This window comes from Lactobacillus sp. (genome assembly GCF_014803895.1).
In genome coordinates this window covers 1-57,671 of sequence record NZ_JAAVAU010000004.1, presented here as the reverse complement: position 1 = coordinate 57,671, position 57,671 = coordinate 1, and the positions used below count along the sequence as shown (strand labels likewise).

Genomic DNA, 57,671 nt, shown 5'->3' with positions numbered 1-57,671 from the left:
TTCTAGCGAAACATATTGACTAACAACGTCAACAATATTGACAGAATTTCGTACTTCATTAATAAAATTTTCCGGAATACGTCCTGCCATTAAATCGCCCTTTTTCTATTACTTAATAACTAACTTACTTAAATCACCCATACGAGTTGCTAATTGATTAATTTGAGCAAGCTGAGCTAAACGATTGTTCTTAACGTCTTCATCTTTATCCATGATCATATTATTTTCAAAGTAATTATCAATTACTGGTTGTAAATCAACAAATGTCTTGTATAAATCAGCAATTGTTAATTCTTCTTGCTCTTGCAATTGTTTTACAGCTGCATAAAGTTCCTTTTCACTAACTGAATCAAGAATACTTTCAGTTACTTCAGGGACTTTCTCAAACTTAGCCTTCTTCAAAATATTAGCAATACGCGTTAAACTTTCAACAACTGATTTAAACTCACTATCATCATGATGAGCTTGCAAAGTCTTAGCAGCTGCCAAGACTTCAATTGGATCTTGTTGACTTGAACCAAGAACACCATCAATAACGTCATACTTGTAGTCATTAACTTGAAGATATTGCTTAATACGGTCACGGATAAAGTCAGAAATTTGATTTTCTGCTTCTGTATCCTTAGGAAGTTTAGCGGGAGTTTTACCAGAAAGTAATTCAATCAATTGTGGCAAAGCATCCTTGATAGATAGTGACCATCCTTCATTTAAAAGAATTCGTACAATACCGTAAGCATTTCTTCTCAAAGCATATGGGTCATTTGAAGAAGTAGGACTCATACCTGCACCAAAGAATGAAATAATAGTATCCAATTTATCAGCAATTGATAAAAGAGAACCTACTTGAGTTTGTGGTAATTCACCTTCAGCACTTACCGGCATATAACTTTCTTTAATAGCGGTAGCTACATCTTTATTTTCGCCAGCTAAACGAGCATAATGGGTACCCATGACTCCTTGAAGTTCAGCAAATTCACCTACCATTGAAGTTACTAAATCAAATTTATAGATATCAGCAGCACGATTAAAGTCTCTCATTATTTCATCTGAAAGATTGAATTGCTTACCTAAATAAGTACCAATTTCTTTAACGCGTGCCATATGTTCAGAAACTGAACCAATCTTATCATGGAATGATACATTTTGAAGTTTATCAACAAAATGTGATAATGGGTACTTCTTATCTTCATCATAGAAGAATTGAGCATCATCCAAACGGGCCACTAACACTTTTTCGTTACCAGAAATAACATTATCAAGGTATTCGCTATTACCGTTTCTTACAGAAATAAAGTGGTTAATTAACTTACCATTTTCATCATAAACTTCAAAGTATCTTTGGTTATCTTTCATTGAAGTAATTAAAACTTCATCTGGAATATTAAGATACTTTTCATCAAAGCTACCGGCAAAAACAGTAGGATATTCAACTAAGTTAGTAACTTCTTCAAGCAATCCCTTGTCAATCTTAACTTTCCAGTTATTTTGTGCAACTAACTCTTCAATTTGATTTCTAATTATATCTTTACGTTCTGCCGCATTAGCAATAACATATTGGCTCTTTAAAGCTTCTTCATAATCATCAGCATTAGCCAAGACTACACTATCACCTAAGAAACGATGACCTTGAGTTTTACGACCAGCAATTACATCTAGAATTTTAACTGGTACAACTTCACTATCCAATAATGAAACCATCCAATGGATAGGACGAACAAATTCAAAATCATAACTGCCCCAACGCATCTTAGTTGGAAAAGTCATTGCTTTAATAATATCACTCATACCCATTAAAATATCAGAAGCTTTTTTACCTTCTTTTTGGACATGAACATAAGCATATTCTGTTCCCTTTAAATCTTCAAAATAGATGTCGTCTACAGTCATGCCTTGACCACGAGCAAATCCCTGAGCAGCTTTAGTCCAATTACCATCTGCATCTTGGGCAATCTTTTTAGCTGGACCCTTTTTTACTTCATCGATATCATCTTGCTTTTCTGCCAAATCTTCAACCAAGATAGTTAAGCGACGTGGTGTAGAAAAAGTTTTTATATTTTTAAATGAAAGTCCGTTTTCTTTTAAAAATTTTCTAGTTCTGTCAGCTAATTGTCTTACACTTTTAGAAACAACATGAGCTGGCATTTCCTCTGTACCGATTTCAAATAAGTAATCTTTAGTCATTTTCTTGGCCTGCTTTCTGTTTTTCTTCTTGATGCTTCAATAATGGGAATCCACGTTTTTCACGTTCCTCAACAAATCCTTGAGCAGCAAGATGTGCTAAGTTTCTAATTCTTGAAAGATATCCCGCACGTTCAGTAACTGAAACTGCACCACGAGCATCAAGCAAGTTGAAAGTATGACTACATTTCAAAATATAATCATAAGCCGGGTGAATCAAGTTCTTACTCAATAAATCTTTAGCAGTAGCTTCATAAATATCGAAGAATTTAAGTAATTCTTCTTGGTTACTTTCTTCAAAAGCGTATTTAGAGTGTTCATATTCGGGTTGTTGGAAAATATCACGATATAGTACACCATCGCCCCATTCAAGATCAAATACAGAGTTAACATCTTGAATGTAAGAAGCAAGTCTTTCAACCCCATAAGTAATTTCACTCATAGTTGGCTTAACATCAAGCTCACCTACTACTTGGAAATAAGTAAATTGAGAAACTTCCATTCCATCAAGCCATACTTCCCAACCAACACCAGCACAACCCATTGAAGGGTTAGCCCAGTTGTCTTCCACAAAACGAATATCGTGTTCTAAAGGTTCAATACCTAAAACACGCAAACTATCTAAATAGTATTGTTGAATATCTTCAGGAGCAGGTTTAATAACTACCTGAAATTGGTGGTGTTGATACAAACGATTAGGATTATCACCATATCTACCATCTGCGGGTCTTCTGGAAGGTTCAACATAACATGCAGCCCATGGTTCAGGACCAACCGCACGTAAAAATGTATACGGACTCATAGTTCCGGCACCCTTTTGTTCATCATATGAAGGCATAATCATACAACCTTTAGAGGCCCAGAACTGTTCTAATTTGAAAATCATATTCTGAATATTCAGCTTTTCTGACATATTTTTCTCTCCTCACACCATAGGCCATAAAAAAAGCCTATGCAAAAATTGCATAGGGACGATTTATTCGCGGTTCCACCCTAATTCAGGAAGTATCCTCCCTGCTCTTAATTAGCATTGACTAAAAGGTGCCTTTTCCTAGATGTGCTTACACCATACCACATTCGCTGAACTAGTACTTTTCTAATCCTTTATACTTGTCAAAATATAAGAATATTCTATCATCTTTTATTAAAAAAAACTAGTTACATGTTCTTAAAATAGTCCTAATTCATCCAAAAACTTTTTAGTTTTCAAATTTAATTCTAAATAATTAGCATAAATTTTATCAATTGCTGTTTTTGAATTCTTTTTTAACTGCGGACTAATATTAATTCCTGAAATTTTAGTAATATCCACTAACATTAAAGTTCTTAATAAGCGAACAGTTTTAGGTTGTAAATACATCCGAGTGATATTACTTTCAAAGTGATCACTGCAAATAATACCGCCTAATTCAATTGAATAATCAAATATACCTTTTTCCTTACCACAAATTACACATTTTTTCATTTGTGGCTCTACACCAAATGCTTTTAACATCTTTAATTGAACTAACTGAGTAATAATTTCTGCGTCTACTCCTTGATTTATTTTCTTCAAGGCAAAGGTAATCAAAGAATAATATTCCCCAATTGGCTGATATTCTATAAATGCGTGATCAATCAAATCAAGAAGATAACTAGCATGGGCATTTTTCACTAAGTCTAAATATATATCTTCAAACTGTTTTACTTGCTTAAAAGTTCTCAAAGTACTAATTCCCTTAAAACTAGTATTAATTGTGTAATTCCCATACGAAAAATTTAAAGTTGCCGCTCCTAATTTAGACTTAGGTTTCAAAGCTCCCTTAATATCCAAAGTAATAATTCCATAATCACGCGTAAGAATTTTAACTAAAGTATCAGCTTCTTTATAATTTTTTCTTTTAAAAATTATGCCGTCAGTTTCAATTAATTGACGTGACATTAACGTAATTCCTTAGAATTATATCCAATTCTTTGTAAGAAAATTGGATCTGAACGCCAATTTTTTTGTACTTTTACCCATAATCGAAGATTTACTTTTTCTCCTAAAAGGTTTTCAATTTCTTGACGAGCAGCAATACCTATTTGCTTAAGCATTTTACCACCCTTACCAATGATTATTCCCTTTTGTCCATCTCGTTCTACATAAATGGTAGCTTCAATTTGAAGCTTACCCCCTTCATGATCTTTCATACGATCAACTACAACTGCAGTAGCATGAGGTACTTCTTCATGAGTTAAACGTAATACTTGTTCACGGATTAATTCTGCAACAATAAAATATTCTGGACGATCAGTAACTTGATCAGCGTCATAAAATTGTGGTCCTTCTGGAAGATATTTGGAAATAGTCTTTATCAATTCAGGGACATTATTACCTTGACTTGCAGAAATAGGCACAATATCAGCAAAGTTACCTAGATCTTTGTATGAATCAATAATAGGTAATAATTTATCTGGATGAACTTTATCTATTTTATTAATAACCAAAATAATTGGTTTTGTAACCTTTTTTAAAAGTTCCGCAATATATTGATCACCTTTACCAGCTGGCTCTGGCTCAACCATAAATAAGACTGCATCAACTTCATCTAAAGTTGAGTAGCTGGACTTATCCATAAAATCATCAAGCTTATTTTTAGGCTTATGGATACCTGGTGTATCAATAAATACAATTTGTTCATTATCATCAGTGTAAATACCAGAAATCTTGTTTCTAGTAGTTTGAGGTTGAGGTGACATTATTGCTACTTTTTGACCAACTAAATAATTCAATAAAGTAGATTTACCAACATTTGGACGACCAATTAAAGCTACAAAACCTGATTTAAAATTCTTTTTTTCTTCCATTATAAATTCCTTCTTACGCTATAAAATGCTGCATCCCTACGATAAAGACACATTATTAAGATCTTAGTGGATTTGCTTACCATGAGTTTGCTGATTTGGATGAAGTGGCAACCCGTATTCGAGTAGAACTCGTCCTTGAATAGCAAACATTTCTTCTGCCTCAGCATCTTCAATATGATCATACCCATTTAAATGTAAATACCCATGTACTAGAGTATAGCCAAATTCACGATCAAATCCCGTTTCATAATCAATACTTTGTCGTTTTACTACATCGATACAGATAAATAGATCACCAATATCTTCAATAAACTCAGGATCATCAGCAGCAAATTGAGCCATAAGATCACTTTCTTCACCATCTTCGATTGCAAAAGAAATCACATCAGTTGGTCGATCTTTACCACGATATTTTTTATTGATTTCATGAATCCTTTCACTAGAAACAAAGTTAATACTTACTTCTTGAGGATTATCTTTATTGATAGCTTTTTTAGCAGATAAAAGTAAATTAGTAATCCATGGAATCCAAGAACGAGTATCGTCTTTTAAAAAGTCTATTTCATCATTAAAAGAAATATCTAAATTATTCACTAATTTTCCTCTTCATCATACGCTTTAACAATTTTTGCAACAACAGGGTGTCTGACAACATCATTGAAAGTAAAATCAATAAATTTCACTTGTTCAATATTTTTTAAAATATGCTTAGCTTGAAGCAACCCACTCTTAGCTTTTCCTGGTAAATCAATTTGACTCTGATCACCATTGACTACCATTTTAGAGTTAAAACCTAAACGCGTTAAAAACATCTTCATTTGAGCCTGCGTTGTATTTTGCGCCTCATCCAAAATAACAAAAGCATCATCTAAAGTACGACCACGCATGTAAGCTAAAGGTGCTACTTCAATCAAACCACGATCCATTAAACGATTAGTGGTTTCTACACCTAAAATCGCAAATAGTGAGTCATAAATTGGACGTAAATATGGATCTACCTTTTCTTTTAAATCACCGGGTAAAAAGCCTAGTGATTCACCAGCTTCTACGGCTGGTCGAGTTAAGATAATCCTAGAAACTTCTCCCTTTTTAAAAGCAGAAATTGCCATAACAACTGCCAAAAAAGTCTTTCCTGTACCAGCTGGGCCCATGCCAAATACTACATCGTACTTCTTAATAGCTTCAACATAGCGCTTTTGTCCCATATTTTTAACTCTTACTGGGCGACCCTTAGCATCTTTAATTAAAACCTTATTATATAATTCACCAAAGAATTCTAAGGTACCTTTATCTGCCATTTTGACAGCACTCACTACATCTGTAGCTGTAATAGTAACACCTTTAGTAACCACCTTATCTAACGCGGTCAATACGTGCATTACCTTTTTTACTAAAACTTCAGGACCCTTAACTTCAATTTCACTACCAGTATCGGTAGTAATAACATCATATGATTCTTCAATTAACTTTAAATTTGAATCATTAATTCCCACTAAGTTAACAATATTATCAGGTTGTGTCGGTGTAAATGTTCCGGTTAACAAAGATTGTTCCACTAATTAGCCTCCCTGTATTTTTTAGTTAAGCTTTTTACCCACAATATTAGAAGCTTCCTTACCGTCAGCTTTTCCTTTAATTTTTGGTATCAAAGCTTGCATTACTTTACCAAAATCTTTCTTAGAAGTTGCACCTGTTTCTTGAATAGTTTTATCTACAGTTGCTTCTAATTCTTCTAAAGACATTTGCTTTGGCATATACTTTTCAAGAATTTTCATTTCATTTTTAGTTTGATTAATTAAGTCCTCACGTTTTGCTTTAGTGAACTCTTCCAAAGATTCCTTACGTTGCTTCATAGCAGTGGAGAGCACATCTAATTCATCTTTATCGGTAAGATCACGATTCACCTTAATCTTGTAATTCATCAAAGCAGCTTTAATCGAACGAATTGTTGTCAAAGCTTCCTTATCGTGTTCCTTCATAGCAGTTTTCATATCTTGCATTAATGTATCATTTAATGACATTAGTTTAAAATCCTTTCTTTTTTATTTACTCTTTACCCCTCTATTGTAAACTTTTTGTAGAAAAAAAGCTCTGATAGAAACGAATCTAACAGAGCTTTTTTCTTATTAATAATGTCTACGCTTACGAGCTGCTTCAGACTTTAACTTTCTGCGAACACTTGGTTTCTCGTAGAATTCACGTTTGCGGTATTCTTGCAAGGTACCACTTCTAGAAACGGAACGTTTGAAACGACGAAGAGCATCATCAATAGACTCGTTTTCGTGAACGATTGTCTTAGCCATGTGTGATCCCTCCTTCCATTTCTTGACACATATGTGTCACAACAATATATCTAAATTATAGCTAACCAACAAAAATCGGTCAATAGTTTAATGCTTTTATTGTAAAAAAAGTTTATAAAAATGATAAAATTTAATAGTAATGAGGTGATTTTATGAACGAAAACACAAAAAAACAAGAAACTGTAAATTTAATTATCATTTCTGATTCTGTCGGTGATACTGCATTTAATATGGTACAAGCTGGAGCAGTTCAATATCCAGATGTGAACTTTATTTATCGACGTTATCCATTTATTACTAATAAAGAAAAACTTGAAAAAGTATTTTCTGAAATAGAAAAAATGGAAAATGTAATGATTGCTTTTACTTTAGTTCAAGAAGAAGAACAATTAGCAATTATCAAGTTTGCTCGCGAACACAATATGAAATACGTTGATTTACTTTCTGGCGTAATTGAAAATATCCACACCCTGACCAAGATTGATCCTAACCATAATATTGGTGCTGTTCACGAAATGGGAAAAAATTACTTTGATAGAATTTCTGCGATGGAATTTGCCGTTATGTATGATGACGGTAAAGATCCTAAAGGTTTCCTTGAAGCTGACGTAGTTTTATTAGGAGTTTCTAGAACTTCTAAAACCCCACTTTCCTTATTTTTAGCCAATAAAAATTTAAAAGTTGCAAACCTACCATTAGTTCCACAGACTCATATTCCAAAAGAAATTTATGAAGTGGATCCCAAAAAAATTATTGGTTTGACTAATGATCCGTCTGTTTTAAATGAAATTAGACGTCAAAGAATGATTTCCTATGGTTTAGACCCAGATACAACATATTCTAATATGGATTCAATTAATAAAGAATTAGCATCCGCTCAAGCTCTTTACGATAAGCTAGGTTGCTATGTGATAAATGTAGCTCATCGTTCAATTGAAGAAACTGCAGCTCTTATTCTTGAACATTTAGGGATTGATGACTATGCAAAATAGTTATTTCTAACAAAAAAGCTGGCTTAAGCCAGCTTTTTTTATACAGGTTTTTGTTCAATAAATCGACCATATACTTTAGAAACTTCACTACTACTCATAAAAGCATAGGGATCATATTGTAAAACTATATTATAAATATCATACATATCATATCTATCAATCACAGTTAACAAAACTGTTTTTTCAGTATGACTAAATCCACCTTCTGCATCATGCAAAATTGTAATCCCACGATGCATCTTTTTTTGAATGCCTTCAACAATATGCTTAGGATGTTCGGTTACTATAATAACCTGCATTTTTTGGTGTTGAGTATAAACAGCATCAATTACTCTACCATTAATAAAGATATTTAAGGCAGTATATAATGCCCGACTCCAACCAAAAACGAATCCTGCACAAATCACAATAATCAAATTAAAAAAGATATTAATTTGTCCAAAACTTTTTCCTGTTTTTTTCCGGAGAATAATTCCTAAAATATCTAATCCTCCAGTAGAAATTCCAGATTTTAAAGCTAAGCCAGTACCAACACCATTTACTACTCCACCAAAAATCGCACAAATTATTGGATCATAAGTTATCTTAATTGGTGCAATAACTTTCATCATAATTGATCCTAATAAAACAGCAATAACTGTAAATATTGTAAATTTATGACCTATTTTAAACCATCCCAAGATAAACAATGGAATATTTAAAACAAAATACATTACTGATGTCGTCAATGTAAATGGAAAAAATCTTTCTGAAATAGACTGCAAAACTTGTGCAAAACCAGTAATACCTGAAGCATAAATTTTTCCTGGTGTCCAAAAGAAATTCAATGCTACAGCTACAGCTAATGCATAAAAAAATGCTGCAGAGACTTTTGAAAGATAATTATGACGGCGCGCAAGTTTTTCTAATTGATCCATGCACTTATCCTTTTTTATAAACAATCACTTTCTGTACCTTAATATTCTAACAATTAAGCACTAAAATGCAATCAAAATCAATACTTTTATTTATTAGTAATATTTATTTTTTTATATTGATACCAGATTTGGCTTGTCTTAAAATTGTAGTAACAATATTTTAAAAAGAAAGCGTGAGTTTTGCACATGCCACAATTAGCTAAAGATTTATCATCTACAATCAATCATCGACTTGATTCACTTACTCCCTCTCGTATTCGTGCATTTGATCAACAGATTTCTTCTATTCCAAACATTATTAAACTAACTATTGGTGAACCAGACTTAGATACCCCGGAACATATTAAACAGGCTGCTATTAAAGATATTGAGGCTAATGATTCCCACTATGCACCCCAAGCTGGAAAGCCAGAATTGAGAGCAGCAATTTCTAATTATCTCAATAGTAGTCTTGGAGTAAAATATGACCCTAATACTGAAATTTGTATTACTGTAGGTGCAACTGGCGCTTTAAACGATGTTTTCATGTCCATTTTAAACCCAGGTGATAAAATTTTAGTACCTACTCCAGTTTGGGCCTTATATTTTCAATTAATTAAGGTAATTGGTGCTATTCCAATTCAAATTGATACTTCTAAAGATGGATTTATTCTTACCCCCGAGCATTTACAAGAAGTTTTAGAAGGTGAAGGTAAAGGTGCTAAAGCAATTATCCTTACTGACCCTTCGAATCCTACCGGTCGGGTATATCCCCAACAAACATTAAAAGAATTATCTAAAATTATTACTGCTTACCATATGTACTCCATTAGTGATGAAATTTATGGAGAATTAGTATATGGAAGTAATAAACATCATTCACTTTCTCAATATATCCCTGAACGCAATATTTTAATCTCTGGATTTTCTAAAGCTTATGCAATGACTGGCTGGCGTCTAGGTTATATTGCCGCTCCTGCTGAAATTATGAAAAGCATTACTAAAATAAATTCTTATCTTGTGACCTCAGTTACAGATAACGTTCAAATGGCAGCTGTTGAAGCTTTAACTAATGGTCAAAACGACCCTATTGAAGCACGTAAAATTTACGAGTCTCGTCTTCAATTTATGAAAGCTGGATTGGAAAAATTAGGCTTTGAATTATCCACTCCTCAAGGTGCCTTCTATATCTTTGCCAAAATTCCAGAAAAGTTTGGTAAAGATGATGTAAAATTTGCCACTGAATTAGCTCAAAAGGCCCACGTTGGTGCAACTCCTGGTAGCTATTTCGGAAAAGGTGGTGAAGGATACGTAAGAATGTCTTATGCATCCTCAACATCAAATTTAAAAGAAGCTCTTACACGAATCACTAAATTTGTAAATTCACTTTAATTACATACAAAAAATGCTACCAACTTAATTGGTAGCATTTTTCTTTACTTAATTAACTTTTAGTCTTCATCCCAAGTCGAATTCTTAGCAGCATCTTCAGCAGCTTCCTTTTCAAGACGATCTTCAGTTTCTTTTACACTATCAAGATATTGATCTTCAATTTCAATACCAAGATCAGTTAATTGTTGTTCAGCAACTGGAGCCGGAGCATGCATCATTGGTTCAGAAGCACTTGCATTCTTAGGGAAAGCAATTACATCACGGATATTATCTTTATCTGCAAGCATCATTACTAAGCGATCAAGCCCAATAGCAAGACCTGCATGTGGTGGGAATCCCATATCTAAAGCATCGAGTAAGTAACCAAACTGTTCATAAGCACGTTTCTTTGTAAAGCCAAGAGCTTTAAGCATTTTTTCTTGAATTGAGCGTTTATGGATACGGATTGATCCACCACCCATTTCATCCCCATTCATAACAATATCGTATGAACGTGCATGAGCTTTATGAGGATCACTATCGAGCAACTTAATACCTTCATCATCTGGCATAGTAAATGGATGGTGAGCAGCGATCCAACGACCTAAGCCTTCATCATATTCAAATAATGGCCAATCAACAACCCAGGCAAAATCATAAACACCTTCTGGAATAATGCCAGTTTCCTTAGCGAATTCACGACGTAGGTGATCAAGTGAATCAGTCACAACCTTCCATTTGTCAGCTACAATAACTACTAATTCGCCGCCTTCAAGGTTGAATTCTTTCTTCAAAGCTTCTTTATTTTCATCAGTTAAGAATTTAGCAACTGGGCCTGAAAATTCGCCATCTTCATACTTAACCCAAGCTAAACCTTTTGCATGATAACGCTTGATGTAGTCTTGTTTTTGTTCAATATGTTTACGTGAGTACTGCTTAGCACCATTCTTAACAGCAATCCCCTTAACAACACCGCCATCAGCAATTGCACCAGAGAATACCTTAAAGTCGCTATCTTTGAAGATTGGGCTCAAATCATGTAAGTACATTTCATAACGAGTATCAGGCTTATCAGAACCATACTTGTTCATTGCTTCATCCCAAGTAATACGTTTGATAGGGGTCTTTAAATCAATGCCCTTAACATCTTTCATAATCTTCTTTAAAAGACCTTCGGTATAATCTTGCACGCCCTTTTCATCCAAGAAAGAAGTTTCCATATCAATTTGAGTGAATTCTGGCTGGCGGTCACCACGTAAGTCTTCGTCACGGAAGCAACGTGAGATTTGGTAGTATTTATCAAAACCAGCACCCATCAATAATTGTTTAAACAATTGTGGGGATTGTGGCAATGCATAAAAGCTACCTGGGTAAATTCTTGAAGGTACTAAATAATCCCGTGCTCCTTCTGGAGATGATTTACCTAAAATTGGAGTTTCAATATCGATAAAGCCATTTTCATCAAAGTATTCATGAATTGCCTTCATAATCTTAGAACGTAAGATAAGATTTTGTTGAAGTGCTGGACGACGTAAATCTAAGTAGCGGTACTTTAAACGAGTTTGTTCAGCAGCTTTAATGTCATCTTTAATTTCAAATGGTGGAACTTGTGATTTGTTTAAAATGTCAATTTCCTTGGCATCTACTTCAATTTCACCAGTCTTCATCTTAGGGTTTACGCTTGAACGTTTAACAACTTGACCCTTTACTTCGATAACATATTCGTTACCAAGAGAATCGGCAATGTCCATTAATTCCTTACCAGAATCTTTGTTAACAACAACTTGAACAACACCTTCACGATCACGTAAATCAATAAATACTAAATTACCCAAGTTACGTACACGTTGTACCCAACCATATAATGTTACTTCTTGATCAAGATATTTAGCAGTAATATTACCACAGTAATCAGTTCTTTTATCCATATGTTCCATTTTTATTCCTCGATTTTTTTCATTACAGAATTCATATCATTTAAGTCTTCTAAACTTAAATCTATTGTTTCACCGTCAGATAAACGTTTAATATTTAAAATACCGTTTTCTAATTCTTTACTGCCTAAAGTAATTACATACTTAGCATTAACTCGGTTAGCTTTCTTAAATTGAGCCTTTAATTTCTTTTGATCAACATCATATTGTGCCTTAAACCCTTGATTACGAAGGGAACGAACAATTTCTACTGCCTTTATATCAGTTCCAGCACCAATATTAGCAACAAAGAAATCAATTCCTGGATTAATGAAGAAATCTGGATTTTGTTTTTGTAATACAAGCATCAATCTTTCTTCACCAATACCAAAACCAACAGCTGGAGTTTCAGGACCATCAAATTCTTCAACTAAATGATCATATCTCCCACCACCAAGAATAGTAGTTGGAGATTCCCATAAACTTTTATCATCAACCATAAATTCAAAAATGATGCCAGTGTAGTAATCTAATCCACGTACTAAGTCGTCATCTAAGACATAATCAATACCTAGCTGAGTAAGAGTATTAATAATGGTATCAAAGTTCGCTTTAGACTCTTCATCTAAATAATTAACAATCTTAGGTGCATCCGGTAAAAATTCTTGATCTTCCGGTGCTTTAGAATCCAAAATTCTTAAAGGATTTTTTTCTAATCTTCGTTGAGAATCTTCTGAAAGTTGATCTTTAAGCGGAGTAAAATAATTTACTAAAGCATCGTGATAGTCCTGTCTTACTTGAGCATTACCTAAGGAATTAATATGTAATTCATAGTTTTTAACACCCAATTCAGCTAATAAATCATGACCCATCATGATAGTTTCTACATCAGCTAAAGGACTACTTGAGCCGAAGCTTTCAATCCCAATTTGGTGAAATTCACGCTGACGACCTGCTTGAGGACGTTCATATCGAAAAGTGGGATCAATATAGAAAACATTAACTGGCTTCACTACATCAGGACCATAAAGTTTATTTTCAACATAGGCCCGTACTACACCAGCTGTTCCTTCTGGACGCAATGCAATATGACGATTTCCTTTATCATAAAAATCATACATTTCTTTTTCAACAATATCAGAAGTTTCACCACTTGAACGTGAAAAAACTTCATAATTTTCAAACATTGGTGTTCTCATTTCACGATAATTAGCACGTGAAAAGAAATCTCTAGCAGTTTGTTCCACCTTTTCCCATTGATATGAAACTTCTGGGAGAATGTCAACTGTTCCTTTTGGTCTTTGAACTCTCATTAAATCATCCTTTAATCATATTAATCAAAATAAAAAGCGTCCTTGAAAAAATCAAGGGCGCTTGAAAATAGCACGGTACCACCTTTTACCTGCTGCGATTAACGCTCGCGACACGAACTATTATCTGTTAAAGGTGTCATAGATAGCAGTTCATCTGCTCTTTCACCAAACAAGCAGTCTCTGAAATGAACCGTGCAATCTTCAATCTTTGTCATCGATAATTCTTTTTTTAGCTTATATTTTTAAGTAACTAAAGTCAACCTTTGAATAAAATTTTTAGTAATTTTTTTAAAGATCTAAAACAATTGTGAATGGACCATTATTTTCAAGACTTACTTGCATATCTGCTCCAAACTCACCAGTTTCAACGTTAAATCCCTTAGATTCTAATTCATGATTGAATTCTTGCCATAAATCTTTAGACTTAGGTGGACGCATTGCTTCAACAAAACTTGGACGATTACCTTTTTTTGTATTAGCCAGTAATGTAAATTGGCTGACACTTAAAATCTCTCCACCAACATCTTTTAATGAAAGATTAGTTTTTCCACTTTCATCTTCAAAAATACGCATTTTTGCAATCTTATCAGCTGCTTTTTTAACAATATCAGGTGTATCACCATCTTTTAATCCAACTAACAGTAAAAAACCTTTATTAATTTTTCCAACAACTGTATTATTAATTGCTACTTGAGCATAATTAACTCTTTGAATTACTACAAGCATTAATTTATCGACCTCTTTGCTTCATATACATTTGGAATATCTCTCATGCGACTTAAAATTTCATCTAAGTGAGCTGCATCCCGCACAGAAACTGTAGCATAAATATGCCCCATGTTATTACTATCTACTTTTCCAGAAATATTTACGATATTCTTAGTCTTTGAGTTAAGGGCATTGATTACATCACTTAAAAGACGTGAGCGGTTAAAACCGTAAATTTCAATATCAGCATTGTAACTTTCAGTTTTATTATTTTTAGCAATATTTTCCCAGGCAACGTCAATTAACCTTCCCTGTTCCTCTGCTTCTTTAGTGATATTTGGACAATCAGCTCGGTGAACAGTTACACCTCGTCCCATAGTTACATATCCAATAATGGGATCGCCTGGCACTGGATTACAACATTTGGCTAAATGAAGCATTAAATCAGATACACCTTGAACCATCACACCATTATTATGCTTAACCCTCATTACATCAGCAGGAGCATCTGATGTATTATTTTCAGATACACTTTGTTGACCAGTACTCATAATTTTTTCTTCAAGCTGACGCTGTTTTTTATTTTCAGCCGCTCTTCGAATATCTTCAGTTAAACGATTAACAACTGTAGGCGTAGATACTTCACCAAATCCTACTGCTGCAAATAGCTCTTCTTCAGTATGATAATTGAAATGAGAAATTACTTTATTAATATGTTCCTTATCTAAAAAGTTTTTTGGAACAAAATCCCGATCAAGCAACTCTTGTTCGATAAGATTTTTACCCTTTTCAATATTTTCCTCTCGGTCTTCCGTCTTAAAGAAACGTTTAATTTTATTACGTGCTCGAGATGTTTTAACTATCTGAACCCAGTCCCGTGATGGACGCGCACTAGTCTGGGTTAGCATTTCGACTACGTCACCATTCTTTAGTTTGTAGTCCAAAGATACAATCTTACCATTAATTCTTGCACCAACAGAATGAGCACCCACTTCTGAATGAACCATATAAGCAAAATCCAAAGGAACTGAACCTTTAGGAAGTTCATAAACATCTCCTTTAGGAGTAAAAACGTAAACTCTATCGGAAAATATATCCGTTTTTACGCTTTTCATAAATTCATGAGAATCTTTGGTTTCATCTTGAAGTTCAAGAATTTCTTGAAACATATTAAGCTTTTTATTAGCGTCTGTTTGTTCTACCTCACCTTTAACGCCCTCTTTATAAGCCCAGTGAGCAGCAACACCATATTCAGCAACTTGGTGCATTTGTTCAGTTCTAATTTGAATTTCAAGAGGTTTTCCACCAGGACCAATAATTGTTGTATGCAGTGATTGGTAACCATTAACTTTCGGAACTGCTATATAATCTTTAAAACGTCCCGGCATAGGTTTCCACTTCGTATGAACTGCTCCCAGAACTGCATAACAATCTCGTACTGATTTTACAATTACTCTAACAGCTAATAAGTCATAAATCTCACTAAAATCTTTATGCTTATTAACCATCTTTTTGTAAATTGAGTAAATATGCTTAGGTCGACCATATACTTCATATTCAATTCCTAAGTTATCAAGATTTTCTCTTAGAATCTTGATTGCGTCCGCAATATATTTTTCTCTCTCGCTACGCTTAGACTGCATTAAATTAACGATACGGTAGTATTGCTGAGGATTAAGATAATGCAAACTCATATCTTCTAATTCCCACTTAACTGTACCAATACCCAAACGATCAGCTAAAGGAGCATAGATATCTAAAGTTTCATCGGCAATTCGTCGTTGTTTATCAGGACGTAGATGATCAAGTGTATGCATATTATGCAAACGATCAGCCAATTTAACCATAATTACCCGCAAATCTTTTGCCATTGCAATTAACATCTTACGGTGATTATCTGCCAAATATTCCTCATGTGTTTTTGACTTATATTGAATTTTTTTTAATTTAGTAACGCCATCTACAATAAAGGCCACATCTTTACCAAATTTTTCTTTTATATCATCGTTAGTAACAGGAGTATCTTCTACTGTATCATGCAAATAGCCAGCGGCTACTGTATCAGGATCTAATCTTAAAGTCGCTAATGTACCAGCTACTTGAGTCGGATGAATAATATAGGGCTGTCCAGAAACTCGATACTGACCTTCATGAGCATTTTTGGCAAATTGATATGCAGATTCAACAAATTGTAAATGCTCCTTATTCATATACTTTTTACATTCTTCGTAAACTTCTTCATGTGTCATTTCATGATATTTTGACATCAAAATCACCTCACCTGATTTAATTAATTCTTCTCACGATAGAAACTATCATGCCACAATCCAAACAATTCCATGCATAAATATATTACACAAAATAAATAATTATATTGAGCATAATAGATTGTTACAATAATTGCAAATGTTACAGGAAAAAGTAACAACCACCAGCGACTTAACTTTCTTTTTTCTAAAATACGACCGATTATATAAGCCACCAAGCTGTTAAATACGGCAAAAATTGCTCCTACTCGTCCAACCGTCGGTACATGGAGTAATAGACAGATTACCCATATAGCAATTCCTAATAAAGTTAAACCTATAACTGGAATATAACTTAACTGATTTATATTTTTTAAAAAATTAGCCAAATTATGTGGTTCTTTCATACTCTCCCCTCCTTTTTCTTATTTACAATTCTAGCACTTTACTTTTCTTTTCTAGAAATTAAAAGTCCAACCCAACGCTTCTCTCTCATCTTCATTTTTATTTCAAAACCATAATCATCTAACTTCTTTTCAATTTTAGGTAATTGCAAATAATCAATTCCTGAAAAAATAGCTTGTCCATTTTTATTTAAATGACTATCTAAATCAGGAATTAATTCCAATAAAATTTCTGCCAAAATGTTAGCTAAAATCAAATCAAATTTTTGATCTGTATCTTTTAATAAATTAGCCTTAACTACTTTAATATTATCAATATTATTTAACTTAATATTTTCTTGCGCAGCACTTACTGATTCATCAGAAATATCTGTCGCTAAAACTTTCTTAGCCCCTAATTTTGAAGCAGCAATAGCCAAAATTCCCGAACCAGTTCCCACATCCATTACATCCATTGGACGAACCAGGGCACGTTCTAATGCAAGTAACACCAATTGTGTAGTAGTATGACCTCCTGTTCCAAAAGCTAAGCCTGGATCAAGAATAATCAATTGTTGATCCTTAAAAGTTGGATGATAATTTTCCCATTCAGGTACAATGGCTAAATGACGTGAAAAATCAATCACATGGTAATACTTTTGCCAGGCAGTATTCCAATCTTCATCGGCAATATATTTAGTACTAATGGATACCTTTCCAGTATCTAAGCCATAGTTTTTCATTTCTACTATCTTAGCTTCAATTTTTTTAATTAGACTATCTTTGTCAATATCTTCACTAAAATACGCTGTTAACTCCATATCTTCAGGGAGATTTTGAATATCATCCAATTCTACCAATGTAGAATCATGCAATTGACCTTGAGCAATAAAATCATCCTTTTTTCTTACTTCAATTCCTTGTGCCTTCAACTCATCTTGTAAAAAATAAGTTAATCCATCTTCAATTTCGTGTCCACAATTAATCTTTATTGCTAATAATTTCATATAATATAACGCTCCTTTGACACACTGTTTATCACCAGTTATGATAGGTAACGGTGATAAATATGTCGAAAAAAAATAAAAAGAAAAAACTCAAAAAAACTTTAGTTGAAAAAATGTTAGATCAAAAAAAGATTCCCTATGAGCAGATGTCCTTTCCCACTGTCCAACAAGGTGATGTTAAACAAATGGATACTTCCATTTTAGACGAAGATAAACAATTGGTCTACAAGACTCTAGTATGTGAAGGAAATAAAATTAGTCCGATCGTAGGAGTAGTTCCAGTTACAGAGCATTTAAGTATGAAAAAATTAGCTAAAGCCTCTGGTAATAAAAAGTGTGAGCTCCTACCATTAAAAAAATTAGTAGCTACTACTGGATATGTACATGGAGCAAATACGCCAATTGGGATTTATGAACAACATCATTTTCCTATTTATTTAGATAAAGGGATGCTTGATCATGACCAAATTATCGTTTCTAGTGGTGAAGTAGGTCGTAGCGTCAAAATAAATCCTCAACAACTTCAAGAAATTACTAAGGCAACTTTTGTAGATCTTAAAGAATAATACGAACCAAAAAAGAGTTGAATCATCTGATTCAACTCTTTTTTATCCAGCATGACGCCATTTTTTATCAGTTAAAATTCTAGCTGTAATCAAACCTAATGGTAAACATAAAACAATCATTAATGCCTTCACTGTCCATAATGCACCAGCATTTAATGAAACTAGGCCAAAATTAAACATTGCCCGATACATATACAATCCAGGCACCATAATTACAATTGATGGGACTGTAATAGCAATTCTTGGATACCCAATTTTTTGTCGAACAATTGAAGCTAACATGCCCGCAATAAATGCGCCAAGAAAAGCTGCTGCTGCTGGAGGAACATTAGTCCAATCAGTTAAGCTTAATCGAATAGTATTTGCCAGTGCACCAATTATTCCTGCAATTGCCGCCATCTTAGGAATACTATTAAACATAATTGAGAATCCAAATACACCACAAAAACTTGCTATCAAGCGTAAAATCGTCAAGGTTAGTGGATCTAACATTAGAGATTGGAAATCCTGTGGATGTAATCCTAAACATAAAGCGACAACCCAGCCAACCGCCGTTGCTACAAAAATAATCATAATTGCATAAGCCATTCGCTCAAGTCCTGATCTCATATCAAGCTTAGACATATCTAAACCAGAAGTAATAAATGGAAAACCTGGAATTACAAATAGCATGGCACCTATATAACCATCAAGTCTTCGAGGACTAATATGCATAAATATATGTAATAAATAAAATGATACAAAATAAATACAACACGCAACTGCAACACTAACTGCAGTATTTGCAAGAATTGTTAAATGGTGGTCACCCATTTTTCTCCTAGTATAATTTCCCACAGTTGCACCAAAAAAGGCACAAATAACCTCAATAAGACCTCCACCTAATAAAAATATAAATCCACCACATGCTAATCCTGCAGCTAGACCAACTTGCCATGGTTTAAATTGTGATTTCATCTTAGAGATCTCATCCAACCGGCTATGAATTTGACCAATTGTCCAATTCCCTTTATTTTTATCAAATTCTTGGACAAAAGCTTCCATTTTATTTAACTTAGCAGTATTAACTCCAGTTGATGGTAAACTTAGAGCTTGCGTATAACTATTCCCATCCAAATCTACACAAGTATATTCTAAAGACACCAGACCAATATCAGCACTACAAGTTAGGTTTAAACTTCTTGCAATTGTATTCATAGCTGCGCGTACACGCCATGCTCCTGTTCCACAAGAGAGCAACATCATTCCCACATGTCCCACAATAATTGATTTTTCAACTAAAGTAGCATCTTTAGCTGGTGTAATATTATCGCTGGTGTAAAATTCTTTCCATCTAATTCGCATGTGATGATGGTGAGATAACTTATTTTTTTTACGAAAACTCGACGTTCGATTAATTTCTTCTTTTTTATTATTCATTTTATACTTTCCAATTAAAATATTATTTCATCTATGATTCTATCATAGAAAAAAAGATCTGAACCCTTTTATTAGGTCAGATCTAAAATCATGTTAACTATAATTCTATTTTATCTAAAACTTCTTGCATTTTCTTTGCTGAATATTGCATTTTTTCTTGTTCTTTTTGAGAAAGATTCAATTCAATTATATTTGCAATTCCAGTTGCATTAATTACACATGGATTTCCTAAATATAAATCTTTAATACCATATTCACCATTCATCGGAGCAGATAATGGTAGCACTCTAGCTTGATTTTCGAAAATCGCTTTTACAATTTGAGTTAAGCACATCGCTACACCATAAAAAGTAGCACCTTTATTAGCAATAATTTTGGCACCCTTTTTGCGAACAGAACTTTCTATTTCATTTAAAGTTTCTTGGTTTAAATTCTTGTAAAATCTAAGTAATTTGTTTGCAATTAAGGCCTCATCAAAATTTTCAAACGAAGTATCACCGTGTTCTCCTAAAACGTAAGCATCAATTTGATCAACATTAATACCCGTTTTATGTGATAAAGCTACTCTTAAACGTGCAGTATCTAGTGATGTTCCTGTACCAATAACTTTATGTTTAGGGAAACCAGAAAGTCGTTGAGTTAAGGTTGTTAAAATATCTACCGGATTTGCCGAAACTACGAAAATCCCTTTAAAACCAGCTTTCACAATAGGCGGAACAATTGACTTTAAAATTCTAACATTTTTATCAACTAAATCTAAACGAGTTTCGCCTGGTTTTCTAGCAGCACCGGCTGTAATTACTACAACATCTGCATCCCTTGCATCAATATACTCACCTGACCGAATATTACATTGACCAACAAAAGGAGCTAAATCTTCAAGATCAAGTACATCCCCATCAGAAATTTCCTTAACCACATCGCTAATAACTAATTCATCAATTCTCACATTCTGCAATAAGTCATTAGCAAATGTCGAGCCAACTCGACCATCACCAACTAAAAATACTTTTCTATGACTCATAGGTGCTCCTCTTATTTAAATTCTCTGCGATTCTTTTTCCAGCTTCACGACCAAAAATAATTGTTTCTGCAATTGAATTTCCACCAATTCTATTATTACCGTGTAATCCCCCTGACACTTCACCGGCAGCATATAAACCAGGAATCAAATTACCATTAGTATCATACACTTCAGTATGGGGATTTATATGAATGCCTCCCATTGTATAGTGAATAGCAGGTGCTATATGAATAGCATAATATGGCGCTTGATTCAAAGTACGTTCCATACCAGTAGTCCGGCCAAATTTTTCATCATCATGATCTTCAACTGTCTGATTCCAGTCTGAGATAGTTTCTGTTAAATTTTTAGAATCAACATTAATCTTTTCAGCTAAATCTATAATATCTTTTCCATGAACAACCAAACCTACTGAATCATAAAATTCAATTGCTTTTACTCGATTACGTACTTCTTGATCAAAAATTAAATAAGCCGAATGTTCCGAAGTAGCTGTAATTGCATTTGAAACAATCTTTCTAGTATTTAATTCATTTACAAAGCGTTTGCCTTGTTGATTTACTAAAATTGCCCCTTCACCCCGCACAGCTTCACCAATTAAAAAAGCATGATCAGTATCTTGTTGAACTGTTGGATGGACCTGAACTAATTCAAGTTGCTCTAATTGTGCTCCAACTTTCTCAGCTAGCTTTAATCCATCGCCAGTTGCCCCTGGTTGATTAGTAGTTCGATATTCTTTCAAATCTGGGCGATACTTAGCAATTAAATCTTTAGATGCTCCAAAACCACCAGTTGCAATTAAAACTGCTTTCGCATTCAGCTTGTGATTATTATTGACCTCGACACCAATAATTTCTCCATCTGTATTTTTTAATAGCTTAGTAACCTTACTATTATTAAAAATAGGAATACTTTTTTCATATGCCAATTTTAATAAGCTAGTTACTAAAAATGCCCCAATAGGTGCCATTGAAGCAGGACGATGAGTTCTCTTTTTCGACATTCCCCCAGTTACTGTTAAGTCATCAACTCTTATTCCTAAATCTTCTAACCAAGAAATAGCTAAAGGTGCATGTTCCACAAAAAAATGTAACATCCCACGATCATTCATATATCCGCCACCCTTAAGGGTCTCTTGATAAAAATCATCCATTGAATCAACAATTCCTAGTCGAGACTGAACCACGGTTTCTGCTGCATTCATACCAGAGCTTGCGCGAGTAGTATTCCCGCCCAACTTTTCATTTTTTTCTAAAATTGCTACATTTAAGCCATATTGTTGAGCCTGAATTGCCGCAGCTAAGCCAGTGCCACCAGACCCAATAATAATTACATCATAATTATCATCTAGCTGATCTACACTTTGTGTAGGAAAAACAAATTTACTCATTTAAATTTCCTTCCTCCCTTGTATATTTCACCTTAAATAATAGCAAGACTTAAACTTAATTACCAAAATTTCTTTACTTTAATAAATTTTTTTGTAATTATTTTATTTTTTATAAAATATATCTTCTCTTATTCCAAAAAGCTTATAATAACAGTTTATGTTGATATCGATTAAAAAATATAGCTTGCAGTTATATTATAGCTATATTGTTTTTATGCGTTATTTTATATTTTTAGGGCTGTTTTTCTTATTTCAAAACTGTTAACATAGTTAAGTCGATGCGGTAAAACCGTATAAAATAAAGGAATAAGAAAGCTAGATATATAATGAAGAAAAGTATGAAATTAATAAAAAAATTATCAATAGCATCATTAATTACACTTGGTTGTATCACTTTTTCCAATAATAACACTAACAGTGTTATTAATGAAAATAACCAACCAACAATAGTAAAAGCTGCTACAAATTCCTCTATTACACTTCCAAAAGGATATACCGCTAAAAGAATTTTACAAGTTAACAACAACAAGATAAGTAAAAAGAATAAAGCAGCTTTAATTGCCGCTTCTAAAACTGGTATAAAAACTAATACTTTCTACGGTGATGAAAGTGATAAAAACAAGATTGTTGATGTTACTAATTTAACGCAAAGTCAAAAATTAGAAATTAACCGCTATGCCCTAAAATTAATCAACTCTGCAAGATCTAAAATGGGTAAAAAACCTTGGATTTTAAATAAATCAGCAATGCAATTTGCCGATAGAGTTGCCAAAGAATATCATGACAATAACAAGAGTGTCTGGGATCCAGATCACTATGTAGCCGGCATTACTCGTGCAGCTGTTGCATCTGGTCTCAAAAACGCAGGTCAAGTATATGAAGATGAAAGTGGACTACCTATTACTTCTGAATTCCACGGTACTACTCGTTCAATGTATGCTTTAAAAGAACAGATATACTTCAACGTCAAGCAAATGCTGTTCGGTGGTTTCTATGGTCGTGAAGCTGACTATAATAATAGTAGCTATTACACAGAATGGGAACATGCAGGTGACTTATTAGGTTTGCGTTCATTAAAGAATTATGATGCAGCCTATAAATATTTTGGTTTAAGTTTTTCAGATTTACCTTCTGATCATTCTAAGATTAGCGTGCATTTCATTGGTGTAGCTAAACAATATATCAGTAATTCTAAAAAATTTAGTACTAAAAGTAATCTTTAAATAAATACAAAAAGCTTTGGGAAAGCACACAATATTATGTACTTTCTCAAAGCTTTTTCTTTTATCTTTCTTGATGATTTAATTTTTTAGCTAACCAATCACCAACTATTTGCACAATGAGTACTAAGAGTAAAACTAGTAAAGTAGCAACCAAGGTAACATCATTATTGAATCTGTTATACCCATATGAAATAGCAGTATTACCCAAGCCACCAGCTCCTACAGCACCAGCCATTGCAGTTAAACCAATCAAGCTAATCAGAGTTACTGTTGAAACTCTAATTAATTCAGATCTACTTTCTTTTAAGTAAACATCAAAGACTATATCACTAGTTGATGCACCTAAAGCTTGGGCAGCTTCTACTTTTCCTGAATCTACACTTTCTAAAGCCACTTGAACTTGACGAGCAAAAAAAGGAAATACTCCCAAAGTTAAAGGTACTAAAGCAGCTTTCATACCTATTTGTGTACCTACAATTTTTTGAGTTAAGGGGGCAACAAATGCTAATAAGATAATGAATGGTACAGCTCTAAAAATTGAAACAATTTTATCGACAACATTATAAATTAATCTATTAGCTAAAATTCCTTTAGGCTTAGTAAGAACCAGGAGTAATCCAAAAATAATTCCTAAAATCCCACCAAAAATTGCTGACCAAAATGTCATAAATAGGGTTTGAAAGATAGCTGTTCCCCATCCAGCATCCCCACTCCAACCTAAAGAGATTACATTTGGAAAATATTTAGTAAAAAAATTAGTCATTTGTTAGCACTCCTTTATCTAATTTAGTAACCACTACATTTTTACTTTCTAAAAACTTAATCGCTTCTTTTTGCTTTTTAGAGTCTAATTTAAGTAAAATTGCTAACGTTCCGATTGGCTCACCGCTCAAAACTTCTACATTTCCGTATAGAATGCTTGCTTTAGTATTAAGCGCAATATCTAAATCAGCCACTACTGATTTAGTCACATTATTAATACTATAAACAAGTTGGAATAACTGTTCATCTGGATCTATTTCCGCAAAATTATAATTGTTTAAAATATGACGAACTTGTAAAGCCCCTCCGACAAATTGACGTGTAAGTTCTTTTTGTGGATGTAAGAATACCTCCCGCAAACTGCCCTTCTCAATAATTTTTCCATTTTCCATTACAGCAATTTTATTTGCTACTCGCTTTACTGCTTCCATTTCGTGAGTAATTAAAACTACTGTTAACTTAAGCTTTTTATTTAAATCATAAAGTAAATCTAAAATCTGATTAGTTGTTTTAGGGTCAAGTGCACTAGTTGCTTCATCAGAAATCAAAATATCTGGTTCATTAGCTAACGCTCTAGCAATAGCCACTCTTTGTTGTTGACCACCTGATAATTGAGCCGGATAAAAATCAGCTTTATCCTTTAAACCTACCAACTCAAGTAAATACAATGATTTACTTTCAAGTTCATCATCGGATAAATTTGCGTGTTTTAAAGCAAACGCTACATTTTCTAATACTGTTTCTTCATTTAATAAATTAAAATGCTGGAAAATCATTCCAATTTTACGACGTTTTTGTTGGAGCTGTTTTTTAGAAACTTGTAACTTTCCATCCGCATATAAAATATCACCATTAACTTCTACAGAGCCTGAGCTTGGTTTTTGAAGTAAATTAATAGTTCTTACCAAAGTAGACTTACCAGCACCTGAAAAGCCGATTATGCCATAAATATCACCTTTACTAATTTTAAGACTCACATCGTTAACAGCTTTATTATCACCAAATTGTACACTAATATCTTTTAAATTAATTTGTGTAGTCATTCTTATACCCTCCTACTTTAACTTTAAACCCCAAGCTGTTACTTCGGTACTACCATAAAGTTTCTTTACTAACTTCTTAGTTTTTTCAGTTTGAAATGCTTTTACAACTTCTTTATAAATTTTTTTATTCTTGTTCTTTTTATCAACAGCAATTATGTTTATCCACTGTTTAGAATCTTTATTTAATGGTTCTACATAGATTGTTTCCTTATTACCTAATTTAGCTGGAGCTGCATAAGTATTATTTACAATACTTGCATCTACATCATCAATTACTCTAGCAGTTTGCTCTGCAGAAACTTCTTTAATCTTTAAATGCTTAGGATTAGAACTAATATCTGCAATTGTAGCTAATTTAACACCCTTCTTAAGCTTAATTAAACCTGCATTTTTTAAAACATATAGAGCACGTGATTCATTAGAAGCATCATTTGGAATTGCAATTGTTGCCCCATCCGGTAAATCTTTAATACTCTTATATTTTTTAGAATAGATTCTAATAGGTGCAATATAAGTATTACCAATCGAAACTATTGAACCATTATTTGCCTTATTCCACGAGCTTAAGAACGCATAATGCTGAAATGAATTCAAATCTATATCCCCATTAGCAAGAGCTTTATTGGGTTGATTATAATCAGTAAAATTTTTCAATTTAATGGTAATACCATACTTTTCTTTTGCTGTTTTAGCTACACTTTTCCAAATTGTTTCATCTTGTTTGGTTAAACCAACTACCCCAACAGTAACAACCTTTTGACTAGCAGTATTTGAACCTTCTGTTGGCCCAAAACTAAACCAACCTGCAATCAAAATTACAATTACCACTATGCTCCAAATTATCCTATTCCTTACTCTTTTTTTATGCAATGTACTTTCCTCCTAATAAAAAAGCATCCATCCTAATAAAGGACGAATGCTTCGTGTTACCACCTTAATTTACCAATAACTTACGTTAAAATTGGTCTCAGTAAGTAGCTCTTATAAAGATATAAGAATTACCTTGCATTGTTAACGAGTGCAACCCCGTCAGTAGTTAAATAACTTCACTACTGCCATTTAAAATACTAGTCCATATTCAATGCTTATCTCTATCTATTTTCACCACACATAGACTCTCTAAAAGTAGAATCAGCATTTACTCAACTAAAAAATGTTTGATTTGAATTGTTAAAAATATATTATAATGTGAGATAAAAATAGTCAAGCCCTTATTTACTTTTATTTTAAAATTTATTTATTATATTAATAAAAAAAGATACAGAATACTTTCTGTATCTTCATTTAATAATTAATTTTGGAAATTGATATTTTGCTTTTCAATAACTTCATAGCTAACTAAGTCTTTACCATCTAAATCAACTTTATGCATATCGATTGCATTAATTTGATTGTTATCATAGTTAGTGTAGTAGAAAATACCCTTTTCTAAGTTGATACCATCTGAATAAATAGTAAACTCAAAAGTATTTGGTGCTACTTCATCTAAACCTTTTTGTTGTTCAACTGAATGAAGAGTGTGGAAGTAGTTAGTTACATCTTCAATTTCATCTTTGCCCTTTGGTGCATGTTGTAAAGTAAATGCTACTTTAACAAAACGACTTTCAGAATCTACACCACCTGGTAAGAAATGAGTTCCCATACCACGGCTGTACATATCTAAATCAACATTTGGAGCAAAAGTATTCTTAGGTTGTGCTGAAGAAATAGAAGCATAATTTGCTAAATTCATCATTTGCTTAGGGAATTGTGGATTATTAGTCAAGACACCTACAGGATTGTCGTAGTAGTGAAGACCGTCAGCATCTGGTTCAACAGTAATTGAAGCACCAGTTTTATCGGCGATTAACCAATGAAGTGATGAAGCAACCATCTTTTCGGAGAAGTTGATGTCTACCATATTCATTTTTTCAATTAACTTTTTAGCTTCTTCAACAGTACTACATTGACCCAAAATGTAAGGAATGAATTCAAATGAAGCCACATTATCCTTATCTGGATTTTCTGGTAAGTAAGTTGCAATACCGGCATAGTTTAAACCAGCCATACCTAAACCTTGTTCATTAGCACCATCAAAATATAATGGATAATTATCAGCAATCATGGCCATACCAATAATTGCGTAGTGATTAGTCATCTTTGGCATCTTACGGAAATCAAATTCATAATTTCTAGGGGTAATAGTTACCTTTTGACCAAAAGAAATTTCCAAGTCAAGGTTACGACCAAAATAATGATTATTTGAACTATAAATAATTGATGTACACATCTTTTTTCTCCTTATTATACTAATCTATAAGTAGTGTACCACAACCATCTGCGTAATAAAATTATATTACAATTTTAACTTTAATAAATTTTCTTAACTTGTTCTTGAATATTTTCTCTACTCAAAAATTCATCGTAATCAGTATCAGCGCGGCTAACAATACCCTTCGGACCAACTTCGATAATATGGTTAGCAATAGTTTCAATAAATTCATGATCGTGAGAAGTAAATAAAATAGATCCTGGATAATCTTTTAAAGCATCATTTAAGGATGTGATTGATTCTAAATCCAAGTGATTAGTTGGATCATCCATAACTAAAACATTAGCTGGTTGTAACATCATTCTAGATAACTGACAACGGACTTTTTCTCCACCAGATAACACTTTAATTTTCTTCTCAATTTCATCGCCACTAAAAAGCATTCTTCCTAAAAATCCACGTAAAAATGTATTATCATCTTGCTCTTTAGACGCATATTGTCTTAACCAATCTAAAATAGTTAATTCATCATTGTTAAAGTTAGCATTTAAGTCACGTGCCATATAATTAAATGCAGTAGTTTGTCCCCAAGTTACAGTACCTGTATCAGGCTTAAGTTTACCAGCGATAATATCCATTAAAGCAGTAGTAGCTAAAGTATTTTTTGATAAAAAGGCTACCTTATCACCAGGACGAATAATAAATGAAACATTATCTAAAATCTTTTCACCATCAATACTATAAGAAACATTATCCACCTTCAGAAGATCATTTCCTAAATCACGATGTGGCTCAAATTTTACATAAGGATACTTACGTAAAGATGGACGAATATCGTCTAAGGTAATCTTTTCTAATTGCTTCTTACGTGAAGTAGCTTGCTTAGATTTGGATGCATTTGCAGAAAAACGCGCAATAAATTCTTGTAACTCTTTAATTTTCTCTTCTTTTTTAGCATTTTGGTTAGCAGCCAATTCTGAGGCTAACTTACTTGATTCATACCAAAAATCATAATTACCTACATAAAGTTGAATCTTACCATAATCTACATCACACATTTGTGTACATACTTGATTTAAAAAGTGTCTATCATGAGAAACAACAATAACAATATTAGGATAATCAGCTAAAAAATTTTCTAACCAATTAATTGTATGAACATCTAAACCGTTAGTAGGTTCATCTAGTAAAAGAATATCTGGTTCACCAAATAAAGCTTGGGCAAGTAAAACTTTAACCTTTTCTGATTCAGGTAACTCACTCATCATACTTTGATGGATACTTTCAGGGATACCTAAGGATTGAAGTAGACGGGATGCATCAGCTTCAGCATTCCAACCATCAAGTTCTGCAAACTTAGTTTCTAATTCCGCTGCTTTAACACCATCTTCATCACCAAAATCAGGTTTTGCATATAAAGCATCTTTTTCCTTCATTACTTTATAAAGTTCTTTGTGACCCTGAATTACTGTATCCATTACAGTAAAGTTTTCAAAAGCAAAGTGATCCTGATTAAGACTAGACATTCTTTCATTAGAATCAATAGCAATATTTCCACTTGTTGGTTCAATTTTTCCTTCCAGTAATTTGAGGAAAGTCGACTTACCAGCACCATTTGCCCCAATAATTCCATAACAATTACCTGGAGTAAATTTTAAGTTTACGTCTTCGTATAGTGTACGGCCTGATAAATTTAAGCTTAAGTCAGATACTGTAATCAAATCTGTTAATTCCTTTCAATTAAGTCAATATATTTATTAAATGTACTATGTCAGTATATCATGATGCCCACTCAAAAAGTAATAAACGTTTATTTTTTAAATAAAAAAAAGAATCGACTTAAGTCGATTCTTTATTACTTAGCACTAATAAAATTAGTCTAAGTCAACGCTGTCTGGGAAGAATGCTAAACGTTCACCCTTACCAAGTTCTTCTTCAATTTCAAGTAAACGGTTGTACTTTTCAACACGTTCTGAACGAGCTGGAGCACCAGTCTTCAATTGACCACCGTTAACAGCAACTGCAAAGTCAGCGATGAAAGTATCACCAGTTTCACCAGAACGGTGAGAAATCATAGTGTTGTAGCCGTTCTTACGTGAAAGACGAATAGTTTCAAGAGTTTCAGTAACAGTACCAATTTGGTTTAACTTAATCAATGAAGCATTACCGGCACCTTCGTGAATAGCTTTGTTCAAAAGCTTAGGGTTAGTACAAATGAAGTCATCAAGAACGATTTGAACACGATCTTTATGGCTTTCAGTAAACTTAACCATACCTTCTACGTCATTTTCGTCGTATGGATCTTCCATAGAAATTAATTCTGGGAATTCTTCAAGCAACTTGTCGTAGTAGTCTGATAATTCTTCATCAGTAAGAACTTTACCTTCCAAGTGGTACTTGCCATCTTCTTTATTGTAGAAGTAAGAAGCAGCACAGTCACATGCAATAGCAATATCTTCACCTGGCTTGTAACCAGCCTTGATGATTGATTCGTGTAAAGCCTTTAAAGCTTCTTCTGAGTTCTTCATGTTAGGAGCGAAACCACCTTCGTCACCTAAACCAGTTTCGTAACCCATATCTTCAAGAACCTTCTTCAAAGTGTGGTATACGTTAACAATCTTTTCAAAACCATCACGGAATGAAGTCTTAGCAACTGGAGTAATCATGAATTCTTGAATGTCAATACCGTTGTCAGCATGTTCACCACCGTTAATAACGTTGTGGAAAGTTTGTGGCATTTCAAGATCAGTACCACCAAGGTATCTGTATAATGGTTGGTGGTTGTCTTTAGCAGCTGCAGCAGCAGTAGCCATAGATACACCCAAGATAGCGTTAGCACCAAGACGGCCCTTATTTGGAGTACCATCTAAAGCAATCATAGTTGCGTCGATGTTTGGTTGATCATGTGGGTCTAAGCCCTTCAAAGCATCATTAATTTCAGTGTTAACGTTGTTAACAGCGTTCATAACACCTTTACCACCAAGACGTTCGCCGCCATCACGTAATTCAACAGCTTCGTTTTCACCAGTTGAAGCACCTGAAGGAACTTCAGCCTTACCTACGACACCGTTTGAAAGAGTAACGAAAACTTCAACAGTTGGGTTACCACGTGAGTCAAAGATTTCAAGTGCATGTACGTTTTCAATAACTGATTTGAGCATTAGTAAAAAAATCCTCCTTAGAATTTGTGATAAAAATACTTACTAATCAAAAAGATTAGATAGTCTCTCTTATCACTTCTGGGCAAGTCGCCCTTTTGACTACAAATTTATTTTAATTCAACTTTGTGAGGATGTAAACTTTTAAATCATAAATTTTCTAGTAAAATAATAAGCCTAGCACTTAAGCTAGACTTAAAATTTGTTGTGCAATTGTAAAACATAGTATTCCTAGCGTGGTGGCACCCAGAACATCAGATGGATAATGGGCGCGCATATTTAATCTAGAAATTACTACTAAGGACCAACTAATCAAAAGTATAATGAATAAACCAATACCACACTGCTTACCAAAAATTTTCCAAATTATTAAGCTCATCACAGTTATACTTAATACATGGCCACTTGGAAAACTATAGCCTTCTCTTTTTTTGTTAGGATTAACTGGACGACGACGCTTAATGGATTTTTTCAAAATAATGCCCATTAAATCAGAAAAAGCCAAAGTTGCAACTACCCAAACTGCTAAATAATAATGATGAGTAGCTACTAAAATAAAGGCTAAGAGCAAATCCCAAATAACAATCAGCTTTGGTTCATTTAAAAAAGTTATTACTTGCCATAATCGCGAATCATCTTTTCTTATCAATTTATGGTGTAACCAATGATCATAAAAATTAAATAAACGCGAATTTCTAATATTAAAAATTAATGCTACTAAAATTATGGCAGCAATCATAATATCAACAGGACATTTCCAGTTCACAATACTACCTCAATAACCCAAATTAATTCCATGTAATAGTTTAACAGGATTTTTATAAAATTGGGGTAATTTTTAGCAAATTTAACTAAATACTTTGAATCCTCTTACTCCTTTATCTCTTTTGCAGCGGCTTCTTTAAGCGTTCAATCAGTATCAACTCTAACTGCTTTAGTCGTAATTTTCGGCATTCTTTGTCTCCTTTTGCTTTAAACGCTCTTTCAAGCTTCTCCCTTCTTTTCTAGCCTGGACTAATCTAATTCGATAGTAGCACCATGCTACTACTAAAATAGCTGCAATAATTAAAGCAATAATTTTAATTACAATCATAATAGTATTCTCCTATGATTAAAGTACATACTAATCAGCTAGTGTAAAACTCGCAAACCAAGAGCTATTATTGTGTTCACAATTAGCTTTCAAAATTTTATTAGTTTTTCACTCGACTACTCATATATATCAACAAGCTAAAAATTGTAGAATCCCCCCACATTCGTGGGAACACATAGATATGCCAAGGATCACGCTCAACAAAGTGGGATCACCCCCACGTTCGTGGGGAATACATAGTTTAAATATGCTTATTGAGACTATCAGTAGGATCACCCCCACTTGCGTGGGGAACACACTAAAAAGATCCTCCAACCAAGCCATTTTTAAATAATCAGAATAAAAAACTTAATTACTTTACTCCACAGAGTATATCAAAATCATTTCAATATTTAAACGATTTCTATAATACTTTCACATATACTCCTTAAAAGCTACACAAATTCTTCACACTTTTACTTTAATCTATGAATTATCAAAATAATCATACAAGTGAGGGCATAAACTAATGGCTAAAATTATCGTTTTTCATCCATCAAAAACTAAAAGAATTAAACGGGCACTTAAAAATTATCTAGCTAACCCTATTACTATTACACGTACTAAAAACTGAGAATTTACTCAGTTTTTTTATTTGCAAACATGTTAATAACTTTCTTCATGATAGGAGTAATCGTTTTATCTGTCCGCCACACTAATTCTAAGTGCGTTGTCCAACTAGAGTGGTCTATCACAATAAACTTATTTTTAGCATATGCTCTCGCAATTGATTCTGGAACTAATGCTATTCCCATTCCTTGGTCAGCCCATAAAATTGCTGTCCGTGCATCATCACACTTAACTGCATAAAATGGAGTTACTCCTTGATGACTAAAACTTTCGTTAAAAATCGATTCAAATCTACGGTACAAAATCAGTGGTTTATCTTTTAAAGCATTAATTTGTAAATTTTCTTTATCTAGAAAATAATATTTTTCATTAAAAACTGCCACCATTTTATCTGTATTTAATTCAATATTTTTTAAACCCTTCATATTAAATGGAGTCCGCACAATCCCCATATCAATGAGATCTTTTTTCATATCTTCTACTACACCAAAAGTATTATTTTCTCTAATTTCAAAATTTAAATTAGGATAGAATTTTGTTAACTGAGAAAACTTATCAGTGGGTACGATATCTCCGCTAGAAGAAATCAATCCTAGCCTAATCGTTCCTACTTCACCAGACTCTTCTTTACCTACTTCTTCTTTAGCTATCTGACTCAAATTAACAATTTGTTCAGCATACTTTTGAAATCTGTTCCCTGCTTCAGTTAACTCAATTCCGTAAGCTGTTCGGGTAAACAAAGTAGCACCTATTTCCTTTTCAAGCTGTTTAAGTTGATATGATAATGGTGGTTGAGCAATATAAAGTCGATGAGCAGCAGCCGTTATCTGTCGTTCCTGAGCTACTACAAGGAAATACTTAAGTTGTTTGATATTCATATAAATCACCCATTAGTTATTAATTATTTATATATCCTTTATTTTAAATTGATATTTTCTAAAATACAATATCTGCGATAAACTAGCTAAGGAAAGAATTTATTGGAGGATTTTTATATGGAAGATAAAGAATTACAAGGTTTGACTCAAGCTCAAGCTGAAGAACGTTTAAAAAAAGACGGTCTTAATGAAGTTCCAGAACCCAAATATAATTTCTGGAAAGAATTTGCAGGTAAGCTTTGGAATTTATCTGCATGGATTCTTGAAGCTGCACTACTTCTAGAATTCTTTTTAGGAAAATGGATTCAAAGTTTATTTGTATTAGGAATGCTTCTTTTTGCAGCATGGAATGGTGCTTCTAAGAAAAAGCAATCGCGTAAGGTATTAGACAGTATTTCTCACCAATTGACACCAACTGTCGCAGTTAAACGTAGTGGCAAATGGATAAAAATTGATTCTAAACAACTCGTTGTCGGCGATTTAATTAGTTTAAATCGTGGTGACGTCCTTGCTGCTGATGTGAAAATTATCGCTGGTAATCTTTCCTTTGATGAAAGCTCAATCACAGGTGAATCAAACCCTATAAAAAAAGGCATTAATTCTGAAGCATATGCTGGTACCACAGTTGTTGAAGGACACGGCTTAGCAATCGTTACTGCTACTGGAAAGAATTCACGCACTGGCAAAACCATCAACTTAATCAACAATTCTGCTGCACCTGGACATTTACAACAATTACTAACAAAGATTATCTACTATCTTTGTCTCCTAGATGGCGTTTTAACCTTAGTGATCATCATAGCTTCTTTTATCAAAGGTGGAAATTTTGAAACTTTTATTAACATGTTGCCATTCTTAGCTATGATGTTCATTGCCTCTATTCCAGTAGCTATGCCTTCAACTTTTGCCCTTTCCAATTCATTTGAAGCAACTCGCTTAAGTAAAGAAGGTGTCTTAACTGCTGATTTAACAGGTATTCAGGATGCTGCTAACCTCAATCTTTTGCTTTTAGATAAGACTGGAACAATTACAGAAAACAAAACAGCTGTAGCAAGTTGGACCAACTTTTCTAAGATGTCCAATCAAGAAATTTGGAAATTAGCGTCTGCTGCTGTTGATCAACGTAATCAAAGTATTATTGATCAAGCTTTAGATGAATATTTTGCCAAAAATAATATTCCAATACAAACACCAACTAGCTTTATGCCTTTTACTTCTAACAAAGGTTATTCCATGGCTGAAATTGATGGACATAACATTAAACTAGGTTCATATAAACAATTATCTTTAATCGACAAAAATGCCGATAATTTAACGGATAATATTGACTTTGCTGCAGGCCGTTCAGTTGCAGTTTTAGTTGATAATAAATTAGCCGGTATTTTTATCTTAAGAGATAAAGTTAGAAAAGACTCTAAAAAAGCTCTAGCGGAGCTTAAAAAGCGCGGTATTCGTACGATTATGTTAACTGGTGATAATCGAAAAACTGCGGAAGCAGTAGCTAAAGAAGTTGGGTTAACTGGTAAAGTTATTTCAATTCATGATTTCACCAAAAAAACAGATGTTAATGATTTAGCAGGAATTGCAGATGTTTTACCCGAAGACAAGCTGCGAATGGTTAAAACATTCCAAGAAGAAGGTTATATTGTAGGAATGACTGGAGATGGTGTAAATGACGCCCCTGCTCTTAAACAAGCAGAAGTCGGCATCGCTGTTTCTAATGCAGCCGACGTTGCTAAACGCTCAAGTAAAATGGTACTTTTAGATGATGGATTATCATCAATTGTCAAAATTTTGGATGCTGGACATCGCGTTTACCAAAGAATGACTACTTGGTCACTTACTAAGCTTGCCAGAACTGCTGAATTAACGATGCTTTTAACATTTGGTTACCTATTCTTCAATTACATTCCCATGGCCCTCAATGCAATGGTTATCTACACCGTAATGAATAATATGGTTACAATGATGATCGGTACTGACAGAACTCATATTACCTATAAACCAGAAAATTGGAATATGGCTCGCTTAGCTAAAATTGCTTTCTCACTTGCTGCCGGTTGGACCTTAATTGGCTTTATCTTTGTTTGGTATTTAAATACACATGGTTACAGCCATGGTACAGTTTCTACGATGGTCTATGTTTACCTCGTACTTAGTGCAATGTTAATCGTTTTAATTACTCGTACTAGAAAGTACTTCTGGCAATCTCACCCATCTAAGATGGTTGGAACTGTTCAAATTATCGATGTTCTATTAACCTTTATTTTAGCTATTTTTGGTTTAGCAATGACTAAAATCACCCTACCTAATTTAGGATTAACTATTGTTGTAGCTCTTCTTGCTGCAATTGTCATTGACTTAGTCTACCAACCAATTATGAAAAATAGATAGTTATTTCATCCCTTATTTCTATTCCTAGATATAAGGGATTTTTGGAAGATAAAAATGTTAAAAAATTATAAATTAACTTTTGATCCTTGGTCCTTAATGCTATTTTTAATCATTATGATTCCCAATCTTATTTGGTTTGTCATTCCAGCACCAAATGATATTCTAAGAATCAATTCCACTACAGAAGTCCTGGATACTTTTTCTTCTATCTTTCAGATACTAATGATGATTACATTATGTTTTTTCAAAAATACCAAAGCTGAACCAATTAGATGTTCTCCACTTATTATTGCAACCTTATTGTGCTGCCTATTATATTTTGTCAGTTGGATTTTGTACTATAGTAGCGTTGCCAATGATTTAATTATTGTCAGTTTAGCCACCGCGCCTTGCTTAATATTTTTACTTTTTGATATTGATAGAAAAAATTGGTTTGCTCTTGGTCCTATTTTACTTTTTTCGATTTGTCATATAATCTCTGGACTAATTAATCTTGTATTTCTTTAATCAAAAAGACTGAGGTTAATCCCCAGTCTTTCTTCTATATGTTAAAAATGTATAATCAAACTTATTTTTATCATCTGCATAATGCTTCTCTTCATTAACTAATTCAAACTTTTTATAGTCTACTGGCACCATTTGTACATCACCTTTAAATTGGTGGTGTATTTTTGTTTGCTCTAGAACATCTACTTTATTAAGCATTTCTTTGAACAAACTTACACCGCCAATAATTGAGATATCTTTAGTTTGGCTATTTAACCAATTTTTCAAGTCAGCTAAATTTATAAAAACTTCTACTTGATTATTAGTTTGATATTTTTGCTTAAAATCCTGACTATGCGTCAAAACAATATGCTTTCTTTTAGGTAAAACTCCAGGAAAACTATCAAAAGTTTTTCTCCCCATTACCATTGGATGACCAATTGTTTTTTCTTTGAAATGCTGTAAATCAGCTGGTAGATGCCAGGGCAGATGACCTTGATAACCAATATTACCTACTTCATCCTCAGCCCACACAAAACTAATCATAATTTTCTCCCCTCTTGGTCCATATCTAGTGGTTTATATCGTCAAGTCTACTACATTTTGTACTATACAAGAAATCAAAAAACAGCTTTAATCAAAACTCCTATATTATGATAAAATGAAACAGTCATTTAAATAATTTTTAAAGGAGAAATTCTTATGATATGGACTTGGGATGTTATCCGTCGCGTTATTGAAATTCTCTGGCTCATAAATGTCGCATTCGCTATTTGGACAGTTTTTAGAAGTCATCGGGATATTGCCTCAACTTGGGCATGGCTCTTGGTACTTACACTGTTTCCCTATGTTGGCTTTATTCTATATTTATTTGTCGGACGACAATTATCCCACGACGATATTTTTATAATTCAACAAGAACAAAAAAAATTACGTGATAGTTTTTTAAAAGAACAGCATAAATTACTTAATCAAAATGATTTATTACCAAAAAAAGACCGATATCATCGAACCAGACGACTAGTTGACCTTAATTTAAATAATGACGATGCTATTTTAACCTTTGATAACAATGTCGAAATTTTTATCGATGGGCCTAAACTTTTTGATAACATCATTGAAAATATTAACCAAGCTAAAAAATCTATTAATATTGAATTTTATACTTTTTACGATGATTCATTGGGCAATCGCGTCTTAGATGCTTTGGTAGCAGCTGCTAAACGTGGCGTCGATGTGCGGGTTTTATATGATGCGAGTGGTTCTCGTGGTACAAAGCCTAAATTTTTTGATCCACTTAGAAAATTAGGTGGACAAGCACAAGCATTTATTTCAAGTTCTGGTAACCACCACTTTACTACTCCTCGTCTTAACTATCATCTTCACCGCAAATTAGTAATCATTGATCATAAAATTGGTTATATTGGTGGTTTTAATATAGGTGATCAGTATGTGGATAAAAGTGAAAAATTCCATCATTGGCGAGATACTCACTTGCGTGTTGTAGGCCAGGCATCCATTATGATGGAAGTACGTTTTGCAATGGATTGGAACACTACTTGCCGTAAAACTCACGTACCAAAGTACAATATTGAACAGGAAATTAAGAACTTTAAACTAAAAATGCCTGATAATGATCCTCAACACGTCCCAATGCAAATTGTTTCTTCTGGTCCAGACAGTGCTAACTTTGGTATTCGTAGAGGTTACGAAGAAATAATTGCTCAAGCAAATGAATATGTCTATATTCAAACACCCTACCTTATTCCAGGCGATCCTATGTTAGAAAGTTTAGTTATTGCTGCCAAAAGTGGTGTTGATGTGCGGGTAATGGTACCTTGTATGCCCGATCATGCTTTTGTATATCGTGCTACTGAATACTACTCGAAATACCTTACTAGTCAAGGAATTAAGGTTTACAAGTACAATAATGGTTTCATTCATGCTAAAACGATGGTCAGTGGCTCTAATATTGCCTCTGTTGGGTCTGCTAATCAAGATTTTCGAAGCTACAAATTAAACTTTGAAGTCAATGCATTTACTTACAATAAGGACCTTGCTCAAAAATTAAAGAAAATTTTTGAAGATGATATCAAGAAGAGTACTTTAATGACCAATGAATATTTCGCCAAACAATCTAATTGGCGTAAATTTAAACAATACTTCTCTAGGTTGCTTTCACCAATTTTATAAAAAAGAAAATCATTTACTAGCTGCACTAAGGCAAATAGTAAATGATTTTTTTCTCTATTCTTCTCTTGAAATATGTAGAGTATACAATGCCATCAATATCATAAAAGCGGCCATGACAATATGTGTCATATCAATACTCCATAAATATTGGGTAGCTAATTTATGATAAAGCATATCATTTAAAATTGCATTGAATCCTGATAAACGATTAAGTAATAATAAACTTCCCCACATTAAAAGTAAAGTTATCATCGCTGAAGCTGAAGTTAAATAATAACTGACAATATAAGATGATTGATAATTATTACTCTCAACTTCATAAACATCCAAGGCATTAGACTTTTGATAACTAGCGAAAGCCCTAATTAAAAATATTCCAATAAAGTATCCTGGGAACCAAAAAGTTAATAAGATACCCAAAATTATACCACTGATACTAATTGTGACCTCTCTCATCTTGAAAATACGTAAAAATAACTTAACAACTGGTTTGCCCAAAATAATACCGGCAATATATGAAGCAAAAACCCAATAAAATGCTGTAACTCCATGAACAATAGTGATAAAGACAGCACTATAAGTAATCCAAAACTGAGCACAAATACCATAAAGTATAATTTGTAAGTAAGTATTATATGAAGCAGTAGTCTGCCTTTGTCTATTAACAAATAATAAAATTAATAGCGCAATTATAAATAATGCCAATAACACTACTGACCATTGAACAATATTAACTACTCCAGTATTTCTACCATATTCCATTAAAAACATTGCTACCCAAAGCATTAAAACTATAACCAAATTTGTAAAATGTAATTTTATTGGTTTTCTTAAAACTTGCGGACGAGCAATCATACTATAGTTAATTATTCCTACCACACTGTAAAATAACAGCAAAGCAAAAGAAATTACTGGCCATCGTTTAATCGTTAAGGCAATCAGCGATAAAGTTACTATAAATATTCCTAATAAAATTCCCAACTGAGATTTTTGTTCAGTTAAATTTTTGTATTTCTTAATTCTTTCCATTTGATTGGATGCCGCTGGAAAAATTGCTGCACCAATCCCTGCAAAAATACCAGATAAATCCCAGAAAACACCGTTCAACTGCCCAAACAATCCTAAGAAGTATCCTAACGCTGCACTAACTATCCCAATCCATCCTAAGATACTATAGTGACTTCTAAGATCAATAAAGATGAATAACGCAGTTCTTCTAAAAGCATAAAAGAAAGCTAACGGCAAAAGATTTCTAACAAAGTTACCATCACGACTAATTAATAAAATATAAATTAAATAAGGACAATAATTAATAATAAATGCATTTGTTTTAGTAATAGTAGTTGAATATTTTTTAATTATTGACATAAAAGCTTCTCCCATAAGTAATTACTTTTTAACATATAATTTATTATTAGCTTTTAAATATGTCTAATCAATTATTTAAACTTATTCATTTATAATACTCATAGCCGTAAAACTTATTTATCGAATATATACTATCAAATCAACTACTATTGAAAAATTAATCAAATACGCCAGCTCTTACTAAACATAAAATACCTTCAATGTACAGTGGAATAGATTTATTTATTTCTGATTTAGGCGGTATTTCCTCTATTACTTTTGAAAATTGCGTAGCGATATTTAAGACATTATATTCTTTATCAACAAACATATTTAATTTCATATTATTAATAAATAATGCAAAATCATCGTGAAACTGTGATAACCACTTTTGAGTCAATAAATTATTATAAGCTGGCATCATAAGAGTTTTGTTACCAGCAAAATAATTTTTTAAATCAAACAAAGTATAATCAATTCTATCCTTATATATCGTATAACGCAGCGTATTTATGGTTGGTAAATTATGCCTTGGCCATAAATAGTGCAAATTGATTTTACTTCTTATCAAAGAATAAGCCTTAATCCACTTATCAAAATCAGGATAATATTTTATTAAACTCTTGTATCCACAAATTATATCCGCTCCTAATACTATTTCATCTCCATTAACTATTTGACTAAGCCCATAAATGCTTCGTTTTTTTATTATTGGCAACCCATATTTATAACTTAAAGCTTCATATAAACTTTTATCTAATAAATCTCCATCTTCATAAAGCGTATCTGTGATTTTATGAAGATAATTTGGATATTCGTGCATTAATTCTTGGTAAAAGTCACTTTTATAAAATAAAGTTAATCTTTTAACATTTTCTTGATAACCTTTAATTCTAATATTTTTTGACCCCATAATTATTCCTTTATTCTTAATACTTTGAATCAATTATTTAAACTTATTCGTTTTGAAGCCACCTGCTCAATAAAATACTGATCATGTTCAACTAGCAACATCGCTGGTTGAACATTTTTTAGTAATTTAATCAGTTGATTCTGATTAAAAACATCCAAGTAATTTGCTGGTTCATCCCACAAATATAAATCAGTTGGTTCAACTAGTGACTTTGCAATTGCGACCCGTTTTTGTTGTCCCACACTCATCTCTTCGATAGGAGTTGAAAAAGTAGTACGTGGCATCCCCATTTTATTTAAAGTATTAAGTAGCAATGTATAGTCTAATTTTTCTTTTTTAGAAAATTCCATTAAAGTTCCATAGTATTGAGAAAACGTTTGTGATAAATAAGAGATTTTTAAACCGTTTGTCAAAACGATTCTTCCTGATTTTTCAATTTCTTCTGCATCTCCTAAAAGCAAACGTAATAACGTTGACTTGCCCGAACCATTTTGACCTTCTAAAGCTACTATTCCATGATTTTTCACCACTAAGTTTAAATCGGCAAATAATCTTCTCTTACCAATTGATAACGTTAAATCCCTTATATCTAATAAATTCGAATGATAATTAGGAATAAAATTCATCTTTAACTCTGGAGAACTTTCAATATTTATGAGTAATCCTTCTTTTTTATCAATTTTCTGACTAAGATGTCTCTCCATATTCTTAGACTTTTTCATAATTTTTGCAGCTTTATGACCCAGATAGCCCCGATCAAACATTCCCATTGGCTCATTAGTATGAGTGCGATAATCTTTTTGTTTTTCTGATTTTTCAGAATATTGACGTATTCGCTGAGCACTTTTCTTTAAAGAAATAATTTCACTACGTAATTTTTCATTTTTAGCTTTATTAAAACCATCACGTTTAGCTTTAGTATCTTCATAAGCTGCGTAATTACCTTGATATAAGTGAATTTCCGTATTTTCAATTGCTAAAATATGATTTGTTACCTTATTCAAAAATTCTCGATCATGACTTATAAGAATATAACCACTCTTTTGTTGGTTCAAATATTTCACAATTTCTTGTCTACTCTTTTTATCTAAATGATTAGTTGGCTCATCTATTAGTGAGAAAGAATCTTGATCCGCAAAAGTAAGCGCCAGTAAAACTTTTGTCTGTTCACCACCACTTAAAGTATTAAATGGTTGCCAAATAAGATCAGCATTAACCCCCATTAAGTTTAATTCTCGCCTTAACTGCCATTCTTCAAAATCAATCTGCTTTTGTAATTCATAAAGAGTGATATTATCTGGATTCTCAATCTTAATTGGAAAATAACTAAAATTCAACTTAGGCTCAATTGTTCCCGTTCCATGGATTTTTCTTCTAAGTAAATTAAGAAAAGTTGTCTTTCCTCGACCATTTCTGCCTACTAAACCCAATTTCCAAGAACTATCTAAATTCAAGTTCAAGTCATTAAAGATATTTTTACTACTATCCTCATATCTGAAAGAAAGATTTTTAATCGCTATATTACTCATTCAATCACCTCAAAAAAGAGAGTCCACTCCTTCAGTAATTACAGGATAGACTCTCTTTTTGAAAATTTGAGCATACAAAAAGAAGGATATCCGTCTATCCATTAATCATCTAAAAAAGTGTATAGTCTCTACGTCTACAAATAAACAGTTATTTGACTACTACTTTTTAGAAAATTAATGAACGCAACGGACAATCCTTCTTTCTTAAGACAAATTTCAATTGATGTTAGTATACTACCATGAAAAAATTATCTTTTCAAGAAAAATAAAAAGCCCTGAATTTCAGGACTAAAAATTAACTATTCATCATCATATTTAACTAATGAGAAAATATCAGTATCTGGGAACATATCTCTTCCCTTAAGATTAGTTAATTCAATATAAAATGCAGCACCAACTACTTCACCACCTAAGCGTTCAATTAATTCCTTAGTTGCGTGCAAAGTACCAGCAGTTGCCATTAAGTCATCACAAATAACGACTTTTTGCCCAGGCTTAATAGCATCTTTATGCATTTCTAATTCATTTGAACCATATTCCAAATCATATGAAGCTCTTTCAACTTCACGAGGCAACTTATGAGGTTTACGTGCAGGAATAAATCCTACTCCCAATTCAGTTGCAACAGGACAGCCTACAATAAAGCCACGTGCTTCTGGACCTACAATTACTTCAGCTCCACGACTTTTAGCATATTCAGCTAGTTCATGAGTAGCTGCTCGATATAATTCACCATCTTGTAAAATTGGGGTGATATCACGAAATGTAATGCCTTTATTAGGAAAATCCTTAACGCTTGCAATATGCTTTCTAAAATCAATTGCCATAAAAAAGAGTACCTCCATTTGGCTCTCAAATAACAGAACCACCGTTAACTGTTATATTTTATCAAATTTTATGATAAAAAACACTTAAAACTCGAACATTGTTAGAAAATTAATAATTTATTATTTAGTAAAGCTATTAATATAGTTTAATAATTGTTTTGAAGGCATTGTTCTTAATTGGTGAGTAAATTTTAATTGAGAAGAAATAGCTTGATAATATTTAGAGCTAGATAGCGGATGTTTCTCAGGATTTGAAATTGGGATAATTTTATTATTTTCATATTTTACAAATTTTAATTCAAAAAATACTCGTAAAATAAATAGAATGTTATCATAATTTAAACCTAAAAATGGTGCTACTTGTTCATAATCTTCTGGAGCCAATTGGGGATGAGAATAGATGTATTTCAAAGTTCTAGCAAAAGTTTCCTTTGAAGGAATTTGATCAACTGGTAGCTGATTTATTAAAAAACGTAAGTATAATTGTTGATAATCCTTTGCTAATGCCTTATTTAACTGAATTTGACTCGTGGGCGTATCTAATAAGACTATCATCTCATCAGATTTATTATAGTCATCAACGAGAGCTAAGTGTTTATCATCAATTCCTAACTTATTTTTTGCCCAAGAATAATTTTTCTTATTAAATAATAAATATCGATCAGCAAACCCCATAATATAATCTTCTTGTCGCAAATCAATAACTGAAGTTGGAATAGCTAATTTCGGTGCTTCAAAATCAATATCCTTAATCATTGCCTGCAGATTTACCTTATTTTTCCAATGATTAAGTGAGAGGGTGACAAACAATTGGTGAATAAACGGTAAAAGTTTTTCAGTTAAATATGGTCTATTAAAACCAATAGTTTGAAGACGCCCTTCTTTATTTTTAGTTGTAAATCGAACATGATTTTTATCTTGACCCATTTTCATAAAATTAGAAATTGATGGATCTGTGATAGAAAAAATTGGTTCTGGATTACCTGTTCCAAATGGTCCAACTAAATTTATTTCTTCAACTAAGTCAGGATTAGTATTACTTAAAGAGAGTTCACAGTCATATTCCTTAACTGCTAAAGAAGATTCATGGTGGTACTTTGATTCAAATGTTTGCCTTAATTCATTTAATTTATCTTTTTCTAAAGATAAGCCGCAAGCAAAATCATGTCCACCAAATTGGGTCAAGATACTATTTTTCAATGGTTCTAGGGCATCAAATAGATTATATCCTTCAGGTGAACGCCCTGAACCTTTTAATTGTCCATTTTTTCCTTGTGTAAGGATAATAGTTGGTTTATGGACAGCCTCAACAATTTTATTAGCAACTAATCCTAATACCCCTTCATGAAATTCAGCATCATAAAATACCAAAGTATTACGATTTTGCCAACCATTTTGCTTAATAAGTTGCAGACATTTTTTATAAACTACTTGAGTTAAATCTTTTCGCTGATTATTAAGTTCTTCAATTTTATCAGCAATTGCTTGAGCTTGACCTTCATCATCACTTAGTAAAAGTTCTACAGCTAATCTAGCATTATCTAATCGACCAACAGCATTCAAACGTGGAGCAATAGCGAACCCAATATCCACTGCTGTAATTTGTCCAAGAGTTAATCCAGCATTTTTAATTAAAGCTCTTAACCCAGGTCTTTGAGTATTATTTAAAATTTCTAGACCACGTTTAACAATAATATGTCCTTCATCGTTAACCTTTACCATATCTCCAATGGTTCCAATCATAGCTAGATCAAGCATATCACTCATAGAATCATCCATTAAAGCACGAGCAATTGTATAAGCCACCCCTGCCCCACAATAATCATCAAATGGATAATCCTGCCCCGGATAATTACAATGAACTATAGCATACGCATCATCTGGTTTTTTAGTTTGAAAAGTATGATGATCTGTTACAATTGTATCAACGCCCCGATTTTTCGCATATTTAATTTCTTCAACACCAGTCACACCATTATCAACAGTAATAATTAAGTTAGTACCATCGGCAACAATTTCTTGATACCGTTGCATATTAGGACCATAACCATCTTCAAAACGATCTGGGATAAAGAAGTTAACATCTGCGCCTAAAATTTCCAATGTTTCCATCATAATCGCAGTCGCAGTAATACCATCGGCATCATAATCTCCATAAATAGTTATTCTTTCGCCACGATCAATTGCTTGATTAATACGCTCAATTGCTTTGTCCATATCATGCATTAAATAAGGATCAGCCAAATTATATTCCGTTGCATTTAACCAAAAGTCTAATTTATCAGCTGTATTAATTTCACGCAATGCAAATAACTTTGTTTGCAGAGGAGTTAATTGAAATTTATCAACTAATTCAGCTGATAAAGTTTTCTTCTGTCGTTGCTTCCATTTCATGTACAAATTTCCATCCCCAATTTCTATTCAATTACATAGAAGATAATTATAGTTAATTAACCTTATTTTATGCAAGCAAATAAAAACTGTGATACAGCTTCAAAGCTTTATCACAGTTCAGTTTTATTTTAATTTAAAAATTTTTAGATTACTATTTGTAGCTTTTTCAGTCTTAATCAAATTACCACGAACTGCCCAACGATTTACTCCACCATCAGCACAAGTAATCAAGGTTACAATATCTTGTTTAGTATTATTGACTAACCAAACAGCTGAAGGATTAACCTTCTTTTTCATATAAATCTTGTAAACGTAGATTTTCTTTAAATCGGTTAAATAGACTTTTTGACCAATTTTAGCTTGTTCTAATGGGGAAAATAATACCCCTTTAGCAGTCATATAGTGACCAGCCAGTGGATAATTTCCTTTACCCATTACTTGGTCAGCCCGCATTGTACCACCACCAGTGGACATCGCATCATCGCTCAATCCTTTCATAATAGGTAAGTACATTTTTACACTTGGAATTGCTAAAGCTCCAATAGCATTTGCAGTATTATTGACTCTTGCTCTAGCCGCCTGACTTGCATCAATTTCTTTAACTTTAGAAAAATCGAACATCCCTTTTTTCTTTTCGTTTTTCTCAACAGTTTTTCGATCAAGCTTTTTTAGAGCAGTAGTTTGGTTTTGCTTAACCATTATATCTCTAATTTGGCTATTAAAAATCAAAACTAAACCAACGAGCACTAAAATAACAGCTACCACACGGAGCCAAATTTTCTTTTTATTATTTTTTTTAGATTTTCTTTGACTTACACGTGTAGGCTTTTCTTCATTCTTCATTTAATAATCTAACCCTTTATAGTAAATTTATAAGTAGATATATTATAACACGAATCACACAAATATATTTGAGGATTAATATTTACGTAAAATATACGTAATTTAATAAAAAAATAGCACCGGAAGCCCGGTGCTATTAGGATTCAAAGATAATTACTTACCTTTGATATCTTCATCATTCATTTTAAGTACTGCCATAAATGCATCTTGAGGTACTTCTACTTTCCCCACAGCCTTCATACGCTTTTTACCACGTCTTTGTTTTTCAAGTAATTTTGCACGACGATCTGGATCCCCAGTGTGAATTTTCCAAGTAACATCTTTACGGTATGGTTTAATGGTTGCACGTGAAATAATTTTAGCACCAATTGCACCTTGAATATCAACTTCAAAATTTTGACGTGGAATCAATTTTTTAAGCATTGAAGTCATTTGGCGAGCTCTGTCCTGAGCTTCAGATCTATGCGCAATAAAGCTCAATGCATCAATAGGTTCCTTGTTTAAAAGCATATCAATCTTAACTAAATCAGTAGATCGATATCCAGTAATTTCATAATCAAGAGAAGCATATCCTTTAGTTGAAGATTTTAAATCATCAAAAAAGTCAAAGATAATCTCAGCGAGTGGCATATTATACTTTACATTTACACGATATTTATCTAGATAATCCATCGTAATAAATTCACCACGCTTACGTTGACATAGTTCCATTACTGGACCTACATAATCATTTGGAACCATAATTTCTGCCTTAACGTAAGGTTCTTGAACTTCCTGATATTCGCCAGCATCTGGTAAATCAGCAGGATTATCAATAAGCTTTGTTGAACCATCATTCATAATTGCATGATAGTCAACACTAGGTGCTGTCATTATTAACTCCATACCAAATTCTTGCTCTAATCTTTCTTGAACAACATCCATATGAAGTAAACCTAAAAAACCACAACGAAATCCAAATCCTAAAGCTTGTGAAGTTTCAGGTTCAAATTCTAAAGCAGCATCATTTAACTGTAACTTTTGTAAAGCTTCCTTTAAATCATCATATTTTTGATTATCTACTGGATACATTCCAGAGTACACCATTGGTGGAATTTGACGATACCCTGGAAGTGGTTTTTCAGTAGGAGTTTCAGCATTTGTGATTGTATCACCAACTCGAGTTTCACGTACTGACTTAATATTCGCAGTTAAATAGCCTACGTCACCTGCGACCAACATATCCTTTTTGACTGGAGTAGGACTAGAAACACCTACCTCAGTCACTTCAAATTCCTTGCCTGTATTCATAATTTTAATTTTATCTCCAGGCTTCACCGTCCCTTCTTCAATACGAACGGCTAAAACTACACCACGGTAATCATCATATTTAGAATCAAAAATTAAAGCCTTTAACGGGGCAGTTAAATCACCAGATGGTGCAGGAACATCGTGGACAATTCTTTCTAATAATTCAGGTATACCTTGACCTGTTTTACCAGAAACTTCAACCGCATCTGTCGCATCTAAGCCTATCATTTCTTCGATTTCATCCTTGCACATCTCTGGATCAGCAGAAGGTAAATCAATCTTATTAATAACCGGTAAAATCTCTAAATCATCATCAAGTGCCAAGTAAGTATTTGCTAATGTTTGTGCTTGAACCCCTTGTGTAGCATCAACTACCAATAAAGCTCCCTCACAGGCTGCTAGAGAACGTGATACCTCATATGAAAAATCCACGTGCCCTGGAGTATCAATTAAGTGAAAAATATAGTCTTCTCCATCTTTCGCATGATATTTAACTTGTACAGAATTTAGCTTAATAGTAATTCCACGTTGACGCTCCAGTGGCATATCATCTAATAATTGATTCTTCATTTGTCTTCCTGAAACTGTATCGGTCAATTCCAAGATACGATCTGCAATCGTAGATTTACCATGGTCAATATGGGCTACAATTGAAAAATTTCTAATATGCTTTTGATAATCTTGTAACTTTTTTATGTCCATCAGCTTAGTCCACCTTTATCTTTTAGAAGTTAAAAATTATAAAAAATAAAATTATTTATCATTAAATTGCATTATTAATTATATCATATCTATAAATCTTTTCTCGGTATAGCAAAATACCTAGTTTCTTTCTGAAACTAGGTAAATTTTACTAACTTAATTTATCTTTCAAACGTTCAAAGAAGTTCTTTTCTTGTGGACTAATATTACCACCACCTGCTTTAACAAAATCTACAAGAGCTTCTTTTTGTTTATCATTAATCTTTTTAGGAATTTTAATATTCACAGTAACTTCTTGATCTCCGTTACCTTCACCATTAAGTTTTGGTACTCCCTGACCACGAAGTTTAAAATGAGTATTTGGTTGAGTACCTGCAGGGATTTTTAACGATACCTTACCATGAACAGTATCTACTTGAATTTGATCTCCGAGGGTTGCTTGGGCAAATGAAATTGGAACTTCAGAATAAATTGTAGTTCCCCTTCTAGTGAATTCCTTACTTGGACGAATCTTAAATACAATATATAAATCACCATAAGGTCCACCATTTTTACCAGCTTCACCTTGGCCACTTAAGCGAATCTGTTGACCATTATCAATACCAGCTGGAACCTTAACTTGTAAAGTTTGTTTTTGTTCGATAGTTCCTTGACCATGGCAAGTTTGACATGGATGCTCAATAATTACCCCACGTCCATGACATTTATCACAGGTGATTTGTTGTTGCATTACACCAAATGGGGTTTGACGAGTAACCATCATTACCCCACTACCATGACACTTATCACATGTAATTGGATGAGTGCCTTTTTCTGCACCAGAACCATCACAAGTTGGACAAACTTCATTTCTAGTATAAGTAATATCAGCTTCTTTACCCTTGATAGCATCCATAAAATCAATCGTCATAGTATAATCCAAATCTTGTCCTCTTTGTGGAGCAGTTGGATCTACCCTTTGACGACCACCGCCTTGGCCAAATATATCATTAAAAATATCGCCAAAGCCGCCAAAACCACTAAAATCACCATATTGACTACCACCGCCAAAGCCGCCACCAAAGCCACCTTGACCGTTTACACCGGCTTGACCAAATTGATCATATTGAGCACGTTTTTGCTTATCATGAAGCACTTCATAAGCTTCATTGACTTCCTTATACTTTTCTTCAGCACCAGGTTCATGGTTCAAATCAGGGTGATATTTCTTAGCAAGCTTACGATATGCTTTACTAATATCAGCATCACTTGCACTTTTTTCAACACCCAAGATTTCATAGTAATCACGTTGTGCCATTTTGTAAACTCCTTTAATTTATAAAAGAAAAGAACTACATTAACGCAGTTCTTTTCTTTTTAATCTATTATAACGGCTTTACTTATCTGGGTCTACCTTGTGAAAATCACCGTCGACAGTTGCACCATCTGAGCCATTATTTGAAGAACCATCGTCAGGTTGACCACCATTTGGTTGAGGACCTGCTTGACCTGCTGCACCTTGTGCTCCACCATTTTGTTGGTAAAGTTTAACAGCTAAATCTTGAGCAGCTTTTGATAAAGCTTCCTTCTTTTCCTTCATTTCATCAAGATTATTATCTTTTTGAGCTTGTTTTAAAGCATCGAGAGCTTCTTGAACATTCTTAGTTTCAGCTTCTGGAACTTTACCTTCAGTTTCCTTCAAAGTCTTTTCAGTAGTAAAGATTAATTGATCAACTTCATTACGAAGATCAACTTCTTCTTTTCTCTTCTTATCTTCTTCAGCATGTTCTTCAGCATCTTTTTGCATCTTCTTAATCTCTTCATCTGAAAGACCAGAAGAACTCTTGATAGTAATCTTTTGTTCCTTACCAGTACCCATATCCTTAGCAGATACGTTTACAATACCATTTTTATCTATATCAAAAGTAACTTGAATTTGAGGAACACCGCGTGGTGCTGGTGGAATATCAGTTAATTCAAAACGACCAAGAGTCTTATCATCAGCAGCCATTGGACGTTCACCTTGAAGCACATGAACATCTACAGCAGGTTGATTATCAGCTGCAGTTGAAAAGATTTGACTCTTTGAAGTTGGGATAGTAGTGTTTCTGTCAATTAACTTAGTAAATACTCCACCCATAGTTTCAATACCAAGTGATAATGGGGTAACATCAAGTAAAACGATATCCTTTACATCACCAGAAATAACACCACCTTGAATAGCAGCCCCTAAAGCAACAGCTTCATCTGGATTAATTGAGTGATCAGGTTCTTTACCAGCCCACTTTTTAACTGCTTCTTGAACAGCTGGAATACGAGTTGAACCACCGTTTAAGATAACCTTATCAATATCATTTACAGTTAAACCTGCATCCTTTAAAGCATTATCAAATGGAATCTTAGTCTTTTCAACTAAGTCACTAGTCAATGCATCAAATTGAGCACGAGTTAAATCAGCTTCAAGGTGAAGAGGACCAGCTTCACCAGCAGAAATAAATGGAAGAGAGATGTGAGTTGAACTTACACCTGATAAATCTTTCTTAGCCTTTTCTGCAGCATCCTTTAAACGTTGCATAGCCATCTTATCCTTAGATAAGTCTACGCCGTTTTCTTCTTGGAAGTTCTTAACAAGCCAATCGATAATTGCATTATCAAAGTCGTCACCACCAAGATGAGTATCCCCATTAGTTGATAGAACTTGGAAGACACCATCACCTAATTGAAGAACAGAAACATCGAAAGTACCACCACCAAGGTCGTATACTAAAACTTTTTCATCGTCTTCATCTTTATCCAAACCATATGCTAAAGCTGAAGCAGTTGGTTCATTGATAATTCTTTGAACATTTAAGCCAGCAATTTTACCAGCATCTTTAGTTGCTTGACGTTGCGCATCATTAAAGTAAGCAGGAACAGTAATAACTGCATCATTAACTGGTTCACCTAAATAATCTTCAGAAAACTTCTTAATGTATTGCAAAATCATTGCAGAAATTTCTTGAGGAGTATATTCTTTGCCATCTACCTTAACTTTGTATCCTGCTTCACCCATGTGACGCTTAATTGACACAATAGTATTTGGGTTAGTAATAGCTTGACGTTTTGCAACTTCACCAACTTGGATTTCACCATTCTTAAATGCTACTACTGAAGGGGTAGTACGACCACCTTCTGGATTAGTGATAATCTTTGGTTCCTTACCTTCAAGTACAGCAACAGCAGAGTTAGTTGTACCTAAGTCAATACCAATAACTTTTGACATATTTATAAGCTTCCTTTCTTTATTGAGCTACTATAACCATTGCTGGTCTTAATGTTCTATCTTTATATTTATAACCTTTTTGTAAAACTTGAACTACTTGGTCCTTTTCATGATCTTCGTTGGCATCCACAGTTTGAACGGCTTGATGCACAGTAGGATCAAATTGTTGACCCTCTGCTTCCACTTCAGTAATACCGTGATCACTCATTGCCTTAACTAAAGCATCCAAAGTCATCTGAACACCTTTTTGCAATTGCTTTGAAGCTTCATCATCTGCCTTCACAGCTAAGGCTCTCTCTAAGTTATCCATTGCAGGTAAAACATCTTTAGCTAAACTTTGTGATTCATATTTAATTAATTGTGCACGTTCTTTAGAATAACGAGCTTGCATATTTTGAATCTCAGCTTCACTTCGAAGATATTTATCCTCTAATTCCTTATTTTTAGCAGATAAAGCAGCAACTTTTTGTTCTAATTCAATGCTTTTATCAACTTTTTCTGCTTTAGAAGCCTTAGCTTCAACTGTTTCTTGATCAGCAGTCTTTTTCTTTTCTGCTTTATCTGGAGTAACCTCATCTTTCAAATCTTTTTCATGAGGGAATTCTTCTTTACTCACAGCTAGCCTCCTTTATTTAAACCTACCGTAATAATCAAGTAATTTTCGAGCTAATTCTGTTCGAAAGTATTCAAGTAACCCAATCATTTGCGAGTATGGCATATTTGTTGGACCTAAAAGTGCGATTGTCCCTTTTCCATATTTACCAACATTATAATGAGCAGTTAGTAAGCTATAATTTTTTAAAAGTTCAGATGGAAGATCTGGTCCTAAGGTTACTTGTACTTTTCCCTTTTTCTTTCCATCTGATGATTCCTTTTGGTCAGGGTCTGAACCAATTAATCGATACATTTCATCATTTTGATCAAACATTTCATATAGTGATTTAATTTTATCAACATCATGATGATGATAATTATTTAATAAATTAATTTGACCGTCTACATACATTTGCTCACTAGCCGCATCCTTCACTACATCTTGAAGCAATTCAAGTATTTCAGGAGCAGAACCACGTGAAATCAAATGATCTGCAATTTGACGCAAAAGATTACTATTAACACTACTTAAAGGTTTACCTGTTAACTGATCATTTATTAAATGAACAGCCTTTTCAATTTCTTCACCATTTGAATGATGAGATAAAGTATAAACCTGATTTTTTACATTTCCATCATCAGTAACAAGAATTGCCATCACCTGATGTTTAGAAAGCGGCACAATCCGAAAACCTGTAATTAATGCATCATGAGTTTCTGGACCAGCTGCGAATGCAGTGTAATTAGTTAAATCAGATAGTATCTTAGCAGCCTCTTGTACAATTTCATTTACCTGATTAAATGGTTGATCTAGCTGATAAACAATTCGATCATACACCGATGTTGGTATTTGAACTGGATCAACTAAATTATCAAGATAGTAACGATAACCAGCACTTGATGGAATTCTACCACTTGAAGAGTGAGTTTTTTCTAAAAGTCCTTGCTCTTCCAAGGCTGCCATTTCGTTTCTAATAGTTGCACTTGAAACTTTAATTGGCAGTTGATTCATCACGGTCTTCGAGCCAACAGGCTCATGACTTGTCGTGAAATCCTGAATTATCGTTTTAAGTATCAGCTCTTGCCGTTTAGTCAACATTCTTTATCGCCCCTTTATTAGCACTCAAGTTTCTCATGTGCTAACAATTAATATAATACTAAAGATTAGCACTCTAATCAAGTAGAGTGCTAAAATTTCTGAATTAATTTAGTTATTTTGTAATAACATTAAATCTGGACGATATTCTCTATCTTTTTTCTTATAAATAGCCTTAATTTTTCCTTTATAGCTCAAAGCTACAGTATTAGGTACATTGGTTAATCTAATACCTGCACCATTTTTTACACGAGAAAACTGACTTTCAGTAAGGTCAATATTAGTTAAATCTACAAAAAAACTATCAATAGATTGTAACCATTTATCGGGCTCATTGATATTAGCCTCAATTTCTTCTAAGCTAACTGCTTGACTCATATCATATCCAGAACTAGCAGTTCTAGTTAATTTAGTCATTACTGCTGGTACACCTAACAATGATCCAAGGTCATTAACTAATGATCTAACGTATGTTCCCTTCGAACATTGGATAGAAAAATTAAATTTTTCACTTTTATTTTCTCCATCATAAATTGGATCAGAGGTAAGCCTATAACTGTAAATCTCCACTTCTCTTTTAGGACGTTCAACTGAAATGCCTTCTCTAGCATACTCGTAAAGTCTTTTTCCATTAACTTTTACCGCAGAATAAATCGGCGGAACCTGTTCAATTTTTCCTGTTAATTTGTTCATTCCTTCTACAATTTCTTTACTAGAAATTGGATCTAAAATTTCTTTTTTTTCTAAAACTTTACCCTCTAAATCATAGCTATCGGTTGCTTGGCCAAACATTCCTTGACCAACATATGATTTAGGCTTAGTGTGCATTAATTCAATTAACTTAGTAGCTTGTCCAATTGCAATTGGTAAAACCCCATTTACCTCAGGATCTAAAGTTCCAGCATGACCTATTTTTTTAATATGTAGAATTTTCCGTAACTTATAAACACAATCGCTACTAGTCATTCCTCGGGGTTTATTTAAAACTACAATTCCATTTAACATATTTTCTATCCTTATCTTGATGAAAAAAGCGCCTTAAGGCGCTTTTCTTAATTATTTTTATTTTCTCGAGCTTCATCAGCTTTCTTTACTTCTCTGATCAAGCTATCAATCTTATTACCATAAGCAACAGAACTATCTCGCTTAAAGATTAATTCTGGTACTTTATAAACCGTAAGAGTTTGACCTAATAAGTGTCTCATGGCACCTTTAGCCTTCTCTAAACCTTCGGCAGCTTCTTTTTCTGCCTTAGGGTCATCTGATAACAAGCTGTAATAAACAGTTGCATAAGAAAGATCATTAGTACATTCAACTGCAGTGATTGTTACATCACTGACACGTGGATCACGAATATCTTTACGTAAAATTTTAGTTAATTCTCGAAGTATTTCACCTTCGACACGTCCAATTCTATGTTTCATAAATAGTACTCCTTTTTAACTAAAGAGTTGGCCTATTCTATTCAACAGGTACTTCTTGCATTTCGTATGCTTCTAATTGATCATCAATTTTAATATCGTTAAAGTTTTCAATAGTTAAACCACAATCAAATCCTTGCTTAACTTCCTTAACGTCATCTTTAAATCTCTTAAGTGAAGCGACCTTACCATCGTATTTCACAATACCATCTCTAATAACACGAATACCAGAGTCGCGAGTTACATAACCACTATCAACAAATGCACCAGCAATAGTACCCACCTTAGAAACCTTCCAAGTCTCACGAACAGTTAAATTACCAGTAACTTTTTCTTCATAAGTAGGTTCAAGCATACCCTTCATCGCAGCTTCAACATCATCCATTGCCTTATAAATAATGTTATAAAGACGAATATCTACGCCATCACTTTCAGCTTGGCTCTTAGCAGTAGCAGTTGGACGAACATTGAATCCAATAATAAAGGCATTTGAAGCACCAGCTAAGGTAACATCAGATTCATTAATCGCACCAACACCAGCGTGAATAATATTTACACGAACTCCTTCAACATCAATCTTTTCAAGTGACTGTTGCAATGCTTCTGCAGAACCTTGAACATCAGCCTTAAGAACGATGTCTACTTCTTTCATGTTTTCTTTCTTCATTGTATCAAACAAGTTGTCCAAAGTTACATGTTGTACGTTTTCACGTTGCTTCTCAAGAGAGTTTTTAGCACGTTGTTCACCAACACTTCTTGCAGTCTTTTCATCATCAAAGACAACCAACTTATCAGCAGATGAAGGAACATCATTCAATCCTGTAATTTCAACTGGTGTAGATGGGGTAGCTTTCTTAACACGACGACCTTTATCGTTAGTCATAACACGAACACGACCATAAGTATCACCAACAACAATTGGATCACCGATTTTCAAAGTACCTTGTTGAATAAGTAAGTCAGCAACAGGACCACGACCCTTATCCAATCTTGCTTCAACAACAGTACCAATAGCCTTTTGATCTGGATCAGCTTGGAGTTCCATAACATCAGCTTGAAGTAAAATCATTTGAAGTAAGTCGTCGACATTTTGACCAGTCTTAGCAGAAATCTTAACAAAGATTGTCTCACCACCCCAGTCTTCTGGGACAAGACCATATTTCATGAGTTGTTCCATTACATGATCAGGATTTGCGCCTGGTTTATCAATCTTGTTAACTGCAACAATAATTGGAACATTAGCACTTTTGGCATGGTCAATAGCTTCAATAGTCTGTGGCATTACACCATCATCTGCTGCTACAACCAAAACAACGATATCGGTAACTTCAGCACCACGAGCACGCATGTTAGAGAAAGCGGCGTGTCCCGGAGTATCTAAGAATGTAATTAAACGATCATCTAATCTTACTTGGTAAGCACCAATACTCTGAGTAATACCACCTGCTTCATGTTCAGAAACGTTAGTATGACGCAAACGATCAAGCAACGTAGTCTTACCATGGTCAACGTGTCCCATAATAGTAACTACTGGTGGACGCTTAACCTGATTTTTAGATTCTTTAGAAGTTTCCATCTCTTTAGCATAAAGATTGTCAATATCAGAAATATCTTCATGAATCTTTTCTTCAGCATTAATACCATATTCAGCAGCTAAAAGTTCAATAGTATCTTTATCTAAAGATTGGTTTTGATTAGTCATTACACCCAACATGAAAAGTTTCTTAACAATTTCTGCTGGTTCTCTATGTAAAATTTTACCTAAATCTTGAGCGTTCATCCCCTCTTCATACATTAAAGTTTCGGGTAATGGACGTTCTTTTCTTTGAGTAGGCTGTTTCTTTACTTCAGTATGTTGTGTACGTTGCTTCTTTTTATTACGACGGCGACGTGCTTTGTCAGAACGTTCACTTCTTTGACGTTCATAATCTGCTGAATTATGACGCTTCTTATTAGGCTTGCTAAATTCCTTACCTCTGTTTGGTTTAGAATCCGGTTTTTCAACTGGAGGGGTAGGAATTGAGGCCACACTTTCAACCTTCTTTACCTTAGGTCTATTTCTTGCAGGAGATGGCTTAATAATTTTAGGACCGATTGTTTTTTTACTTGCTTCTACGTGAGCTTTGACAGCTTCGGCACCTTCTTTTATGATTGGTCTTCTCTGATTACGCGTAGGATTTTCCTCTTTCTTTACGCTCTTATTAGGAGCTGATTTAGGTTTATTTTGTTTTTCATGCCATTTTTGGCGTGAAGCTTTAGCTTGTGCATCAAGCTCCCCAGCTTCCGCACGTTGTTTTTTCTTAAACTGCTTCAATAAATCTTGAGCAGCCGAACGATTAGGTTTATTGTGTGACTCTTCATGGTTATTATTAGAACGGCGGCGTTTATTAGAATTTTCAGAACGACGCTTATTTTTACCATGAAAGTCATTATTCTTCTCTTTATGGTCGCGTTTTCTAATTGCACCAACTGAGACTTTTATCTTACTCTTTCCTTTAGATTTACTATTGTCAGCTTTTGATGATTTAGCAGTCTTAAAACTACTCATTAATTTAGAAACTTGCGCATCATCCAATGAGGACATGTGACTTTTAACATCAAACCCTAGTTCCTTTGCCTTATCAACAACGGTCTTATTATCGATGTCTAATTCTTTTGCTACTTCGTATACTCTTTTTTTAGCCATCAAATCACACTCCTTTATTTAATTTTTTTATTATAGCTTGACTAAACCCTGGATCTGCAATTGCGACCACTTTACGCTTCTTCCCCAATGCATCTGTAAGCTGATCTGCTGTAAATAATTCACAAACAGGAATGTGTTGCTTACGATTTAAAAATTCTAA

General features: G+C 33.4%; 50 protein-coding genes (1 of these 50 running past the window's edge). 7 read left to right on the top strand and 43 right to left on the bottom strand.

Going from position 1 to position 57,671, the window contains the following annotated elements:
* From dnaG to rpsU, 9 genes are all read right to left on the bottom strand, one after another.
* On the bottom strand, nucleotides 1-90 hold the beginning of the coding sequence (gene dnaG / locus HDR40_RS01845; RefSeq protein WP_290625955.1) for a DNA primase. Its footprint begins 1,719 nt before the window's first position; only the first 90 of its 1,809 coding nucleotides appear in the window; it begins with the start codon at nucleotides 88-90; its stop codon lies beyond the left edge, outside the window.
* Nucleotides 91-108: 18 nt separating this feature from the next.
* Nucleotides 109-2,181, bottom strand: a complete 2,073-nt coding sequence (gene glyS, locus HDR40_RS01840; protein ID WP_290625953.1) for a glycine--tRNA ligase subunit beta — start codon at nucleotides 2,179-2,181, stop codon at nucleotides 109-111.
* Nucleotides 2,174-3,091 (bottom strand): glycine--tRNA ligase subunit alpha, encoded by a 918-nt coding sequence (gene glyQ / locus HDR40_RS01835; protein ID WP_290625950.1) that lies wholly within the window; start codon nucleotides 3,089-3,091, stop codon nucleotides 2,174-2,176. The genes glyS and glyQ overlap by 8 nt, the downstream gene beginning before the upstream one ends.
* A gap of 255 nt (nucleotides 3,092-3,346) precedes the next feature.
* Nucleotides 3,347-4,099 (bottom strand): DNA repair protein RecO, encoded by a 753-nt coding sequence (gene recO / locus HDR40_RS01830; protein WP_290625948.1) that lies wholly within the window; start codon nucleotides 4,097-4,099, stop codon nucleotides 3,347-3,349.
* Nucleotides 4,099-5,007, bottom strand: coding sequence for a GTPase Era (gene era, locus HDR40_RS01825; RefSeq protein ID WP_290625946.1), 909 nt, complete (start codon nucleotides 5,005-5,007; stop codon nucleotides 4,099-4,101). The genes recO and era overlap by 1 nt, the downstream gene beginning before the upstream one ends.
* A 63-nt stretch (nucleotides 5,008-5,070) precedes the next feature.
* Entirely contained in the window at nucleotides 5,071-5,601 is a 531-nt protein-coding gene (gene ybeY, locus HDR40_RS01820) for an rRNA maturation RNase YbeY (RefSeq protein WP_290625944.1), read from the bottom strand.
* Nucleotides 5,601-6,551, bottom strand: a complete 951-nt coding sequence (locus HDR40_RS01815; RefSeq protein ID WP_290626081.1) for a PhoH family protein — start codon at nucleotides 6,549-6,551, stop codon at nucleotides 5,601-5,603. The genes ybeY and HDR40_RS01815 overlap by 1 nt, the downstream gene beginning before the upstream one ends.
* A gap of 33 nt (nucleotides 6,552-6,584) precedes the next feature.
* Nucleotides 6,585-7,028, bottom strand: a complete 444-nt coding sequence (locus HDR40_RS01810; protein ID WP_290625942.1) for a GatB/YqeY domain-containing protein — start codon at nucleotides 7,026-7,028, stop codon at nucleotides 6,585-6,587.
* A 105-nt stretch (nucleotides 7,029-7,133) separates the two neighbouring features.
* A complete protein-coding gene (gene rpsU, locus HDR40_RS01805) occupies nucleotides 7,134-7,310 on the bottom strand; it encodes a 30S ribosomal protein S21 (RefSeq protein ID WP_002880182.1) in 177 nt (58 codons plus the stop codon).
* A 152-nt stretch (nucleotides 7,311-7,462) separates the two neighbouring features.
* Here rpsU and HDR40_RS01800 point away from each other — a divergent pair, with 152 nt between their 5' ends.
* A complete protein-coding gene (locus HDR40_RS01800; protein ID WP_290625708.1) occupies nucleotides 7,463-8,302 on the top strand; it encodes a pyruvate, water dikinase regulatory protein in 840 nt (279 codons plus the stop codon).
* Between the two features lie 38 nt (nucleotides 8,303-8,340).
* Here HDR40_RS01800 and HDR40_RS01795 read toward each other — a convergent pair whose 3' ends face one another.
* The gene (locus HDR40_RS01795; protein WP_290625706.1) at nucleotides 8,341-9,219 is read right to left on the bottom strand and encodes a YitT family protein; all 879 of its coding nucleotides are present in this window, start codon (nucleotides 9,217-9,219) and stop codon (nucleotides 8,341-8,343) included.
* Nucleotides 9,220-9,405: 186 nt separating this feature from the next.
* Between HDR40_RS01795 and HDR40_RS01790 the strand changes: the two genes are divergently transcribed.
* Nucleotides 9,406-10,590: an aminotransferase class I/II-fold pyridoxal phosphate-dependent enzyme gene (locus HDR40_RS01790; protein ID WP_290625704.1), complete on the top strand. Its 1,185-nt coding sequence runs from the start codon at nucleotides 9,406-9,408 to the stop codon at nucleotides 10,588-10,590.
* Nucleotides 10,591-10,649: 59 nt separating this feature from the next.
* Here HDR40_RS01790 and aspS read toward each other — a convergent pair whose 3' ends face one another.
* From aspS to prmA, 6 genes are all read right to left on the bottom strand, one after another.
* The gene (aspS, locus tag HDR40_RS01785) at nucleotides 10,650-12,506 is read right to left on the bottom strand and encodes an aspartate--tRNA ligase (protein WP_290625702.1); all 1,857 of its coding nucleotides are present in this window, start codon (nucleotides 12,504-12,506) and stop codon (nucleotides 10,650-10,652) included.
* Between the two features lie 2 nt (nucleotides 12,507-12,508).
* Nucleotides 12,509-13,795: a histidine--tRNA ligase gene (gene hisS / locus HDR40_RS01780; protein WP_290625700.1), complete on the bottom strand. Its 1,287-nt coding sequence runs from the start codon at nucleotides 13,793-13,795 to the stop codon at nucleotides 12,509-12,511.
* A gap of 288 nt (nucleotides 13,796-14,083) precedes the next feature.
* A complete protein-coding gene (gene dtd / locus HDR40_RS01775; protein WP_290625698.1) occupies nucleotides 14,084-14,521 on the bottom strand; it encodes a D-aminoacyl-tRNA deacylase in 438 nt (145 codons plus the stop codon).
* On the bottom strand, nucleotides 14,521-16,770 hold the full coding sequence (locus HDR40_RS01770) for a bifunctional (p)ppGpp synthetase/guanosine-3',5'-bis(diphosphate) 3'-pyrophosphohydrolase (protein WP_290625695.1): 2,250 nt from the start codon (nucleotides 16,768-16,770) through the stop codon (nucleotides 14,521-14,523). The genes dtd and HDR40_RS01770 overlap by 1 nt, the downstream gene beginning before the upstream one ends.
* A 23-nt stretch (nucleotides 16,771-16,793) precedes the next feature.
* Nucleotides 16,794-17,156 carry a hypothetical protein gene (locus HDR40_RS01765; protein WP_290625693.1) on the bottom strand — a complete coding sequence of 121 codons (363 nt, stop codon included), beginning with the start codon at nucleotides 17,154-17,156 and terminating at the stop codon, nucleotides 16,794-16,796.
* A gap of 38 nt (nucleotides 17,157-17,194) precedes the next feature.
* The gene (gene prmA, locus HDR40_RS01760) at nucleotides 17,195-18,139 is read right to left on the bottom strand and encodes a 50S ribosomal protein L11 methyltransferase (protein WP_290625691.1); all 945 of its coding nucleotides are present in this window, start codon (nucleotides 18,137-18,139) and stop codon (nucleotides 17,195-17,197) included.
* 62 nt (nucleotides 18,140-18,201) lie between these two features.
* On the opposite strand from prmA, the gene HDR40_RS01755 reads away from it, so the two are divergent.
* Complete coding sequence (locus HDR40_RS01755; protein ID WP_290625689.1) at nucleotides 18,202-18,705, top strand: aminoacyl-tRNA deacylase; 504 nt, start codon at nucleotides 18,202-18,204, stop codon at nucleotides 18,703-18,705.
* A gap of 42 nt (nucleotides 18,706-18,747) precedes the next feature.
* Here the strand turns inward: HDR40_RS01755 and HDR40_RS01750 are convergent, their stop codons facing one another.
* The 3 genes from HDR40_RS01750 to HDR40_RS01740 form a co-directional block, all read right to left on the bottom strand.
* On the bottom strand, nucleotides 18,748-20,124 hold the full coding sequence (locus tag HDR40_RS01750) for a threonine/serine exporter family protein (RefSeq protein WP_290625687.1): 1,377 nt from the start codon (nucleotides 20,122-20,124) through the stop codon (nucleotides 18,748-18,750).
* A 97-nt stretch (nucleotides 20,125-20,221) separates the two neighbouring features.
* Nucleotides 20,222-21,148, bottom strand: coding sequence for an L-lactate dehydrogenase (locus tag HDR40_RS01745; protein WP_290625685.1), 927 nt, complete (start codon nucleotides 21,146-21,148; stop codon nucleotides 20,222-20,224).
* Nucleotides 21,138-22,538, bottom strand: coding sequence for a flavocytochrome c (locus HDR40_RS01740; RefSeq protein WP_290625683.1), 1,401 nt, complete (start codon nucleotides 22,536-22,538; stop codon nucleotides 21,138-21,140). Before HDR40_RS01740 ends, HDR40_RS01745 begins: the two co-directional genes overlap by 11 nt.
* A 326-nt stretch (nucleotides 22,539-22,864) precedes the next feature.
* On the opposite strand from HDR40_RS01740, the gene HDR40_RS01735 reads away from it, so the two are divergent.
* Nucleotides 22,865-23,761: an SEC10/PgrA surface exclusion domain-containing protein gene (locus HDR40_RS01735; RefSeq protein ID WP_290625681.1), complete on the top strand. Its 897-nt coding sequence runs from the start codon at nucleotides 22,865-22,867 to the stop codon at nucleotides 23,759-23,761.
* Between the two features lie 61 nt (nucleotides 23,762-23,822).
* Here the strand turns inward: HDR40_RS01735 and HDR40_RS01730 are convergent, their stop codons facing one another.
* From HDR40_RS01730 to HDR40_RS01690, 9 genes are all read right to left on the bottom strand, one after another.
* Nucleotides 23,823-24,524 carry a methionine ABC transporter permease gene (locus HDR40_RS01730; RefSeq protein WP_290625679.1) on the bottom strand — a complete coding sequence of 234 codons (702 nt, stop codon included), beginning with the start codon at nucleotides 24,522-24,524 and terminating at the stop codon, nucleotides 23,823-23,825.
* Nucleotides 24,517-25,566, bottom strand: a complete 1,050-nt coding sequence (locus HDR40_RS01725) for a methionine ABC transporter ATP-binding protein (protein ID WP_290625677.1) — start codon at nucleotides 25,564-25,566, stop codon at nucleotides 24,517-24,519. The genes HDR40_RS01730 and HDR40_RS01725 overlap by 8 nt, the downstream gene beginning before the upstream one ends.
* Before the next feature lie 12 nt (nucleotides 25,567-25,578).
* Nucleotides 25,579-26,436: a MetQ/NlpA family ABC transporter substrate-binding protein gene (locus HDR40_RS01720; protein ID WP_290625675.1), complete on the bottom strand. Its 858-nt coding sequence runs from the start codon at nucleotides 26,434-26,436 to the stop codon at nucleotides 25,579-25,581.
* Between the two features lie 421 nt (nucleotides 26,437-26,857).
* Nucleotides 26,858-27,835, bottom strand: coding sequence for a choloylglycine hydrolase (gene bsh, locus HDR40_RS01715; RefSeq protein WP_290625673.1), 978 nt, complete (start codon nucleotides 27,833-27,835; stop codon nucleotides 26,858-26,860).
* 80 nt (nucleotides 27,836-27,915) lie between these two features.
* Nucleotides 27,916-29,538: an ATP-binding cassette domain-containing protein gene (locus HDR40_RS01710; RefSeq protein ID WP_290625671.1), complete on the bottom strand. Its 1,623-nt coding sequence runs from the start codon at nucleotides 29,536-29,538 to the stop codon at nucleotides 27,916-27,918.
* A 153-nt stretch (nucleotides 29,539-29,691) separates the two neighbouring features.
* Complete coding sequence (gene eno, locus HDR40_RS01705) at nucleotides 29,692-30,978, bottom strand: phosphopyruvate hydratase (protein WP_290625669.1); 1,287 nt, start codon at nucleotides 30,976-30,978, stop codon at nucleotides 29,692-29,694.
* Between the two features lie 181 nt (nucleotides 30,979-31,159).
* Nucleotides 31,160-31,741: a phosphatase PAP2 family protein gene (locus HDR40_RS01700; protein WP_290625667.1), complete on the bottom strand. Its 582-nt coding sequence runs from the start codon at nucleotides 31,739-31,741 to the stop codon at nucleotides 31,160-31,162.
* A 168-nt stretch (nucleotides 31,742-31,909) separates the two neighbouring features.
* Complete coding sequence (locus tag HDR40_RS01695; protein ID WP_290625665.1) at nucleotides 31,910-32,068, bottom strand: hypothetical protein; 159 nt, start codon at nucleotides 32,066-32,068, stop codon at nucleotides 31,910-31,912.
* Between the two features lie 617 nt (nucleotides 32,069-32,685).
* Nucleotides 32,686-33,555 carry a LysR family transcriptional regulator gene (locus tag HDR40_RS01690; RefSeq protein ID WP_290625663.1) on the bottom strand — a complete coding sequence of 290 codons (870 nt, stop codon included), beginning with the start codon at nucleotides 33,553-33,555 and terminating at the stop codon, nucleotides 32,686-32,688.
* A 117-nt stretch (nucleotides 33,556-33,672) separates the two neighbouring features.
* Here HDR40_RS01690 and HDR40_RS01685 point away from each other — a divergent pair, with 117 nt between their 5' ends.
* Nucleotides 33,673-35,949, top strand: a complete 2,277-nt coding sequence (locus tag HDR40_RS01685) for an HAD-IC family P-type ATPase (protein WP_290625661.1) — start codon at nucleotides 33,673-33,675, stop codon at nucleotides 35,947-35,949.
* Between the two features lie 54 nt (nucleotides 35,950-36,003).
* Nucleotides 36,004-36,456, top strand: a complete 453-nt coding sequence (locus HDR40_RS01680) for a hypothetical protein (protein WP_290625659.1) — start codon at nucleotides 36,004-36,006, stop codon at nucleotides 36,454-36,456.
* Nucleotides 36,457-36,471: 15 nt separating this feature from the next.
* On the opposite strand, the gene HDR40_RS01675 is transcribed toward HDR40_RS01680, so the two are convergent.
* On the bottom strand, nucleotides 36,472-36,981 hold the full coding sequence (locus HDR40_RS01675; RefSeq protein WP_290625657.1) for a dihydrofolate reductase: 510 nt from the start codon (nucleotides 36,979-36,981) through the stop codon (nucleotides 36,472-36,474).
* Between the two features lie 156 nt (nucleotides 36,982-37,137).
* Between HDR40_RS01675 and cls the strand changes: the two genes are divergently transcribed.
* Nucleotides 37,138-38,628, top strand: a complete 1,491-nt coding sequence (gene cls / locus HDR40_RS01670; protein WP_290625655.1) for a cardiolipin synthase — start codon at nucleotides 37,138-37,140, stop codon at nucleotides 38,626-38,628.
* Nucleotides 38,629-38,682: 54 nt separating this feature from the next.
* Here cls and HDR40_RS01665 read toward each other — a convergent pair whose 3' ends face one another.
* The 14 genes from HDR40_RS01665 to infB form a co-directional block, all read right to left on the bottom strand.
* Nucleotides 38,683-39,996, bottom strand: a complete 1,314-nt coding sequence (locus tag HDR40_RS01665) for a hypothetical protein (RefSeq protein WP_290625654.1) — start codon at nucleotides 39,994-39,996, stop codon at nucleotides 38,683-38,685.
* A gap of 157 nt (nucleotides 39,997-40,153) precedes the next feature.
* The gene (locus HDR40_RS01660; RefSeq protein ID WP_290625651.1) at nucleotides 40,154-40,888 is read right to left on the bottom strand and encodes a hypothetical protein; all 735 of its coding nucleotides are present in this window, start codon (nucleotides 40,886-40,888) and stop codon (nucleotides 40,154-40,156) included.
* A 29-nt stretch (nucleotides 40,889-40,917) separates the two neighbouring features.
* Complete coding sequence (gene abc-f, locus HDR40_RS01655) at nucleotides 40,918-42,417, bottom strand: ribosomal protection-like ABC-F family protein (RefSeq protein ID WP_290625650.1); 1,500 nt, start codon at nucleotides 42,415-42,417, stop codon at nucleotides 40,918-40,920.
* 299 nt (nucleotides 42,418-42,716) lie between these two features.
* Nucleotides 42,717-43,244 (bottom strand): adenine phosphoribosyltransferase, encoded by a 528-nt coding sequence (locus HDR40_RS01650; RefSeq protein ID WP_290625648.1) that lies wholly within the window; start codon nucleotides 43,242-43,244, stop codon nucleotides 42,717-42,719.
* 120 nt (nucleotides 43,245-43,364) lie between these two features.
* On the bottom strand, nucleotides 43,365-45,638 hold the full coding sequence (gene recJ, locus HDR40_RS01645; protein WP_290625646.1) for a single-stranded-DNA-specific exonuclease RecJ: 2,274 nt from the start codon (nucleotides 45,636-45,638) through the stop codon (nucleotides 43,365-43,367).
* Nucleotides 45,639-45,761: 123 nt separating this feature from the next.
* Nucleotides 45,762-46,481 (bottom strand): class A sortase, encoded by a 720-nt coding sequence (locus HDR40_RS01640; protein WP_290625643.1) that lies wholly within the window; start codon nucleotides 46,479-46,481, stop codon nucleotides 45,762-45,764.
* A gap of 153 nt (nucleotides 46,482-46,634) precedes the next feature.
* Nucleotides 46,635-48,473: a translation elongation factor 4 gene (lepA, locus tag HDR40_RS01635; protein ID WP_290625641.1), complete on the bottom strand. Its 1,839-nt coding sequence runs from the start codon at nucleotides 48,471-48,473 to the stop codon at nucleotides 46,635-46,637.
* Nucleotides 48,474-48,624: 151 nt separating this feature from the next.
* Nucleotides 48,625-49,770 carry a molecular chaperone DnaJ gene (gene dnaJ / locus HDR40_RS01630; RefSeq protein ID WP_290625189.1) on the bottom strand — a complete coding sequence of 382 codons (1,146 nt, stop codon included), beginning with the start codon at nucleotides 49,768-49,770 and terminating at the stop codon, nucleotides 48,625-48,627.
* Between the two features lie 78 nt (nucleotides 49,771-49,848).
* Entirely contained in the window at nucleotides 49,849-51,714 is a 1,866-nt protein-coding gene (gene dnaK, locus HDR40_RS01625; protein WP_290625187.1) for a molecular chaperone DnaK, read from the bottom strand.
* A gap of 19 nt (nucleotides 51,715-51,733) precedes the next feature.
* Nucleotides 51,734-52,330 carry a nucleotide exchange factor GrpE gene (gene grpE, locus HDR40_RS01620; RefSeq protein ID WP_290625185.1) on the bottom strand — a complete coding sequence of 199 codons (597 nt, stop codon included), beginning with the start codon at nucleotides 52,328-52,330 and terminating at the stop codon, nucleotides 51,734-51,736.
* A gap of 12 nt (nucleotides 52,331-52,342) precedes the next feature.
* Nucleotides 52,343-53,407, bottom strand: a complete 1,065-nt coding sequence (gene hrcA, locus HDR40_RS01615; RefSeq protein ID WP_290625183.1) for a heat-inducible transcriptional repressor HrcA — start codon at nucleotides 53,405-53,407, stop codon at nucleotides 52,343-52,345.
* Nucleotides 53,408-53,515: 108 nt separating this feature from the next.
* Nucleotides 53,516-54,409 (bottom strand): tRNA pseudouridine(55) synthase TruB, encoded by an 894-nt coding sequence (truB, locus tag HDR40_RS01610; protein ID WP_290625181.1) that lies wholly within the window; start codon nucleotides 54,407-54,409, stop codon nucleotides 53,516-53,518.
* Between the two features lie 47 nt (nucleotides 54,410-54,456).
* Nucleotides 54,457-54,828, bottom strand: coding sequence for a ribosome-binding factor A (locus tag HDR40_RS01605; protein WP_290625179.1), 372 nt, complete (start codon nucleotides 54,826-54,828; stop codon nucleotides 54,457-54,459).
* Nucleotides 54,829-54,865: 37 nt separating this feature from the next.
* Entirely contained in the window at nucleotides 54,866-57,511 is a 2,646-nt protein-coding gene (gene infB, locus HDR40_RS01600) for a translation initiation factor IF-2 (RefSeq protein ID WP_290625178.1), read from the bottom strand.
* Nucleotides 57,512-57,671: the final 160 nt, after the last annotated feature.

Coding starts and splice junctions, on each gene's coding strand:
- glyS (WP_290625953.1), bottom strand. CDS start 2,181: ATGACTAAAGATTACTTATTTGAAATCGGTACAGAGGAAATGCCAGCT.
- glyQ (WP_290625950.1), bottom strand. CDS start 3,091: ATGTCAGAAAAGCTGAATATTCAGAATATGATTTTCAAATTAGAACAG.
- recO (WP_290625948.1), bottom strand. CDS start 4,099: ATGTCACGTCAATTAATTGAAACTGACGGCATAATTTTTAAAAGAAAA.
- era (WP_290625946.1), bottom strand. CDS start 5,007: ATGGAAGAAAAAAAGAATTTTAAATCAGGTTTTGTAGCTTTAATTGGT.
- HDR40_RS01810 (WP_290625942.1), bottom strand. CDS start 7,028: ATGTCATTAAATGATACATTAATGCAAGATATGAAAACTGCTATGAAG.
- rpsU (WP_002880182.1), bottom strand. CDS start 7,310: ATGGCTAAGACAATCGTTCACGAAAACGAGTCTATTGATGATGCTCTT.
- HDR40_RS01800 (WP_290625708.1), top strand. CDS start 7,463: ATGAACGAAAACACAAAAAAACAAGAAACTGTAAATTTAATTATCATT.
- HDR40_RS01795 (WP_290625706.1), bottom strand. CDS start 9,219: ATGGATCAATTAGAAAAACTTGCGCGCCGTCATAATTATCTTTCAAAA.
- HDR40_RS01790 (WP_290625704.1), top strand. CDS start 9,406: ATGCCACAATTAGCTAAAGATTTATCATCTACAATCAATCATCGACTT.
- aspS (WP_290625702.1), bottom strand. CDS start 12,506: ATGGAACATATGGATAAAAGAACTGATTACTGTGGTAATATTACTGCT.
- hisS (WP_290625700.1), bottom strand. CDS start 13,795: ATGAGAGTTCAAAGACCAAAAGGAACAGTTGACATTCTCCCAGAAGTT.
- dtd (WP_290625698.1), bottom strand. CDS start 14,521: ATGCTTGTAGTAATTCAAAGAGTTAATTATGCTCAAGTAGCAATTAAT.
- HDR40_RS01770 (WP_290625695.1), bottom strand. CDS start 16,770: ATGTCAAAATATCATGAAATGACACATGAAGAAGTTTACGAAGAATGT.
- HDR40_RS01765 (WP_290625693.1), bottom strand. CDS start 17,156: ATGAAAGAACCACATAATTTGGCTAATTTTTTAAAAAATATAAATCAG.
- prmA (WP_290625691.1), bottom strand. CDS start 18,139: ATGAAATTATTAGCAATAAAGATTAATTGTGGACACGAAATTGAAGAT.
- HDR40_RS01755 (WP_290625689.1), top strand. CDS start 18,202: ATGTCGAAAAAAAATAAAAAGAAAAAACTCAAAAAAACTTTAGTTGAA.
- HDR40_RS01750 (WP_290625687.1), bottom strand. CDS start 20,124: ATGAATAATAAAAAAGAAGAAATTAATCGAACGTCGAGTTTTCGTAAA.
- HDR40_RS01745 (WP_290625685.1), bottom strand. CDS start 21,148: ATGAGTCATAGAAAAGTATTTTTAGTTGGTGATGGTCGAGTTGGCTCG.
- HDR40_RS01740 (WP_290625683.1), bottom strand. CDS start 22,538: ATGAGTAAATTTGTTTTTCCTACACAAAGTGTAGATCAGCTAGATGAT.
- HDR40_RS01735 (WP_290625681.1), top strand. CDS start 22,865: ATGAAGAAAAGTATGAAATTAATAAAAAAATTATCAATAGCATCATTA.
- HDR40_RS01730 (WP_290625679.1), bottom strand. CDS start 24,524: ATGACTAATTTTTTTACTAAATATTTTCCAAATGTAATCTCTTTAGGT.
- HDR40_RS01725 (WP_290625677.1), bottom strand. CDS start 25,566: ATGACTACACAAATTAATTTAAAAGATATTAGTGTACAATTTGGTGAT.
- bsh (WP_290625673.1), bottom strand. CDS start 27,835: ATGTGTACATCAATTATTTATAGTTCAAATAATCATTATTTTGGTCGT.
- eno (WP_290625669.1), bottom strand. CDS start 30,978: ATGCTCAAATCAGTTATTGAAAACGTACATGCACTTGAAATCTTTGAC.
- HDR40_RS01695 (WP_290625665.1), bottom strand. CDS start 32,068: ATGATTGTAATTAAAATTATTGCTTTAATTATTGCAGCTATTTTAGTA.
- HDR40_RS01690 (WP_290625663.1), bottom strand. CDS start 33,555: ATGAATATCAAACAACTTAAGTATTTCCTTGTAGTAGCTCAGGAACGA.
- HDR40_RS01685 (WP_290625661.1), top strand. CDS start 33,673: ATGGAAGATAAAGAATTACAAGGTTTGACTCAAGCTCAAGCTGAAGAA.
- HDR40_RS01680 (WP_290625659.1), top strand. CDS start 36,004: ATGTTAAAAAATTATAAATTAACTTTTGATCCTTGGTCCTTAATGCTA.
- HDR40_RS01675 (WP_290625657.1), bottom strand. CDS start 36,981: ATGATTAGTTTTGTGTGGGCTGAGGATGAAGTAGGTAATATTGGTTAT.
- cls (WP_290625655.1), top strand. CDS start 37,138: ATGATATGGACTTGGGATGTTATCCGTCGCGTTATTGAAATTCTCTGG.
- HDR40_RS01665 (WP_290625654.1), bottom strand. CDS start 39,996: ATGTCAATAATTAAAAAATATTCAACTACTATTACTAAAACAAATGCA.
- HDR40_RS01660 (WP_290625651.1), bottom strand. CDS start 40,888: ATGGGGTCAAAAAATATTAGAATTAAAGGTTATCAAGAAAATGTTAAA.
- abc-f (WP_290625650.1), bottom strand. CDS start 42,417: ATGAGTAATATAGCGATTAAAAATCTTTCTTTCAGATATGAGGATAGT.
- HDR40_RS01650 (WP_290625648.1), bottom strand. CDS start 43,244: ATGGCAATTGATTTTAGAAAGCATATTGCAAGCGTTAAGGATTTTCCT.
- recJ (WP_290625646.1), bottom strand. CDS start 45,638: ATGAAATGGAAGCAACGACAGAAGAAAACTTTATCAGCTGAATTAGTT.
- HDR40_RS01640 (WP_290625643.1), bottom strand. CDS start 46,481: ATGAAGAATGAAGAAAAGCCTACACGTGTAAGTCAAAGAAAATCTAAA.
- lepA (WP_290625641.1), bottom strand. CDS start 48,473: ATGGACATAAAAAAGTTACAAGATTATCAAAAGCATATTAGAAATTTT.
- dnaJ (WP_290625189.1), bottom strand. CDS start 49,770: ATGGCACAACGTGATTACTATGAAATCTTGGGTGTTGAAAAAAGTGCA.
- dnaK (WP_290625187.1), bottom strand. CDS start 51,714: ATGTCAAAAGTTATTGGTATTGACTTAGGTACAACTAACTCTGCTGTT.
- hrcA (WP_290625183.1), bottom strand. CDS start 53,407: ATGTTGACTAAACGGCAAGAGCTGATACTTAAAACGATAATTCAGGAT.
- truB (WP_290625181.1), bottom strand. CDS start 54,409: ATGTTAAATGGAATTGTAGTTTTAAATAAACCCCGAGGAATGACTAGT.
- HDR40_RS01605 (WP_290625179.1), bottom strand. CDS start 54,828: ATGAAACATAGAATTGGACGTGTCGAAGGTGAAATACTTCGAGAATTA.
- infB (WP_290625178.1), bottom strand. CDS start 57,511: ATGGCTAAAAAAAGAGTATACGAAGTAGCAAAAGAATTAGACATCGAT.